The organism is Nonomuraea sp. NPDC048882 (assembly GCF_040649755.1).
GTDB lineage: Bacteria > Actinomycetota > Actinomycetes > Streptosporangiales > Streptosporangiaceae > Nonomuraea > Nonomuraea maheshkhaliensis.
This window is the reverse complement of sequence record NZ_JBEZGB010000004.1, coordinates 396,864-453,717: the sequence shown is the minus strand read 5'-3', so window position 1 is coordinate 453,717 and position 56,854 is coordinate 396,864. Positions and strand designations below refer to the sequence as shown.

General features: G+C 71.1%; 50 protein-coding genes, 1 other RNA gene and 1 pseudogene (2 of these 52 only partly in view). 22 read left to right on the top strand and 30 right to left on the bottom strand.

Annotated elements, in window-relative coordinates; all coding sequences use genetic code 11:
- Window positions 1–55, top strand: partial view of a hypothetical protein gene (locus AB0C27_RS16395; protein ID WP_357844107.1) — the final stretch only. The gene continues 230 nt to the left of window position 1, outside the view; the window shows 55 of its 285 coding nt (coding positions 231–285); the start codon falls outside the window, past its left edge; its stop codon occupies window positions 53–55.
- 462 nt (window positions 56–517) lie between these two features.
- Here the strand turns inward: AB0C27_RS16395 and aroA are convergent, their stop codons facing one another.
- Window positions 518–1,759, bottom strand: coding sequence for a 3-phosphoshikimate 1-carboxyvinyltransferase (aroA, locus tag AB0C27_RS16390; protein ID WP_357844104.1), 1,242 nt, complete (start codon window positions 1,757–1,759; stop codon window positions 518–520).
- A 108-nt stretch (window positions 1,760–1,867) separates the two neighbouring features.
- Here aroA and AB0C27_RS16385 point away from each other — a divergent pair, with 108 nt between their 5' ends.
- The gene (locus AB0C27_RS16385; RefSeq protein ID WP_357844101.1) at window positions 1,868–3,613 is read left to right on the top strand and encodes an HAD hydrolase family protein; all 1,746 of its coding nucleotides are present in this window, start codon (window positions 1,868–1,870) and stop codon (window positions 3,611–3,613) included.
- A 60-nt stretch (window positions 3,614–3,673) separates the two neighbouring features.
- Here the strand turns inward: AB0C27_RS16385 and AB0C27_RS16380 are convergent, their stop codons facing one another.
- The 6 genes from AB0C27_RS16380 to AB0C27_RS16355 form a co-directional block, all read right to left on the bottom strand.
- Window positions 3,674–4,345, bottom strand: coding sequence for a DUF3159 domain-containing protein (locus tag AB0C27_RS16380; protein ID WP_357844098.1), 672 nt, complete (start codon window positions 4,343–4,345; stop codon window positions 3,674–3,676).
- 4 nt (window positions 4,346–4,349) lie between these two features.
- Window positions 4,350–4,736 (bottom strand): OB-fold nucleic acid binding domain-containing protein, encoded by a 387-nt coding sequence (locus AB0C27_RS16375; RefSeq protein WP_043614113.1) that lies wholly within the window; start codon window positions 4,734–4,736, stop codon window positions 4,350–4,352.
- A 28-nt stretch (window positions 4,737–4,764) separates the two neighbouring features.
- Window positions 4,765–5,403, bottom strand: coding sequence for a DUF3710 domain-containing protein (locus AB0C27_RS16370; RefSeq protein WP_357844095.1), 639 nt, complete (start codon window positions 5,401–5,403; stop codon window positions 4,765–4,767).
- A gap of 259 nt (window positions 5,404–5,662) precedes the next feature.
- Window positions 5,663–6,103 carry a dUTP diphosphatase gene (gene dut / locus AB0C27_RS16365; protein WP_357844092.1) on the bottom strand — a complete coding sequence of 147 codons (441 nt, stop codon included), beginning with the start codon at window positions 6,101–6,103 and terminating at the stop codon, window positions 5,663–5,665.
- Window positions 6,100–6,654, bottom strand: coding sequence for a PaaI family thioesterase (locus AB0C27_RS16360; protein WP_357844089.1), 555 nt, complete (start codon window positions 6,652–6,654; stop codon window positions 6,100–6,102). Before AB0C27_RS16360 ends, dut begins: the two co-directional genes overlap by 4 nt.
- 40 nt (window positions 6,655–6,694) lie before the next feature.
- On the bottom strand, window positions 6,695–8,017 hold the full coding sequence (locus tag AB0C27_RS16355; protein ID WP_357844086.1) for an AI-2E family transporter: 1,323 nt from the start codon (window positions 8,015–8,017) through the stop codon (window positions 6,695–6,697).
- A 292-nt stretch (window positions 8,018–8,309) separates the two neighbouring features.
- On the opposite strand from AB0C27_RS16355, the pseudogene AB0C27_RS16350 reads away from it, so the two are divergent.
- From AB0C27_RS16350 to AB0C27_RS16340, 3 genes and pseudogenes are all read left to right on the top strand, one after another.
- Window positions 8,310–8,567: pseudogene (locus tag AB0C27_RS16350) on the top strand (DUF6351 family protein); the annotation flags it as partial.
- 17 nt (window positions 8,568–8,584) lie between these two features.
- The gene (locus tag AB0C27_RS16345) at window positions 8,585–10,456 is read left to right on the top strand and encodes a DUF6351 family protein (protein ID WP_357844082.1); all 1,872 of its coding nucleotides are present in this window, start codon (window positions 8,585–8,587) and stop codon (window positions 10,454–10,456) included.
- Between the two features lie 75 nt (window positions 10,457–10,531).
- Window positions 10,532–11,047 (top strand): winged helix-turn-helix domain-containing protein, encoded by a 516-nt coding sequence (locus AB0C27_RS16340; RefSeq protein WP_357844079.1) that lies wholly within the window; start codon window positions 10,532–10,534, stop codon window positions 11,045–11,047.
- A 45-nt stretch (window positions 11,048–11,092) separates the two neighbouring features.
- Here the strand turns inward: AB0C27_RS16340 and valS are convergent, their stop codons facing one another.
- Window positions 11,093–13,618 carry a valine--tRNA ligase gene (gene valS, locus AB0C27_RS16335; RefSeq protein WP_357844076.1) on the bottom strand — a complete coding sequence of 842 codons (2,526 nt, stop codon included), beginning with the start codon at window positions 13,616–13,618 and terminating at the stop codon, window positions 11,093–11,095.
- Window positions 13,619–13,696: 78 nt separating this feature from the next.
- Here valS and AB0C27_RS16330 point away from each other — a divergent pair, with 78 nt between their 5' ends.
- Window positions 13,697–13,981 carry a DUF4235 domain-containing protein gene (locus tag AB0C27_RS16330; protein WP_346101217.1) on the top strand — a complete coding sequence of 95 codons (285 nt, stop codon included), beginning with the start codon at window positions 13,697–13,699 and terminating at the stop codon, window positions 13,979–13,981.
- On the opposite strand, the gene AB0C27_RS16325 is transcribed toward AB0C27_RS16330, so the two are convergent.
- The 4 genes from AB0C27_RS16325 to AB0C27_RS16310 all read right to left on the bottom strand — a co-directional run bounded on the left by AB0C27_RS16325 (window position 13,914) and on the right by AB0C27_RS16310 (window position 18,731).
- Window positions 13,914–15,347 (bottom strand): trehalose-6-phosphate synthase, encoded by a 1,434-nt coding sequence (locus tag AB0C27_RS16325; RefSeq protein WP_357844073.1) that lies wholly within the window; start codon window positions 15,345–15,347, stop codon window positions 13,914–13,916. The genes AB0C27_RS16330 and AB0C27_RS16325 overlap by 68 nt on opposite strands.
- Window positions 15,348–15,366: 19 nt before the next feature.
- The gene (locus AB0C27_RS16320; RefSeq protein WP_357844070.1) at window positions 15,367–16,905 is read right to left on the bottom strand and encodes an FAD-dependent monooxygenase; all 1,539 of its coding nucleotides are present in this window, start codon (window positions 16,903–16,905) and stop codon (window positions 15,367–15,369) included.
- On the bottom strand, window positions 16,902–17,849 hold the full coding sequence (locus AB0C27_RS16315; protein ID WP_357844067.1) for an MBL fold metallo-hydrolase: 948 nt from the start codon (window positions 17,847–17,849) through the stop codon (window positions 16,902–16,904). Before AB0C27_RS16315 ends, AB0C27_RS16320 begins: the two co-directional genes overlap by 4 nt.
- Before the next feature lie 72 nt (window positions 17,850–17,921).
- Window positions 17,922–18,731, bottom strand: a complete 810-nt coding sequence (locus AB0C27_RS16310) for a 3-hydroxyacyl-CoA dehydrogenase family protein (RefSeq protein ID WP_357844064.1) — start codon at window positions 18,729–18,731, stop codon at window positions 17,922–17,924.
- 97 nt (window positions 18,732–18,828) lie between these two features.
- Here AB0C27_RS16310 and paaI point away from each other — a divergent pair, with 97 nt between their 5' ends.
- From paaI to AB0C27_RS16295, 3 genes are read left to right on the top strand one after another with little or no spacing between them, the layout of a single operon-like run.
- Complete coding sequence (gene paaI / locus AB0C27_RS16305) at window positions 18,829–19,197, top strand: hydroxyphenylacetyl-CoA thioesterase PaaI (protein WP_346101301.1); 369 nt, start codon at window positions 18,829–18,831, stop codon at window positions 19,195–19,197.
- On the top strand, window positions 19,194–20,492 hold the full coding sequence (gene paaK, locus AB0C27_RS16300; RefSeq protein WP_357844061.1) for a phenylacetate--CoA ligase PaaK: 1,299 nt from the start codon (window positions 19,194–19,196) through the stop codon (window positions 20,490–20,492). Before paaI ends, paaK begins: the two co-directional genes overlap by 4 nt.
- Window positions 20,493–20,496: 4 nt before the next feature.
- Window positions 20,497–21,105: a TetR/AcrR family transcriptional regulator gene (locus AB0C27_RS16295; RefSeq protein ID WP_357844058.1), complete on the top strand. Its 609-nt coding sequence runs from the start codon at window positions 20,497–20,499 to the stop codon at window positions 21,103–21,105.
- Between the two features lie 71 nt (window positions 21,106–21,176).
- Here the strand turns inward: AB0C27_RS16295 and AB0C27_RS16290 are convergent, their stop codons facing one another.
- The 4 genes from AB0C27_RS16290 to AB0C27_RS16275 all read right to left on the bottom strand — a co-directional run bounded on the left by AB0C27_RS16290 (window position 21,177) and on the right by AB0C27_RS16275 (window position 24,671).
- Window positions 21,177–22,001, bottom strand: a complete 825-nt coding sequence (locus AB0C27_RS16290) for a hypothetical protein (protein WP_357844055.1) — start codon at window positions 21,999–22,001, stop codon at window positions 21,177–21,179.
- 88 nt (window positions 22,002–22,089) lie between these two features.
- Entirely contained in the window at window positions 22,090–22,389 is a 300-nt protein-coding gene (locus AB0C27_RS16285; RefSeq protein ID WP_090929286.1) for a DUF4193 domain-containing protein, read from the bottom strand.
- Window positions 22,390–22,710: 321 nt separating this feature from the next.
- A complete protein-coding gene (locus AB0C27_RS16280; protein ID WP_357844051.1) occupies window positions 22,711–23,859 on the bottom strand; it encodes a HAMP domain-containing sensor histidine kinase in 1,149 nt (382 codons plus the stop codon).
- A gap of 158 nt (window positions 23,860–24,017) precedes the next feature.
- Window positions 24,018–24,671 carry a response regulator transcription factor gene (locus AB0C27_RS16275; protein ID WP_346101226.1) on the bottom strand — a complete coding sequence of 218 codons (654 nt, stop codon included), beginning with the start codon at window positions 24,669–24,671 and terminating at the stop codon, window positions 24,018–24,020.
- Window positions 24,672–24,908: 237 nt separating this feature from the next.
- Here AB0C27_RS16275 and AB0C27_RS16270 point away from each other — a divergent pair, with 237 nt between their 5' ends.
- Window positions 24,909–25,073 (top strand): hypothetical protein, encoded by a 165-nt coding sequence (locus tag AB0C27_RS16270; protein ID WP_165974805.1) that lies wholly within the window; start codon window positions 24,909–24,911, stop codon window positions 25,071–25,073.
- 65 nt (window positions 25,074–25,138) lie between these two features.
- Here the strand turns inward: AB0C27_RS16270 and AB0C27_RS16265 are convergent, their stop codons facing one another.
- Complete coding sequence (locus AB0C27_RS16265; protein WP_357844047.1) at window positions 25,139–25,927, bottom strand: inositol monophosphatase family protein; 789 nt, start codon at window positions 25,925–25,927, stop codon at window positions 25,139–25,141.
- Window positions 25,927–27,948, bottom strand: a complete 2,022-nt coding sequence (locus AB0C27_RS16260) for an alpha/beta fold hydrolase (RefSeq protein ID WP_357844044.1) — start codon at window positions 27,946–27,948, stop codon at window positions 25,927–25,929. Before AB0C27_RS16260 ends, AB0C27_RS16265 begins: the two co-directional genes overlap by 1 nt.
- 11 nt (window positions 27,949–27,959) lie before the next feature.
- Here AB0C27_RS16260 and AB0C27_RS16255 point away from each other — a divergent pair, with 11 nt between their 5' ends.
- Window positions 27,960–28,910 (top strand): ferrochelatase, encoded by a 951-nt coding sequence (locus AB0C27_RS16255; RefSeq protein ID WP_357844040.1) that lies wholly within the window; start codon window positions 27,960–27,962, stop codon window positions 28,908–28,910.
- Window positions 28,911–28,998: 88 nt separating this feature from the next.
- On the opposite strand, the gene AB0C27_RS16250 is transcribed toward AB0C27_RS16255, so the two are convergent.
- Complete coding sequence (locus AB0C27_RS16250) at window positions 28,999–30,234, bottom strand: lytic transglycosylase domain-containing protein (protein WP_357844037.1); 1,236 nt, start codon at window positions 30,232–30,234, stop codon at window positions 28,999–29,001.
- A gap of 94 nt (window positions 30,235–30,328) precedes the next feature.
- Between AB0C27_RS16250 and AB0C27_RS16245 the strand changes: the two genes are divergently transcribed.
- The 3 genes from AB0C27_RS16245 to AB0C27_RS16235 are packed head-to-tail and all read left to right on the top strand — an operon-like array spanning window position 30,329 to window position 33,633.
- Window positions 30,329–31,531: an MFS transporter gene (locus tag AB0C27_RS16245; RefSeq protein WP_357844034.1), complete on the top strand. Its 1,203-nt coding sequence runs from the start codon at window positions 30,329–30,331 to the stop codon at window positions 31,529–31,531.
- 54 nt (window positions 31,532–31,585) lie between these two features.
- Entirely contained in the window at window positions 31,586–32,308 is a 723-nt protein-coding gene (locus tag AB0C27_RS16240; RefSeq protein ID WP_357844031.1) for a polysaccharide deacetylase family protein, read from the top strand.
- A 47-nt stretch (window positions 32,309–32,355) separates the two neighbouring features.
- On the top strand, window positions 32,356–33,633 hold the full coding sequence (locus tag AB0C27_RS16235; protein WP_357844028.1) for a D-arabinono-1,4-lactone oxidase: 1,278 nt from the start codon (window positions 32,356–32,358) through the stop codon (window positions 33,631–33,633).
- 69 nt (window positions 33,634–33,702) lie between these two features.
- Here the strand turns inward: AB0C27_RS16235 and AB0C27_RS16230 are convergent, their stop codons facing one another.
- Window positions 33,703–34,614, bottom strand: coding sequence for a hypothetical protein (locus AB0C27_RS16230; RefSeq protein ID WP_357844025.1), 912 nt, complete (start codon window positions 34,612–34,614; stop codon window positions 33,703–33,705).
- 119 nt (window positions 34,615–34,733) lie between these two features.
- Here AB0C27_RS16230 and AB0C27_RS16225 point away from each other — a divergent pair, with 119 nt between their 5' ends.
- Both AB0C27_RS16225 and sepH read left to right on the top strand, forming a co-directional pair.
- On the top strand, window positions 34,734–35,762 hold the full coding sequence (locus tag AB0C27_RS16225; RefSeq protein ID WP_357844022.1) for a S8 family serine peptidase: 1,029 nt from the start codon (window positions 34,734–34,736) through the stop codon (window positions 35,760–35,762).
- 160 nt (window positions 35,763–35,922) lie between these two features.
- The gene (gene sepH, locus AB0C27_RS16220; protein ID WP_357844019.1) at window positions 35,923–39,204 is read left to right on the top strand and encodes a septation protein SepH; all 3,282 of its coding nucleotides are present in this window, start codon (window positions 35,923–35,925) and stop codon (window positions 39,202–39,204) included.
- Window positions 39,205–39,358: 154 nt separating this feature from the next.
- On the opposite strand, the gene AB0C27_RS16215 is transcribed toward sepH, so the two are convergent.
- Both AB0C27_RS16215 and AB0C27_RS16210 read right to left on the bottom strand, forming a co-directional pair.
- On the bottom strand, window positions 39,359–40,834 hold the full coding sequence (locus AB0C27_RS16215; RefSeq protein WP_357844016.1) for a PH domain-containing protein: 1,476 nt from the start codon (window positions 40,832–40,834) through the stop codon (window positions 39,359–39,361).
- A 389-nt stretch (window positions 40,835–41,223) separates the two neighbouring features.
- On the bottom strand, window positions 41,224–41,739 hold the full coding sequence (locus AB0C27_RS16210; RefSeq protein WP_357844013.1) for a PH domain-containing protein: 516 nt from the start codon (window positions 41,737–41,739) through the stop codon (window positions 41,224–41,226).
- 650 nt (window positions 41,740–42,389) lie between these two features.
- On the opposite strand from AB0C27_RS16210, the gene AB0C27_RS16205 reads away from it, so the two are divergent.
- The 4 genes from AB0C27_RS16205 (at window position 42,390) to AB0C27_RS16190 (ending at window position 47,939) form a co-directional block, all read left to right on the top strand.
- Complete coding sequence (locus AB0C27_RS16205; protein WP_357844010.1) at window positions 42,390–42,902, top strand: YbhB/YbcL family Raf kinase inhibitor-like protein; 513 nt, start codon at window positions 42,390–42,392, stop codon at window positions 42,900–42,902.
- Window positions 42,903–43,086: 184 nt separating this feature from the next.
- Window positions 43,087–44,658, top strand: coding sequence for a hypothetical protein (locus tag AB0C27_RS16200; RefSeq protein WP_357844007.1), 1,572 nt, complete (start codon window positions 43,087–43,089; stop codon window positions 44,656–44,658).
- A 105-nt stretch (window positions 44,659–44,763) separates the two neighbouring features.
- Window positions 44,764–46,971, top strand: coding sequence for a bifunctional SulP family inorganic anion transporter/carbonic anhydrase (locus AB0C27_RS16195; protein WP_357844004.1), 2,208 nt, complete (start codon window positions 44,764–44,766; stop codon window positions 46,969–46,971).
- Between the two features lie 329 nt (window positions 46,972–47,300).
- The gene (locus tag AB0C27_RS16190; RefSeq protein ID WP_357844001.1) at window positions 47,301–47,939 is read left to right on the top strand and encodes a class I SAM-dependent methyltransferase; all 639 of its coding nucleotides are present in this window, start codon (window positions 47,301–47,303) and stop codon (window positions 47,937–47,939) included.
- A gap of 13 nt (window positions 47,940–47,952) precedes the next feature.
- Here the strand turns inward: AB0C27_RS16190 and AB0C27_RS16185 are convergent, their stop codons facing one another.
- Window positions 47,953–48,267 carry a hypothetical protein gene (locus AB0C27_RS16185; protein ID WP_357843998.1) on the bottom strand — a complete coding sequence of 105 codons (315 nt, stop codon included), beginning with the start codon at window positions 48,265–48,267 and terminating at the stop codon, window positions 47,953–47,955.
- A 78-nt stretch (window positions 48,268–48,345) separates the two neighbouring features.
- Here AB0C27_RS16185 and AB0C27_RS16180 point away from each other — a divergent pair, with 78 nt between their 5' ends.
- Entirely contained in the window at window positions 48,346–48,993 is a 648-nt protein-coding gene (locus tag AB0C27_RS16180; RefSeq protein WP_357843995.1) for a class I SAM-dependent methyltransferase, read from the top strand.
- A 167-nt stretch (window positions 48,994–49,160) separates the two neighbouring features.
- Here the strand turns inward: AB0C27_RS16180 and AB0C27_RS16175 are convergent, their stop codons facing one another.
- The 6 genes from AB0C27_RS16175 to AB0C27_RS16150 all read right to left on the bottom strand — a co-directional run bounded on the left by AB0C27_RS16175 (window position 49,161) and on the right by AB0C27_RS16150 (window position 53,767).
- Entirely contained in the window at window positions 49,161–49,601 is a 441-nt protein-coding gene (locus tag AB0C27_RS16175; protein WP_357843992.1) for a hypothetical protein, read from the bottom strand.
- Window positions 49,602–49,749: 148 nt separating this feature from the next.
- Window positions 49,750–50,241 (bottom strand): SRPBCC family protein, encoded by a 492-nt coding sequence (locus tag AB0C27_RS16170; protein WP_357843989.1) that lies wholly within the window; start codon window positions 50,239–50,241, stop codon window positions 49,750–49,752.
- 172 nt (window positions 50,242–50,413) lie between these two features.
- Window positions 50,414–50,805, bottom strand: an RNA gene (gene rnpB / locus AB0C27_RS16165) — RNase P RNA component class A.
- A gap of 129 nt (window positions 50,806–50,934) precedes the next feature.
- Window positions 50,935–52,227: a bifunctional RNase H/acid phosphatase gene (locus tag AB0C27_RS16160; protein ID WP_357843986.1), complete on the bottom strand. Its 1,293-nt coding sequence runs from the start codon at window positions 52,225–52,227 to the stop codon at window positions 50,935–50,937.
- On the bottom strand, window positions 52,224–52,964 hold the full coding sequence (locus AB0C27_RS16155) for a C4-type zinc ribbon domain-containing protein (protein ID WP_357843983.1): 741 nt from the start codon (window positions 52,962–52,964) through the stop codon (window positions 52,224–52,226). Before AB0C27_RS16155 ends, AB0C27_RS16160 begins: the two co-directional genes overlap by 4 nt.
- A 2-nt stretch (window positions 52,965–52,966) precedes the next feature.
- Complete coding sequence (locus AB0C27_RS16150; RefSeq protein WP_357843980.1) at window positions 52,967–53,767, bottom strand: Nif3-like dinuclear metal center hexameric protein; 801 nt, start codon at window positions 53,765–53,767, stop codon at window positions 52,967–52,969.
- Window positions 53,768–53,872: 105 nt separating this feature from the next.
- Here AB0C27_RS16150 and AB0C27_RS16145 point away from each other — a divergent pair, with 105 nt between their 5' ends.
- A complete protein-coding gene (locus tag AB0C27_RS16145) occupies window positions 53,873–55,327 on the top strand; it encodes an NAD(P)/FAD-dependent oxidoreductase (RefSeq protein WP_357843977.1) in 1,455 nt (484 codons plus the stop codon).
- 64 nt (window positions 55,328–55,391) lie between these two features.
- Here AB0C27_RS16145 and AB0C27_RS16140 read toward each other — a convergent pair whose 3' ends face one another.
- Window positions 55,392–56,854, bottom strand: the 3' portion of a protein-coding gene (locus tag AB0C27_RS16140; protein ID WP_357843974.1) for a tetratricopeptide repeat protein. It continues 3,013 nt past the right edge of the window; 1,463 of the gene's 4,476 nt are visible here — the last part of the coding sequence; its start codon lies beyond the right edge, outside the window — the gene reads right to left on this strand; its stop codon occupies window positions 55,392–55,394.

The following is a 56,854-nucleotide window of genomic DNA, read 5'->3' as shown; positions in this document are numbered from 1 at the left end:
GACGGCCGAAGCACTGAAGATGTGGAGCACCCTCGTCCAGGACGACGAACAATGACCAGGCAAGGGGATCAGGGGAAGGAACTGGAAAGCACCGGCCCGCCGACCGACGCGAGGACGAGGCGCCGTGGCCCAGCACGCCGACCCGGCGTCCGGTCAGGTCAGACCCGCAGGCCCCTGCGGCTGTCGCCGACGATCGCGGGGACCGCGGCCAGCAGGAGGGCGGCGGCGGTCATGGCGAAGGCGGCGAAGGCGCTTCTCAACATGGTGGTGCCTCGATCTGAGCTGAAGTGACCGTTCACCAGCCGTCCTACCCGTGCGACCGGCTCAGGACGGCAACGCCCAGCCCCAGAGCTCTTTACCGCCGCCCGCCGCACTCCGCCCGCCGCCCGAGGGGCCTTACCGCGACCCCCGCTCAGCTCGGGACCTTTCACCACAACCCCCACTCCAGCCGGGGGCTTCACCACAGCTCCACTCAGTTCGAGACTCCTCACCGCAGTCCCACTCCGACCGGAGCTCGCTACCGCAGGCCCCACTCAGCCCGCAGCCCCGCCAGGGCCTCGTGGAAGCCGGGGAAGGTCTTCTTCACGCACCCCGGGTCGTCCAGGGTGATCCCCGGGGTGCGCAGTCCCGCCACGGCGAACGACATCGCGATGCGGTGGTCGCCGTGGCAGGCGATCTCGGCCGGCCGAGGCGTGCCGGACTGGATCTCGATCCAGTCGCGGCCCGTGCTCACCTCGATGCCGAGGCGGCGCAGGTTCTCGGCGCACGCCTCCAGCCGGTCGCACTCCTTGACCCTGATGTTGTGCACGTCCTCGATTCGTACGGGGCCGTCGGCGAACGGGGCGATGGCGGCCAGCGTCGGGACGGTGTCGGAGATGTCGCGCATGTTGACCGTCACTCCCCGCAACGTGCCCGTACCGGTGACCGTCACCGCGTCGTGCGACAGGTCGACGTCCGCGCCCATCTGCCGCAGGACCTCGGCGAAGCGTACGTCGCCCTGCATCGCGCCGGAGCCCAGCCCCTGGATGGTGACGCTGTTGCCGGTGAGCGCGGCGGCGGCGAGCGGGTAGCTCGCGGTGGAGGCGTCCGGCTCGATCGCGTAGCCGGACACGGCGGTGTACGGCCGCGCGGGCACGCGGAACGTCTCGCCCTCCCGCCGCACCTCGACCCCGAAGCTGCGCATCATGGCCAGGGTGATCTCCACGTACGGTGCCGACACCAGATCGGTCACCGTGATCTCCAGCCCCTCGGCGGTGAGCGGCCCGACGAGCAGCAGCGCGGTCAGGAACTGCGACGACAGCCCGGCGTCCAGCGTGATCCGGCCGCCCTTGATCCCGTCGGCCCGCACGGTCAGCGGATGGTGCCCCTCCTCGCCCTCGTGCGTCAGGTCCACCCCGAGCTCGCGCAGCGCCCGCGTGAGCGGCCCGAGGGGGCGCCGGCGCATCTGGGCGGAGGCGTCGAAACGGAAGACGCCGCGGCCGGCCGCGACGAGCGCGGGCAGGAAGCGCGCGGTGGTGGCGCCGTCGCGGCAGAACACGTCCCCCTCCGCCACCGGCGGCCCCTCCGGGCGTCCCTCGATCGTCCACGCCTCCGGCCCGCGCTCCACGCGGTAGCCGAGCGCGATCAAGCCCTCCGCGAAACCTTCCGTGTCGTCGGAGACCAGCGGCCGGCGCAGCACGGTCGTGCCGCTCGCGGCGGCGGCGAGGAACAGGGCACGGGCGGTGACGGACTTCGAGCCGGGAACGTGCATGAGGGTCATGGCAAGAAGCCTAGGACCCGCTCGTTCCTGGGCTGCCGCCGGTTAAAGTTCGCCTCGCATTCACCCCCACGACCGAATGCCCGGATTCCTCCGGGTAGGGGCAGGATCATGCGCTACAACGTGCTGGCCTGCGACTACGACGAGACCCTGGCGAAGGGCGGCCAGGTCGCGGAGGAGACGATCAAGGCGCTCGAACGGCTGTCCCGCGCCGGGTTCAAGCTGCTGCTCGTCACCGGCCGTCAGCTCGACGACCTGCTGAACGTCTTCCCGCACCCCGCCCTGTTCGACCTGATCGTGGCCGAGAACGGCGGCCTGCTGTACGACCCGCGCCAGCGCACCCGCGACGTCCTGGCCGCTCCCCCGCCGGCCGAGCTGGCCGACCGGCTGCGCGAGCAGGGCGTGCACCCGCTCGGGGTCGGTGAGGTGCTGGTCGCCACCCGCGAGCCGTACGACGTCCAGGTCCTGGGGGCGATCCGCGAGCTGGGCCTGGAGCTGCAGGTCGTCTACAACAAGGGCGCCGTCATGGTGCTGCCTCCGGGCGTGAACAAGGCCAGCGGCCTGATCGCCGCCCTCGACCGGCTGTCGGTGTCGCGGCACAGCGTGGTCGCGGTCGGCGACGGCGAGAACGACCACGCGTTCCTGACCGCCGCCGAGTGCGGGGCCGCGGTCGCCAACGCCCTGCCCGCCCTCAAGGACGCCTGCGACCTCGCCCTCGACGAACCCGACGGGCACGGGGTCGCCCACCTGGCCGGCCGGCTGCTGGCCGGCGACCTGGACGCCATGGAGCTCCCGCGCCACCACGTCCTGCTCGGGCACGCGGACGGCGAGGAGGTGCGGCTGCCCACGTACGGGATGGGGCTGCTGGTGGCGGGGCCGTCCGGGAGCGGCAAGTCCACGGTCACCACGGCGCTGCTCGAACGGCTCGTCGGCGACGGCTACCAGTGCGTCATCGTGGACCCGGAGGGCGACTATGCCGAGCATCCGGGCGTCACGGTGCTCGGCGACCCGGACCGGGTGCCCGGTGTGGACGAGGTGCTGCACGTGCTGGAGCAGCCCGGTCACAGCGTCGTCGTCAACCTGATCGGGCAGCAGCTGCGCGACCGGCCGGTGTACTTCGCCGAGCTGCTCCCGCGCCTGACCGGGCTGCGGGCCAAGCTGGGGCATCCGCACTGGCTGGTGCTCGACGAGGCGCACCACCTGATGCCCGCCGAGGTACGCGACGTACCGCTGCGGCATCCCGGCGACCTCGGCGCGCTGCTGATGATCACCGTGCATCCCGACGCGCTGAGCCCCGACGCGCTCCGGCTGGTGACCAGTACGGTCGCGGTGGGCAAGGAGCCGCGGAACACCCTGGCCGCGTTCGCCACGGCCCGCGGCCGCGACGTCCCCTCGCTGCCCCCGTCACCGGAGGACGAGCAGGCGGGCGACATCGCGTTCTGGCACGACGCCGACGGGCACGCGCGGCGGCTCACGCTCGCGCCCGCCCGCGCCGAGCGGACCCGGCACCGGCGCAAGTACGCGGCGGGCACCATGGCCAAGGACAAGAGCTTCTACTTCACCGGGCCCGAGAACCGGCTGCGGCTGCGGGCCAGGAACCTGCACACGTTCGTCGAACTCGCCGAAGGGGTGGACGACGACACCTGGCTGCATCATCTGCGGCGCCGCGACTGCTCGGCGTGGATCCGCGAGAGCCTGGGGGACGCCGAGCTGGCGGAGGAGGTGGCGGCGGTGGAACGTGAGGCGGACGGCCTGGAGCCGCGCGAAAGCCGCCGCCGCGTCGCCGACCTCATCGGCGCGCGCTACACCCTCCCGGCCGAACCCACAGCTTTCGACCCCGACCACCAGGACCGCTGATCCACAGCCGCCGGCGGTCGGACAACGGCCGGCGACCGCAGAGGCAGCATGAGCATGGTGTCAGGCGGGTGCGACCGGAGGCTTGATCGGGGTGCGGCCCCGGCCGAGCACCCAGAGCATGGCGCCCAGCGCGGCCACCTGGAGCGGCCAGCCCATGACGATCTTGGCGAACCCGAGCGCCGCCACCGCCTCGTCACCGCCGCCGAAGAGGTAGACCGGCCCCTGCACCGCCACCCGCACCGCGCAGGGCAGCATGAGCAGCCAGGTCAGCCGCGTGCACAGCCGCACGATGCCCTGGTCCTTGTGCCAGGCGGTCGGGTCACCGGTGACCGAGCCGATCAGGAACCCCACGACCGGCCACCGGGCGACGATCGAGATGAGCATGCCGACCATGTACGTGGCATTCCACAGGATGCCGGGCAGGAAGTAGTCTTTCGCGTCACCCGTACGGCTCGCGAAAAATGCCCCGATCGCGATGCCGATCAGGCTGTTGATCACGAACTGCGGCGTGGACCGCTGGATGATCCGTACGAGCAGCAGCAGCACCGACAGCGTGATGCTGATGATGAGCGACAGCTTCAGATCTTCGGACAGGATCCACGACAACGTGAAGGCGATCGTCGGGACCGCCGCCTCGATGATGCCGCGCACCCCGCCGAAGGCCTTGGCGAGCTGGGCTCGCACCGCCGCCTCGACGGTGTCGTGGGCGACCTCTTCAGCCTCAGCACTCACCTGATCAACTCCCTGGGCGCAGCTCGTAACGCGGATTGAACATCACCTTGCGCCCGTCCTGCATGCTGACCAGGCCCTCGGCCTTGACCGTGCGGCCGGGCTCGATGCCGGCGATCTTGCGGCGGCCGAGCCAGACCAGGTCGATCACGTCGGACCCGTCGTAGAGCTCGGCCTCCAGAGCCGGGGCGCCGCCCCTCGGGCGCAATGTCACCGTACGTAGCGTACCCGCCACGCAGAAGCGGCGGCGCCCGCCACACGAGACGATCGGGGTCGCGCCGACCTCGTCGGCGTCCTCCCGCAGCTCCTGGGCCTCGATCTCGGACTGGCTGGTGGCCAGCCGACTGAAGAACCCACGCAATCCCCCGCGTTTCGGGGGCTCTGCCGTACTCATGATGGTTCAGCCTATGTGATATCAGCCCTCAGCGAATCTCGCTGATTTCAGGTCCTCGTTTGAACGGGTTGAGCGCCGGCCGCTCGTCCCCCTCGCCGCCCGGCTGCTCGTTGGGCCGGCGCAGCGGGATCGCCTCCTCACGCGCCATCGGCTCGTCCCCGCGCACGACCACGACGTCCTTGATGAAGTCGATGTACGCCTCGGCGACGCTCTCGTCGGCCGCCGCCTTGCCGGAGATCACCGCCAGCAGGAACCAGCGCGGGCCGTCGATGCCGAGATAGCGGGCCGGCCGGGTCTCGCCGTCGGTCCGCATCTCGCCGGCCAGTTCGCTGCCGAACGGCCCTTCCCGCTCCTCCAGGTGCTTGGCCTGGGCCAGGATCTTCGTCTTGATCTCGTCCCACAGGCCCGAGCTGCGCGGCGCGGCCAGGGCCTGCAGCTGCAGCGAGCTGTCCTCGTACAGGACGACCACGCCGACGTGCTGGTCTCCCACGGAGGCCAGTCGCACGTCGAAGTCCGCGTTGTGCGGCAGCCGGAGGCCGCCCAGGTCGATCCTGTCGGTCTCCGGGTGGGGCTCGTCGGCGTCCCACGGGCCGGACTCGCGCGTGGGGGCGGCCGACTCCTGCTCGCCCACCTGCTCCGGCTGCTCACGACGACGACGTCGGAACACGTTCCTCACTCTCCCTGCTCATCGGACCGGCTGCTCCCCGGCCCTCTGTCCGTACGGCCGGCGTCCCCGGCCTGATGTTCCGTACAACCGGCTTCCCGGTCTGATGTCCCTATGACCAGTCACTCGGCCTGATGTCCGTACGGCCGCCGTTCTCTCTCTGATGTCCGTACAGCCGATTCCTCGGCCTCAAGCGCGTACGACCACTTCCCCTGCCTGTGTCCGCCGAACCCGGAACCCGGAGCGGACGTGGCACCTCGGCTCAGCGTCCCGTCGAGCCGAAGCCGCCCGTGCCGCGCGCGGACGGCGGCAGGCGCTCGGTCTCGGTGAAGGCCGCGTGTGCCACCCGCTGGATCACGAGCTGGGCCACCCGGTCCCCACGCCGCAGGCTGAACGGCTCCTTGGCGTCGGTGTTGATCACGGTCACCTTGATCTCGCCCCGGTATCCGGCGTCGACCGTGCCGGGGGCGTTGACCAGCGTGACGCCGTGTCGTGCCGCCAGCCCGGAACGCGGGTGGACGAACGCGGCATACCCCTCGGGCAGGGCGATCGCCACCCCGGTGCCGACGACGGCCCGCTCACCCGGCATCAGCTCCACGTCCTCGGCCGAGCAGAGGTCGGCGCCGGCGTCTCCCGGATGGGCGTACGACGGCGGCGGCAGCCCGGGATCGAGCCGCTGGATGAGGACCTCTACGTCGCTCAAGGGTTCACCTCGTAGTCCTGATGGTCGGCGGCGGTGGCGGCCAGGTCGGCGTGCTTGGCGAAGTGTTCCATGTTCACCTCGATGAACAGCGCTGCCGCGCGGACGGCGACCGGTCCGTCTGGAGCGCCGATGCGCCCCTCAGCCTCAAGGTACGCCTTTCTGCCCGCGATGCCGTTGCACCAGGCGCGCAGGTGGAGTGTCGTGCCCACGGGAACAGGGAGGAGGTAGTCGGTCTCCAGCCGTCCCGTCACATAGGGCTTGTGCAGCAGGTAGACGGACATTCCGATGACTTCGTCCATGGCGGTGGCCAGCACCCCGCCGTGCGCCAGCCGGGGCGCGCCCTGGTGCGCCTCGCCCACGGTGAACTCCGCCTCGACGGTGGCGCCGTCGGGGGTCCGCGCCGTCAGGTGCAGCCCCGTGGGGTGCGCGGGGCCGCAGGCGAAGCACTGGTCGTAGTGGGAGACCAGAGTGCTGCCCGGCGACGGCGCGCCGGACTGCGCCTCGGGCAGATTCGCGCCCGGCGGCGGGGTGGTGAGGGAGGAACGCGTCACGGGTGACGAGGTTACTCCGTGTCGCCTCACCGTCCGTCCACTACGAGGCCCTGTCGGCGTCGCGGGCCGGTGGATCTTCCTCCCGTGATGGGCCGTCGTCGCCCTGCGGCGGGCGGTGGTCGTCGCGCCATGGGCGTTCCCCGCCGTGCGGCCCCGGGCCGGCGTCGTGTGCCCCCGGGCCGTCGCCATGTTGTCCCGGGCCGGCGTCGTGTGCCCCTGGGCCGTCGTCGTAGGGTCTCGGGCCGTCGTCGGGAGGAACGGGAGGCGGGGGGCCGCCTGGTGGGTGGTCGTCGGGGCCTGGTAGCAGGGCGCGGGGTTTGTGTCTCAGCTCGGGCAGCGCCCGGTAGATCACCGCCGCCACCGGGACGGCCACGGCGGCGCCCGCGATGCCGGCCAGGATGCCGCCCACGGCCAGCACCAGGATGATCGCCAGCGGATGGAAGTTGAGCGCCCGCCCGACGATCAGCGGCTGCAGCACGTGGTTTTCCAGCTGCTGCTCGACGACGAGGATGCCGAGGAAGATCAGCGCGTAGACGAGCCCCTTGGCGCCCAGCGTGACCAAGGTCGCGACCGTGCCGGCGAAGAAGATGCCGACGATGGGGATGAAGCTGGCGAAGAAGATCAGCACGGCCAGCGGCGCCCACAGCGGCACCCCCATGCCGGCCAGCACGATGCCCATGATCACACCGTGCACGGCGGCGACCGCCACGGTGCCCTGGACGTAGTGGGAGAGCGTGGCCCACGCGGCCCGGCCCGCCCTGTCGACGCGCGGCGCGACCCCGCCGAAGGCCCGCAGGAACCACGACCAGATCCGGTCGCCGTCCTTGAGCAGGAAGAACGTCACGAACAGGAGCAACACGATCGACGCCAGCACCTCGACGGCCACGGCGCCGGCGGACAGCACGGTGCCGGTGATGGCCGTGCGCTGCGCGTTGACCAGGGCCGCGATCTCGTCGACGTAGTCGGTGATCTGCGCTTCCCGGAGGTGCAGCGGGCCGGTGATCAGCCACTCCTGCACGGTCCTCGCGGTCTGCTGGACCTGTCTGACCAGGTTGGGGAACTCTTCGCTGGCCCGCGCCCCGACCAGCCACCCCGTGCCGGTGAGCACGGCCAGGGCCACCAGCATGGTGATCCAGGTGGCGTAGATGGGGCGCATGCCCGTGTCGCGCAGGCTTCTGGTCAGCGGGAACAGCAGGGCCGTGAGCAGGAGCGCGATGGCCACGGGCAGGGCCACGAAGGACAGGGCGGCGATGGCCTGGACGAAGTAGTTGACGACCACGCCGATGAGGATCAGGCATGCGCACCACGCGGCCGTCCTGGCCAGGACGGGTGGCACGAGCTTGGTCGGTGGGTCGGGCAGCACGTGTTCAAGACTGGCATGTCCGGGGGCCGGATGCGCGCGGATAACGGGCCGGGCAGCTCACAGCGTAACAGGGCGGCCCGGTTCCGCCAGGTCCGCCCAGGGACTCCCGGTCCGCCCAGGGACTCCCGGTCCGCGCGGGACTTCCGGTCCGGGCGGTTCGGTCCCGACTGGTCCACGCGGGACTGCGGTTCGGTCCCGGCCGGTCCGCCCGCGGCTCCCGTTCACATAAATCGGTTTGTCCGGGTGAGATCGGGTCTGGGCAAGGGGTGGGGTGCGTGACACCGTCGTGCCCATGAAGGCTGTGGTGGTCCTCACCGTGCTGGCGTCCCTCCTCGCCGCCCCCGCCCCCGCGTACGCCTCCGGCGCCGAGCCGGCGCTGGACGTGCTCTCCAGTGCCGCCGACCAGGTCACCGGCGGCGACGCCCTGATCAGGGTCCGCCAGACTCGCGGCGCGAAACTCAAGGTGCTGCGGAACGGCGAGGACGTCACCTCGGTCTTCAAGCAGACGGGCGACGGGCTGACGGGCCTGGTGACGGGCCTGCGCGACGGCGACAACACGATCCCGCGGTGGCCTGGCCGCACCTGCGCAGCCTGCGGGTGCACAACCATCCGATCCAGGGGCCGGTCTTCTCGGGCCCGCACCAGTACCCGTTCTTATGCAAGACGGAACGAAGCGGGCTGGGGCCGCCGGTCGTGGACAACCAGGACGGCCAGGGCATGCGCGTCAGCGGCGGCTGGAGCAGGGACTGCTTCGCGCCCGTGGTGGAGGACCGCCTCTACCGCTCGACGGACGGCACGTACAAGCCGATGCCGGACGGACGCCCCGCCGACCTGGCGACGACCACGCTGCTGGACGGCCGGACGGTGGACTTCGTGGTCAGGCGGGAGCGGGGCGTCGTCAACCGCTTCATCTACTCGATCGCGATGCTGGAGGACGGCTGGAACGGCCGGGCGATGTACCGCTTCGACGGCGGCGTCGCGATCGGCCACGACCAGGGCACACTGGGCGGCTCCGCCCTCGACCCGTACGGGCTGGGCAAGGGGTACGCGGTGCTGCACTCGTCCGGCACCCGTACCTCCACCCACTACAACCTGATCCTGGGCGGCGAGACGGCCCTGATGGTCAAGGAGCGCTTCATCGAGCGGCACGGCCCGCCGCTCTACACGGTGGGCGTCGGCGCCTCGGGCGGCGCGATCCAGCAGTACGTGTACGCCCAGAACCACGGCACGCGGGTGATCGACGCCGCCGTCCCACAGTACTCCTATCCGGACATGGTCACCCAGACCATCCACGTGGGTGACTGCGAGCTGCTCGAACGCTACATGGACCGCGATCCACGCTGGGCGAGGTGGGACGACAGGACGGCCCTGATCGGCATGAACGCCAGCGACACCGTGGCCAACCCGTACACCGGCCGGCCCGGCTCCGACGAGTGCGTCAACGGCTGGCGCGGCCTGACCCCGCTGTCCATGAACCCGCTGTGGACCTCGAACGACGACCCCGAGTGGCAGCGGATGGACCCGCCGGGCGTCAAGGACACCGTGCACTGGACCCACTGGGACGACCTCAAGCACGTCTACGGCGTGGACGCCACCGGCTACGCCCGCTCGACCTGGGACAACGTGGGCGTCCAGTACGGGCTGAAGGCGCTCGTGGACGGCGTCGTCACGCCGGAGGAGTTCCTGGACGTCAACGCCGCGGCGGGCTCGTGGAAGGAGTCAGCCGACATGGTGCAGGAGGGTTGCCCGTTCGTCCGCTCCGCCTGCCCGGCCGACCTCGACCCGTGGAGCGCCCGCAACATGAACCTCGGCGACCCGGCCCCGAGGCGCACCGGCGACCCCGTGGCGATCAGGAACGTGGAGCGCAGCGGCCTGGTGTTCCGCGGCGACATCGACCTTCCGGTGATCGACTGGCGCCACTATCTGGAGGACCGGCTCGACATGCACAACGCGCACCAGTCGTTCGCCTCCAGGAAGCGCATGCTGGACCACGACGGCCGGGCGGGCAACCAGATCATCTGGTTCACCGACGCCCGCCCTGACGGGCCGGCGTTCGACCAGACGCCCGAGGCGCTGCGGGTGATCGACGAGTGGATGGCCAACATCAGGAAACATCCGCGCCGCGGGGTACTAGGCAACAAGCCGGCCCAGGCCGTGGACCGCTGCTTCGCCACCGACGGCACCCAGATCGCGGCCGGCTCGCACGTCTGGGACGGCGTGCTCGACCGCCGCTCCCCCGGCGCCTGCACCCGGCGCTTCCCCCTCTACTCGACCACGCGGATCGTGGCGGGCGGCCCGATCGAGGGCGGCGTCTACAAGTGCCGCCTGCAGCCGGTCGACCGTGCCGTCGCCCGCGGCCTGTACGGCTCCTGGCGGCCCACGGCGGACCAGCGGGCCCGCCTGAAGCAGATGTTCCCGACGGGGGTGTGCGACTACTAGACACAGCGCGGCAGGCCGGCGGAGTCTCGTTCGCCACTGATCGGCAGGAGCCGACCGGTTATAGGGTGACCTGCCATGGGCACCCACCGCCGCCCCGCCACCGAGGCAGAGGCCCGCGCGCTGGCCTCCTCCATACGGTTGCGCATCCTGCGGCTCTGCCTCGACCGAGCACTCACGAACAAGGAGATCGCCGGCCTGCTGGACGCCAACCCGGCCACGACCCTGCACCACGTACGCAAGCTGGTCGAGACCGGCTTCCTGGTGGCCGGGCCGAGCCGCCCGGGCCCGCGCGGCTCCACCGAGATCCCCTACCGGGCCACCGGCAAGTCGTGGGAGATGGACGTCCGCGAGGGCGGCGTCACGGGCGCGAACACCGAGCTCCTGGACGCCTTCGTGGCGGAGGCGAGGCTGTCGGAGCACGTCGAGGAGGGCGACGTCGACCGGCTGGCGCTCAGGCTCACCCCCGAGGGGCACACCGAGTTACGCCGGCGGCTGCGCGAGGTGCTGGACGACTTCCGCGCCCGCGTCCCGGCGCCGGACGGGCAGGCGTACACGCTGTTCCTGGCCTTACATCGCGCAGAAGAGCTCTGACGCGCGAGCCGGGCCGATCGGAGGCGATCGGCCCGGCCGCACCGGTCAGTCCAGGTGGACCTCGACCTTGAACGCCTCACCCTGCTCCAGGACGAACTCCTCGACGTTCCCCGCCGCGCACAGATCGTCCTGCGCCTGCCGCACCAGCTCCGCCTCCGGCGCCCACACGGTCAGCCGCGAGACCTCGGCCCGCATCGACTGCTTGGCCTCCGACTTGGCCTTGCGCACCTGCCCGAGCACCTCGGAGGCCACGCTCAGCACCGCCGGGTCGCCCGTGCCGCGTTCGGCGACCGGCCAGGAGGCGTGGTGGACGGAGCCGTCGCGCCACCACGACCACACCTCTTCCGTCACGAACGGCAGGAACGGCGCGAACAGCCGCAGCAGCACGTCGAGGGCCTGCCGCAGCGCCGCGTGAGCCGAGGCGGAGGCAGGGCCTGACTCGTACGCCCGCGCCTTGACCAGTTCCAGGTAGTCGTCGCAGAACGCCCAGAAGAAACGTTCGACCGCCTCGATCGCCCGGGTGTGGTCGTAGCCCTCGAACGCCTCCGTCGCCTCCTTGACGACGTCGGCCAGCGCCGCCAGCATCGACCGGTCGAGCGCCTCGGTGACCTCGCCGGCGCCGGAGCCATCCGTGTCCTCGGTGGCCAGCCCGAGCACGAACTTCGACGCGTTGAGGATCTTGATGGCCAGCCGCCGCCCGACCTTGAGCTGCCCGGTGTCGAAGGTGGTGTCGACGCCGTAGCGACCGTTGGCCGCCCAGTAGCGCACGGCGTCGGAGCCGTGCTGCTCCAGCAGGTCGATCGGGGTGACCACGTTGCCCTTGGACTTGGACATCTTCTTGCGGTCGGGGTCGAGGATCCACCCCGAGATGGCCACGTCGCTCCACGGCAGCGTCCCGAACTCGTAGTGGGCCCTGACCACGGTCGAGAACAGCCAGGTGCGGATGATCTCGTGGGCCTGCGGCCGCAGGTCGGCCGGGAAGACCCGCCCGAACAGGTCGTCGTCGCTGCCCCAGCGGCCGGCGATCTGGGGGGTCAGCGACGAGGTGGCCCAGGTGTCCATGACGTCGGGGTCGGCCATGAAGCCGCCGGGCACGCCGCGCTGCTCCTCGGTGTAGCCGGGGGGCACGTCGGAGGACGGCTCGACGGGCAGCATGTCCTCGGTGGGCAGGATCGGCGCGTCGTGGACGGGCTGCCCCGACTCGTCGATCGGATACCACACCGGGAACGGCACGCCGAAGAAGCGCTGGCGGGAGATGAGCCAGTCGCCGGTGAGCCCTTCGACCCAGTTGTCGTAGCGGACCCGCATGTGCGGCGGGTGCCAGGTCAGCTCGCGCCCGCGCTCCAGCAGCCGCCTGCGCAGCTCCTCGTCCCGCCCGCCGTTGCGGATGTACCACTGGCGGGTGGTGACGATCTCAAGCGGCTTGTCGCCCTTTTCGTAAAATTTCACCGTGCGCTGCACCGGCCGGGGCTCACCTTCGAGGTCACCGGACTCGCGCAGCAGCTCCACGATGCGTTCGCGGGCGCTGTGGACGGTCTTGCCGGCCAGCTCCTTGTACGGCTCCGCCTCCACGCCGTCGGGCGGCTCGGGCAGCAGCCGCCCGTCCCAGCCGATGACCGGCCGGGTCGGCAGGTGCAGCTCACGCCACCAGGTGACGTCGGTGATGTCGCCGAACGTGCAGATCATCGCGATGCCGGTGCCCTTGTCGGGCTCGGCCAGGCGGTGGGCCAGCACCGGCACCTCGACCCCGAACAGCGGCGTCAGCACCGAGGTGCCGAACAGCTCCTGGTAGCGCTCGTCGTCGGGATGGGCGACCAGCGCCACGCAGGCGGGGACGAGCTCGGGCCTGGTGGTCTCGATGAAGACCGGGCTCTTCTCACCGTAGAAGGAGATCTTGTGGAAGGCGCCGGGCCACTCGCGGTCCTCCAGCTCGGCCTGGGCCACGGCGGTGCGGAAGCTGACGTCCCAGAGGGTCGGCGCCTCGGCGAGGTAGGCCTCGCCGCGCAGCAGGTTGCGCAGGAACGCGCGCTGGGAGACCGCCCGCGACTCGTCGCTGATCGTGGTGTAGAGCAGCGACCAGTCGACCGACAGCCCGACCCGCCGCCAGACCTCCTCGAAGGCCTGCTCGTCGATGGCGGTCAGCTGCTGGCACAGCTCGACGAAGTTGCGCCGCGAGATGGAGATGTCTCGCTTGCCGGGTTTCTCCGGCGGGGTGAAGCCGGGGTCGTAGGGCAGCGAGGGATCGCAGCGCACGCCGTAGACGTTTTGCACACGGCGCTCGGTGGGCAGGCCGTTGTCGTCCCAGCCGATGGGGTAGAAGACGGCTTTGCCGATCATCCGCTGGTAGCGGGCCATGATGTCGGTGTGGGTGAAGGAGAAGACGTGACCGACGTGCAGCGAACCGGAGACCGTCGGCGGCGGCGTGTCGATGGAGTAGACCTGCTCGCGCGGCCTGGACCGGTCGAAGCGGTAGGTGCCCTCTTCTTCCCAGCGAGCTACCCATACCTGCTCCAGGCCGTCGAGAGTCGGCTTCTGGGGCATGGCGGGACTGCGTAGTCGCTGTTGAGTCATGCCTCCTTATGGTACGGCTTCGCGAGCGCGGCAAGCGGTACAGACTAGTGTTCGTTACAAAGGGGAAGGGAGATCGACATGGCGGAGGACAAGCCCGATATCGCCTGGCGTGTCGTGGGCGGCCTGGTGGGGCTGGTGACCGCTTGGGGGGCGCGGAAGATCCTCGCGTTCGCCTGGAAGAAGGCGACCGGCAAGGAGCCGCCCATCGACACGGAATCGCCCGAGGTCAGCATGGGCGAGGCGATCGGTTACGCCGTCGTCATGGGCGTGGGCATGTCGGTGGCGCAGATCGTGGTCAACCGGACCGCCAAGAAGCGCTACGACGCGTGGAAGGCTCTGCGGCAGGTGACTCCAGAGCAGTGAGAAACTCGCTCGCCCAGCGGTCCACGTCGTAGGTGGCGACCCGGCGGCGCATCGTGCGCATGCGCCGGGCCAGCTCGTGCGGCGTGGCCCCCATCGCCGTCAGCATCTGCCGCTTGACGTCCTCCACGTCGTACGGATTGACCAGGTAGGCCTGCCGCAGCTCGTCGGCGGCCCCGGTGAACTCGCTCAGCACCAGCCCGCCGTGCAGGTCGTGGTGGCAGGAGACGTACTCCTTGGCCACCAGGTTCATCCCGTCGCGCAGCGGCGTGACGACCATGACGTCGGCGGCGAGGTAGAGCGCGGCCAGTTCCTCGTGGTCGTAGGACTGGTGGAAGTACCACACCGGCTGGTAGCCGAGCTGGGCGTGCTCGCCGTTGATCCGGCCCACCTGCAGCTCGATGTCGTCGCGCAGCCGCCGGTATTCATCCACCCGCTCCCTGCTGGGCGTGGCGATCTGCACGAAGACGGCCTCGCCCGGACGCAGCCGCCCGTCGTTGAGCAGCTCGCCGAACGCCTCCAGCCGCTGCCCGATGCCCTTGGTGTAGTCGAGCCGGTCCACGCCGAGCAGCACGTGCTCGGGGTCGCCGAGCTCCATCCTGATCTCCTTGGCCCGCGCCACGATGTGCGGCTCGCGCACGAGGGAGTCGAGCTGCGCGAAGTCCACGGAGATCGGGAACGCCTGCGTGGTGACGATCCGGTCGTCGAGGAAGATCTCGTTCCCCTTGTACGGCAGCCCGAGCAGCCGTCGGCACAGCCGGCGGAAGTTGGAGGCGCCGCCGGGCAGCTGGAAGCCGACGAGGTCGGCGCCGAGCAGCCCTTCGACCAGCTCCTTGCGCCACGGCAGCCGCCAGAACAGCTCCGTCGGCGGGAACGGGATGTGCAGGAAGAACCCGATCCGCAGGTCGGGCCTGAGCCTGCGGAGCATGGCGGGCACGAGCTGGAGCTGGTAGTCCTGCACCCACACGACCGCGCCCTCGTCGGCCGCCTCCGCGGCGGCCTCGGCGAAGCGCTGGTTGACCATCCGGTAGGTGTCCCACATCTTCCTGTCGAACACCGGCGTGGCCACCACGTCGTGGTAGAGCGGCCACAGGGTGGCGTTGGAGAACCCCTCGTAGTAGAGCTCGACCTCACTGGCCGACAGCGGCACCGGGATGAGGCTCATGCCGTTCTGCTCGAACGGTTCGAGCTTCTCGTCGGGCGCTCCGTGCCAGCCGGCCCAGGCTCCGTGACGGCGCTGCATCACCGGGGCTATCGCGGTGACGAGTCCTCCGGGGCTCCTGCGCCACGAGGCCGTTCCGTCAGGCGCGAGCGTCCGGTCGACTGGCAACCGGTTCGCCACGATCAGAAACGAGCTACGGCCACTCACGCAGTCCTCCTCTTGGGGGTCACATGTCAGGAGAGCCGCCGATCGCGCGGCTCATGGCGGCCGCCACCGACTCAGGCCCCGCATGGGGGATGATCGCGGCGATATGGGAGTCGGGCCTGATGAGCCATGCCTCATCGGGCCCCGCGCCGAGCCTCTCAGCGAGCGAGCCTGTCCCATCCATCTCCGCGAGCCCGCGTACGGCGAGCGGCGCCCTCATGACCTTGCCCAGGACCTGCACAAACAAACTCGAATCGCACATATCACCCAATAGCACGAGAAATCCATCCCGTGTGAACTGCCGCAACCTCCCCCCGGGCACCAGGACGTCGGGCAGGATCACGCCCGGCGCGGGCGGGCACAGCGCGCCCTTCGGCGGGCGGCCCAGGAAGGGCCGCGACGGCTCCGGCGTGGTGAGCGGCGAGTCCGTGTACCAGAAGGGCTCGGCGAAGCGGCCGGAGTCGATCTCGGCCACCCGCCCGCCCTCCAGCGCGGCCCGCCGCCGCATGCGCTCCTCCACACTGGCCGGCGCGAGGAAGCGCATCGTGGCGGTCGTCACCTCCAGGTTCTCCAGCGCCGCCGCGTGCCGCTCCACGTGGTACGACTCCAGCAGTTCCTCCCCCGCCCACCCGTTGAGCACGAACGCCAGCTTCCAGGCCGCGTTCTCGGCGTCGGGCACGCCGGAGTTGAGCCCCCGCGCGCCGAACGGCGCCACCAGGTGGGCGCAGTCGCCCGCCAGGAGCACCCGGCCGACGCGCATCCGGGAGGCGACGCGCGAGTGGAAGCGGTAGGTGCTGTGCCACAGCAGCTCGTACGGGCGGTCCCCGACGATCTGCCGGATCTTGCGCGCGATGTCGGCGTCGGCCGGGATGAAGTCCGGCGCGATCTGCCAGTCGATCCGGTACGTACCGCCGGGGCACGGATGGATAAGCACCTGCCTGCCGGGGTTCCAGATCGGGTCGAAGTAGAAGCGCCGCTCGTTCTCCCAGCCCGGCAGCTCGGCCTTGATGTCGCAGATGAGGAACTGGTCCTCGTAGGTCTCCCCGGTGAAGGCGACCCCGAGCGCGCTCCTCAGTGCCTGCGCCCTGGCTCCGGCGCAGGCCAGCACGTAGGGGGCGCGCAGCACCCGCTGCCCGCAGCGCACGGTGACGCCTGAGGAGTCCTGGGTCAGGCCGGTGACCTCGTGGTCCCAGCGCACCTCGATGAGCGGCTGGGCGGCGATGGCCTCGTCGAGGATCTGCTCGGTGCGGGTCTGGGAGATGTTGACGCAGGCCGGCAGCGGCCCCTCGCGCTCGAACGTCCAGGAGAACAGCTCGCGGTCGCGGTAGTAGGTGCGGGCCGTGGTCCAGGCCAGCCCTTCCTCGGCCACCTTGCCCGCCCCGGCGGCGGCCCAGATGTCGAGCACGTCGCGCTGCTGGCAGATGGACTTCGAGCCGCCGCGCGCCCGCCCCGGCCGCTGGTCGAGCACCAGCACCTGGACACCCCAGCGGGCCAGCAGCAGCGCGGCACTCTGCCCGACCGGGCCCGCGCCGACGACGATGACCTGTGCCGCGTCGTTCATGTCTGCAGCTCGTCCCACACCTGCCGGTCGCGCTCCGCGGTCCAGATCCGCGGCCGCTCGACGCCGTGCAGTTCGTCCCACAGCCGGGAGACGTTGAACGGCAGGCAGTGCTCGAAGATCGGCCACTCGCCGTATCGGGGCTCCAGCGCCCGGTGGGTGCGCTCGAACGCCTCCTTCAGCGACCCGGAGGCGCGGCTCTCGTGCAGCATCACGGTGAGGAAGTCGCGCGTCTGCCCGATGGCCGCCGCCACGCCCTCCTCGCCCCTCGCCACCGCGCCCCTGCCGCCGACCAGCGTCTCGGCGCCGAACGAGGCCACCCGGTCGAGCGTCGAGGAGGCCCAGTCGCGGTGGAAGGCGTCGCCGGTGTAGAGGGCGGCCTGCGACTCGACCAGATCGCCGGCGAACATGATCCGCTGCTGCGGCAGCCAGGCCACCAGGTCGCCCTCGGTGTGGCCGCGCCCGCAGTACTGCAGCACCAGGTCGCCGCGCCCGCCGCCGAGGTCGATGGTGAAGCGGTCGCTGAACGTGACCGTGGGCCAGGTCAGGCCGGGGATCGACTCCGGTTCCTTGAACAGGCGGGGCATCCTGGCGTACTCGCTGGCCCAGTCCTGCTCGCCGCGCTCGGCGATCAGCTCGCGGGTCTTCTCGTGCGTCACGATCACGTCGGCGTCGAACGCCGAGGCGCCGAGCACCCTGACCGCGTGATAATGCGACAGCACCAGGTATCTGACCGGTTTGCCGGTGTGCTCGCGCAGCCTGGCCAGCCAGGCGCGGGCGGCCACCGGTGTGGCCAGCGCCTCGAAGCAGACGAGGAAGTCCTCGCCCTCGATCGCGCCCACGTTGGGGTCGCCCTCGGCCGTGAGCGCGTACACGCCTGGGGCGAGCACCTCCAGGGACTGCCTCTTCTCGCCGAGGTCCGCCGACGAGGCGAACGGCTTGGCCATCGCTTCTCCTCCCGCTCGGGCGTGACGCGGCCACGCGCGACCCGGACCAGGGTCAGCTCATGGGGAACGCGGTCACCACTCGTAGAACCCCTTCCCGCTCTTACGGCCCAGCTCACCGGCGGCGACCTTGTCCCGCAGCAGCGCCGGCGGCTCGAACCGGGGCCCCAGCCGGGCGTGCAGGTATTCGGCGATGGCCAGCCGCACGTCGAGACCGACCAGGTCGGTGAGCTTGAGCGGCCCCATCGGATGCCCGTAGCCGAGCGTCATGGCCGTGTCGATGTCTTCGGCCGATGCCACGCCCTCCGCCATCATGCGAATGGCCTCCAGCCCGAGCAGCACGCCCAGCCGGCTGGTGGCGAACCCCGGCGAGTCGTTCACCACGACGCTCGTCTTGCCGATGCCCGCCACGATGTCTCTGGCCCGCTCCAGGACCTCGCCGGACGTGGCCTTGGTGACGACGATCTCGACCAGGCGCTGCACCGGGACGGGGTTGAAGAAGTGCAGGCCGATCAGGCGTTCCGGGCGGTCGAGCACGGCGGCCAGCTCGGCGATGGACAGCGAGCTGGTGTTGGTGGCCAGCAGCGCGCCCTCCTGGACGGCCGCCTCGGCCTCGGCCAGCACCTCGGCCTTCAGCGCCGCGTCCTCGGGCACCGCCTCGACGACCAGGTCGGCGTCCGAGGGAACCGGGCCCATGGTGAGCCTGGCCAGCGCCTCGGCCTTGTCGACCGCGCCCTTGGACTCGGCGATGGCCAGCCCTTCGGCAATGCGCCACCTGGCGGCCTCGGCCTGCGGCTCCCGCACGGTGACGCGCTCGCCCGCGACCAGGAAGACCTGCGCGATCCCGGCGCCCATGCGCCCTCCGCCGATCACCGCCACCCTCATGGATTCACCCTCTTGACATGGAAGTCCCGCCGATGATTTGTTTACCGAACATTCGGTCAGTTGACAAGGGAGACCTTCCTTGGAGAGCGCGCGTCGCATGATGGACGCCGACACCGCCTCCGCCGCCCTGGGCATCGAGCTGACGGAGCTGGGCGAGGGCCGGGCGGTGTGCCGCATGCCGGTGACCGAGCGGATGATCAACGGCCATGGCCTCTGCCACGGCGGTTACGTGTTCCTGCTCGCCGACACGGCGTTCGCGTGCGCGTGCAACACCCGCGGCCCCGTCACGGTCGCGGCCGGGGCGGAGATCACGTTCGTCTCCCCCGCGCACGCGGGCGACGTGCTGGTGGCCGAGGCGGCCGAGCGCACCCGTTTCGGCCGCAGCGGCATCTACGACATCACCGTGCGCCGACCAGACGGTCACGTGGTCGCGGAGTTCCGCGGCCGGAGCCGGGAGCTGAAGTGAGACTTGGCGATCCCCCCGCACCCCACGAGCTCGACCCGATCGAGCGGGTGTCCCGCGACGAGTTGCAGGCGCTCCAGCTCGAACGGCTGCGGCACACCCTCGACCACGCCTACCGCAATGTCCCGCTTTATCGGGACAAGTTCGATCAGGCAGGGGTGCACCCGAACGACTGCAAAGAGCTCGGCGACCTGGCGAAGTTCCCGTTCACCACGAAACAGGACCTGCGCGACAGCTACCCGTTCGGCATGTTCGCCGTCCCCCGCGAGCGGGTCGCCAGGGTGCACGCCTCCAGCGGCACCACCGGCCGGCCGACCGTGGTCGGCTACACCCGGCACGACCTCGACGTCTGGGCGGAGGTCATGGCCCGCTCGATCCGCGCCTCCGGTGGGCGGCCCGGCGACATCGTGCACATCGCCTACGGCTACGGCCTGTTCACCGGCGGGCTGGGCGCCCACTACGGGGCCGAACGGCTGGGCTGCACGGTGGTGCCCGTCTCCGGCGGCATGACGCAGCGGCAGGTGCTGCTGATCGAGGATTTCCGGCCCGACATCGTGATGATGACGCCGTCGTACATGCTGGCGCTGCTGGACGAGTTCGCCGCCAGGGGCCTGGACCCGCGGGCCTCCTCGCCGCGCATCGGCATCTTCGGCGCCGAACCGTGGACCGAGCGGATGCGCCTGGAGATCGAGGACCGCTTCGATCTGCACGCCGTCGACATCTACGGCCTGTCGGAGGTGATGGGTCCCGGCGTGGCGAACGAGTGCGTCGAGAGCAAGGACGGCCTGCACGTCTGGGAGGACCACTTCTACCCCGAGACCGTCGACCCGCTCACCGGCGAGCCGGCCGAGGAGGGCGAGCTGGTCTTCACCAGCCTGACCAAGGAGGCCATGCCGGTCATCCGCTACCGTACGCGCGACCTGACCCGGCTGCTGCCCGGCACCGCCAGGCCGGCCTTCCGGCGGATGGAGAAGGTCACCGGGCGTACCGACGACATGATCATCCTGCGCGGCGTGAACGTGTTCCCGACCCAGATCGAGGAGGTCGTGCTGGGCGTCGCGGGCCTGTCGCCGCACTTCCAGCTGCACCTCACCCGCCCCGGGCGGCTCGACGTGATGACGGTCAGGGTCGAGGCGCGCCCCGGGCTCGGCGACGGGCGGGACGAGGCGGGCGAACGGCTGCGCCAGGCGGTCAAGGACACCGTCGGGGTGAGCGTCGAGGTCGAGGTGGTAGACCCCGAGACGCTGGAACGGTCGGTCGGCAAGCTCAGACGAGTCATCGACAAGCGGGATACTTAGGCACATGGCCACTCCGACCCCCACCCGGCCGCGCAGGCGGGGCCATGACCCCGAGTCCGTGCTGGCCACCGCCGTGGGCGTGTTCAACGAGCGCGGCTACGACGGCACCAGCATGGAAGACCTGGCCAGGGCGCTGGGGGTGACCAAGTCGGCCATCTACTACCACGTGCCGGGCAAGGAGCAGCTGCTGTCACGTGCGCTCGACCGGGCGCTCGACGGGCTGTTCGAGATGGTGGCCGACGAGCGCGCCTGCTCGGGGGCGGCGATCGAGCGCCTGGAGTGGGTGGTGCGCCAGAGCGTGCGCCTGCTCATCGACCGGCTGCCGTACGTGACGCTGCTGCTGCGGGTGCGCGGCAACAGCGGGACGGAGCAGGCGGCGCTGGCGCGGCGGCGGGAGTTCGACCGGTTCATCAGCGGCCTGGTCACGGAGGCGGCGGTGGAGGGCAGCATCAGGGCGGACGTCGATCCCGGGCTGGTGACGCGGCTGCTGTTCGGCAGCGTCAACTCGATCACCGAGTGGTATCAGCCGGCGCGTGGCGCCTCGGCGGACGATCTGGCCGACGCGCTGCTCAAGATGACCTTCGGCGGCCTGCGCGTCGATCCGGCCGCTTAGCCGGCCGTTCAGGCGGCTGCTCAGGCGTGGGGGCGCTCAGGCGTCGGGCCGGGCGTTCAGGCGTGGGCCGTTCAGGCGTCGAGCTGGTCGCGGGCCGGTGCGGAGCCGACCGCGCCGGGCACGCCGCCCGGGGGCAGCTTCACGCGCAGGTCGGCACGGATGGCCTCGCCCAGTTTCTTCGTGGCCATGCGGTTGAGCGCGCCGCCGGCGACCGCGCCGGTCAGGAAGGGCCCGAAGGTGGTCAGGTGACGGCCCAGCGTGCGCATGAGCCGGTTGCGCAGGGCGGTCTTGGTGGCGGCGCCGAGCGCCAGGGTGACGGACGCGGGGGCCAGCGGGTCGATGCCGCGCTGTTTCGCCCAGGCGGCCGTGAACGCGATCGCGCGCTGGGTGCCGGTGCCCTGGACGCGTACGCCGTAGACCTCGTGCAGCTCGGCCAGCAGCTTGACCTCGATGGCGGCGACGACGATGGTCTCGGCGACGAGCTGGGCGGGGGCGGAGAGCAGGAGGGGTGGCGCGGCGAACTCTGCCGCTGCCAGTGCTCCGCCGATGGCGCCGACCGTCATCGTGGCCTTCTGGGCGGTGCGCACCAGGTCGTCGGCGAGTTCCTCGCCGGTCAGGCCGTGATGATGCTCGGCGAGGGTGTGCAGGTCCCGGATGGGGATGCGCGGCGCGATGTTGAGGAAGACGTCCGCCAGCCAGCGGCCACGGCCCGCGCCGGTCTCCCGGGCCTTCCTGGCCCCGGTGGACAGCGCCCGGGCTAGTCGGCCGAGCAGCCTGCGCCGCTCGGCCGGTTCGAGCTCACCTGGCGCGGTGAGCCTGCCTACGAGCTCGCCGACCTCGTTATCGGGGTCGGCGACCTCACTGCCTGGTTGACGGTCTTTCTCTGGTACGGCCACGCGATGCCTCCATGTCTTGGTCGCGATCGCTCAGGGACGAACCGATACCGGTCCTCGCCATCTCCCCGAGACCGCTCGCTCCAGATGATCAGGCGGCGCACTCCCGGCAGACCTGCTGACCGTTCCTCTCGGAGGCCAGTTGGCTACGGTGATGCACCAGGAAGCAGCGTGAGCAGGTGAACTCGTCGGCCTGACGGGGGATCACCCGCAGGGACAGCTCCTCGTTGGACAGATCGGCGCCGGGCAGTTCGAGCGACTCGGCGAGATCGGTCTCGTCGATGTCGATACTGCCGGACGACTTGTCCGTGCGCCGCGCCTGAAGTTCCTGGAGGCTGTCCTCCCCCAGGTCGTCATCTGTCTTGCGCGGGCTGTCGTAGTCGGTAGCCATTGTGCTTACTCCATCCCCCTCAGCTATATGTCTTCGCGCTCATCGCGCGTCTTCTAACGTCCGGGAAGCCCATCTTGTGCCCGTTCCGTCGGGGAGATTTCCCATCGGTACCCCGCGGAAACGAACAACGAACCTCCCAACACGTCAGGGCCTGCTGCCGACGGCAATGGTTAGCCAAATATGGCGAAACCCACAGCCTTGGCGTCATGCACCACCGTGTTCGACGGCACATCCAACCACATGTGCGGCGCGAATGAGACGCCCCCCGTGCCTCAACACGCGCATCAACATGCGGACGAACGCGCCGGAACGCCACGGGTGTCAGCGCCTCGGCAGTCTGATGGTCACGACAAGTCCTCCACCATCGCGTGGCACGGCGGTCACATTTCCGCCGTGCGCCTGTACCACCGCACGGACGATGGACAGCCCGAGCCCCGATCCCTTGGCCGATTCCACGCGGTCGGCGTGGAGCCTCCTGAAGGGCTCGAACAGGCTGTTCACCTCGTACGCCGGGACGTGCTGCCCCGTGTTGGCCACCTGAACAACCAAGGCACCGTCCGCCATTCCCGTCCGGATCCATACTTTTCCGTTTTCGGGAACGTTGTACTTGACCGCGTTCTCCAGCAGGTTGCTCACGGAGCGCTCCAGGAGCACGGGATCGCCCACGGTAGGCGCGCTGACCAGTTCGGTGGTGATGGTTACGCCGTGCTCCTCGGCGAAGGGAGTGACCTGTTCCACGGCCGTCTGCGCGACTTCCTGAACGTCGAGCGGTTTACGCACCGCGAGTTCGCGTTCGCTCCTGGCGAGCAGCAGCAGCCCTTCGATGAGCTTCTCGTTTCGCGCGTTGACTTCGAGCAGGGTACGCCCGAGCGCTTTCAGGTCCGCGGACGCCTCGGGATCGGACAGTGCGATCTCCAGGACCGTCCTGTTGATGGTCAGCGGCGTACGCAACTCATGAGAGGCGTTGGCCACGAACCTGCGCTGGGTGTCGAAGGCGACGTTGAGCCGGGCGAGCATGGCGTCGAAGGTGTCGGCCAGCTCCTTCAGCTCGTCGCTCGGGCCCTCCAGGGCGATGCGCTGGTGGGCGAGCGTGCTCTCCGACAGCTTCTTGGCGGTGGCGGTCATCTGCGCGACGGGCTTGAGCGCCCGGTCGGCCACGAAGTAGCCGATGATGAGCGCCAGGATCCCCACGCCCACCAGCGCGAAGGGTGCGCTGCTGAGCAGTCCGTCACGGGCGTTGGCGATGGCCAGTTCCTGGAACTTGCGCCAGCTTCGCTGCAACTGCTCGTTCTCGTACGTAGGGCCCAGCCCGAGATCGATGTCCGGCCAGGCCGTGCTGATGGCCGTGCCGACGATGGCGTAGACCGAGATGAGCAGCATCGCCCCGGCCCCGAACACGAGCGCGCCGTAGGTGATCGTCAGCCGCCACCGGATGCTGACCTTGGCGGGGAGCTCCTTCACACGTTCCATGGTGGAGCGCTGAACGGGCTGGCGCGCCGGCGGAGGGGGGCCGTCCCACGCGGGCGGCCCCGTCGGCGGCGGCGCCTCCTGCACCCGCGTCGCCTTCCGCGCCGAATGCGGGCTGATCATGGGGTGCGTCGGCCCCGCCTCGCGTTCTGGCCTTTCAGTCACAACTTGTACCCAACCCCGGGCACGGTCTCGATCACCTGAGGCTCGCCCAGCTTCTTCCGCAGCGTCATCATGGTCACGCGGACCACGTTGGTGAAGGGATCGATGTTCTCGTCCCATGCCTTGTCCAGCAGGTCCTCCTGGCTGACGACGGCGCCCTCGGCCCGCATCAGCTCTTCGAGCACCGCGAACTCCTTCTTCGTCAGCACGACCTCCTTGCCGTCGCGCTCCACCAGCCGCTTGCCCGGGTCGAGCCGGATGCCGGCGCGTTCGAGCACGGGCGGCAGGGCGGGGGCGGAGCGGCGGCCGAGCGCGCGGACCCGGGCGACCAGCTCGACGAAGACGAACGGCTTGGCAAGGTAGTCGTCGGCCCCGAGGCCGAGCCCCTCCACCTTGTCGTCCACGTCGCCGGACGCGGTCAGCATGAGGATCCGCGAGGCCGTTCGCTGCTCGACCAGCCGCCGGCACACCTCGTCGCCGTGGACGACGGGCAGGTCGCGGTCGAGCACGATGACGTCGTAGTCGATGTAGGAGGTCCGTTCGAGCGCGCCGCCGCCGTCGTAGGCGACGTCGACCGCCATCGCTTCGCGCCGCAGCCCCGTCGCGATCGCGTCGGCGAGCACCCGCTCATCCTCAACCACCAGCACTCGCACGCCTGGCACACCTCTTTCCCGAATTCTGGGCCCTCATTGTGCCCACCACCTCGATAAGCGCACGGTAAGGCATGTTCAGGGCGGGGTGACCCCCCGGAGATGCGGAGCGAGGCGAATTTCATGTTTCGGAGGGCGACGAGCCGGGGTATGCCTGCGGGACACCCATTGCCCAGTCTTCATCCGGCAATGGGGTAACTTCGCCCCCCACACGGATCGAACCCCCAGAGAGTAGGTGAGATGGGCGAGTTCACGACCACGATCGAACACCGCCTCGACCAGGCTTACAAGGGCCTTCGGGAGGCCCGCAGCGTCGGCGACGACTACCTCGCCGACACCCTCACCGCCGAGATCGAGGACCTGCGACGGCTGGCCGACGATCACGGCATCCCGTTGCCCCGCTAGCTGAACGCGAAACGGCCGGAGCCAGGCTCCGGCCGTTTCGCCCATGACACCTTCGCCTGAGGACGTCAGGCGTCGCGTTCGGGGTTGAGCCCGGCCAGCAGGTCGTGCAGCTCCTCGAACAGTCCTGGAGCCGCGCACAGCGCGTAGTCGGGGCTGACCGGCCTGCCGTGCAGCCCGCCCAGCCTGGCGCCCGACTCGGTGGCCACCAGCCCGGCCGCCGAGAAGTCCCACTGGTTGACCCCGCGCTCGTAGTAGGCGTCCACCCGGCCCGCCGCCAGCGAGCACATGTCGATGGCGCACGAGCCGCCGCGCCGGATGTCGCGTACGCGCGGCACGACCTGCGCCACCACCTCGCCCTGGACGGCCCGCCGCTCCTTGAAGTAGCCGAACCCGGTGGCGACCAGGGCCTGCGAAAGCGGCACGCCCGTGTTGCAGCGCAGCCGCTCCGGCCCGAGCCAGGCGCCCTCGCCGAGCGCGGCGGTGAAGACCTCGCCGCGCGCCGGCACGTTGACGACGCCCGCCACGATCCGGCCGTCGACCTCCACGGCGATCGACACGGCCCAGTCGGGCAGGCCGTAGAGGAAGTTGACCGTGCCGTCGATCGGGTCGACGATCCAGCGCACGTCGGACTCGCCGGGCGCCTCGCCACCTTCCTCGCCGAGGATCCGGTCGCCGGGCCTGGCCGACAGGATGCGGTCGCGGATCAGCTCCTCCGACGCCTTGTCCAGCGTGGTGACGACGTCGGTGGGGCTGGACTTGGTCTCGATCTCGGCCGACATGGTCGGCCGCTTGGCCAGGATCATCTCCCCCGCCTCGCGGGCGATCTCCTCGGCCAGTCTCAGGAAGTCCGTCATCACGCCACCGAGTCCGGACGCTTCCACTCCTGGCCGAGCACGTGCTGGGCGAGGAAGGCGAGCACGGTCTCATACCAGGCGACGGCGTTGCCCGGCTTGAGGATCCAGTGGTTCTCGTCGGGGAAGTAGAGGAACTTCGAGTCCACCTCCGTACGGCGCAGGTCCCACCACAACCGCAGGGCCTCGCCGATCGGCACCCGGTAGTCCTTGTCGCCGTGGATGACGAGCAGCGGGGTGGTGATCTTGTCGAGCGAGAGGTGCGGCGACAGCAGCTGGTAGCGCTCGCCGCCGGGGACGCCGAACTCGCGCTGCCAGTACATGGCCGCGTCGGTGGTGCCGGCGAACTGGTCGAGGTGCCACAGCGAGGCGTGGGTGACGATGGCCTGGTAGCGGTCGGTGTGGCCGGCGAGCCAGTTGGCCATGTAGCCGCCGAACGAGCCGCCGAGCGCGGCGACGCGCTCGCTGTCGATGTCGTCCCTGGCCAGGGCCACGTCCACGATCGCGTCGAGGTCGGCCTGGGTGCGCGGGCCCCAGTTGCCCCAGCCGCGGTCGATCATCTCCTGGCCGTAGCCGGTGGACAGGCAGGGGTCGGGCAGCAGGACGGCGTACCCGTGCTGGGCCATGATCCACGCCTGCCAGCGCCACTGCCAGTCGTTCCAGGAGGCCACCGGGCCGCCGTGGATGAACAGCAGGAACGGCGCCGGGTCGGCGGCGGAGGCCCCCTCGGGCAGGACGAGCCAGCCCCGAATGGTGGCGCCGTCGTCGGCGGTGGCGGAGATCTCGGTCAGCGTGCCGGGCACCTCGGGGCGCGGCGCGGGCGTCGGCAGGTCGGCGATGTCGCCGGTGGCGGCGTCGATCCTGGCCGGCCCGGGCGCGAGGTTGACGGCGCTGCGCAGGGCGTAGACGAAGCGGCCGTCGGGGGACGGGCTGAGCCCGAGGTAGGCGGCGTCGTCCTGGGTCAGCCTGACCGTTTCCCCATCGAGGAGAACACGGAAGATCGGGCGACGGCCCTGGTGGTCGGCCACGAGGTAGACGGCGGAGCTGTCGGGAGCCCACTCGACGTCCATCGGGAACAGGTCGGGCGCGTACGCGCGGCCCTCGCCACTGGCGAGATCGGCGATCCACAGCTCGCTGCGCGCCGAGACGTCGTATCCGGTGTGCCGCTCGCGGGAGCAGGCGATCCTGGTCCCGTCGGGAGAGACCGCCATCGGGCCGTTGAAGTCGTGGGCCTCGTCGGTCAGCAGCACGCGCCGCTCGCCACTGGCCACGTCGATGGCCACCAGGTCGGTGCGCCACTGGCCGTCCGGCAGGAACTCGCGCCAGGTGGTGATCACGGTGGCGCCGTCGGGGGTCAGCTCGAACCCGCCCTCGCGCAGCGCCTCGCCCGCGTCGGGGGTCAGGTCGCGTACGTCCTCCAGGCGGTCCGCGCCGAGCCTGGCCGCGAAAAGCCGGGGCCGGCCTGGCCCGAGGTCGTGGTCCCAGTAACGGACGGGGTAGCCCTCGTGCAGGATGGCGCTGATCCCGGCGTCCTTGCGGGCCTTGCGCTTGTCCTGCTCGGCCGCCTCCTCGCCGTCGAGCACGTCGGAGGAGAACACGACCACGTCGCCGGCCGTGCGCACGGCGCCGATGCCGCCGGGCCTGGCGGCCACCTGGCGGGCCTCACCGCCCACACGGGGCAGCAGCCACAACGACGGCACCTCGTCAGTGGAGTCCTTGACGGTCACGTCGGGCCGCGCGGAGGTGAACAGCACGTCCCCGGCCGCGGTGAAGACGGCGGCGGACTCACCCTTGGCCGAGCGCGTCAGCCGGTACGGCTCGCCGTCCACGGGAATGGCCCAGAGCGCGGTGCCGAACGACTTGCCGTCAGGGTTGAGGGACTGGACGGTGGAGACGAGTCTGGAGCCGTCGGGCGATAGCCGCAGCGACAGAACCCGGGGGATGGCCACATAGTCACGTATGTCGTTGAATGCGCTCACTCGATCGAACCTACCTCGCGGCGGAGACCGGAGACACTCCCACATAGGGTTGTCACGTGGGAATTTACGACGCCTTGCTGGTCCTGTCGTTCGGCGGTCCCGAGGGGCCCGACGACGTGATGCCGTTCCTGGAGAACGTCGTGCGCGGGCGGGGCGTGCCCCGCGAACGGCTGCTCGAAGTGGCCGAGCACTACCAGAGCTTCGGCGGGGTCAGCCCGATCAACGAGCAGAACCGCGCGCTGGTCGAGGCGTTGCGCCCGGTCGCCGGGATGCCGGTCTACTGGGGCAACCGCAACTGGCACCCGTTCGGCGAGGACACCGTACGTCAGATGCGGGCGGACGGCGTGCGGAAGGCCGCCGTGTTCGCCACCTCCGCGTTCGCCGGCTACTCCAGCTGCAGGCAGTACTACGAGGACATCGACCGCATCTCCGTCGAAGGCGGCCCTGAGCTGGTCAAACTGCGCCACTACGGCGAGCACCCCGGGTTCGTGGCCGCGATGGCCGACCGCACCCGCGCGGCGCTCGACCGGCTCGGCCGCGACGACGCGCGGCTCGTCTTCACCGCCCACAGCATCCCCGTCTCGATGGCCGAGACGGCCGGGCCGTCCGGCGGGCTCTACGAGGCGCAGCTGCGCAGGAGCGCCGAGCTGGTCAGCCGGGCACTCGGCCGCGACCAGCCATGGGACCTGGTGTGGCAGTCGCGCAGCGGCCCGCCGCAGGTGCCGTGGCTGGAGCCGGACGTGTGCGACCATCTGCGCAAGATCGACGCCGGGTCCGTGGTGCTGGTGCCGATCGGGTTCGTCTCCGACCACATGGAGGTCGTCTACGACCTCGACACCGAGGCGAAGGCGGTGGCGGCGGAGCTGGGCCTGCCGATGGAGCGCGCCGCGACGGCGGGCACCCATCCGCGCTTCGTCCAGATGGTGCGCGAGCTGCTGGAGGAGCCGGAGCCGGCGCCGTGCCCGCTCACCTGCTGCCCGCCTCCCCGCCGCCGTCCCCAGGCATAGCGGCGCGTCCGCTCAGGCGTAGGTGCGGGCGCTCAGGCGTGGTGCGGCGCTCAGGCGTAGGTGCGGGCGCTCAGGCGTGGTGCGGCGCTCAGGCGTAGGTGCGGGCGTACGCCTCGGCGATGCCCATGACCTTGTTCACGTAGTCCCACGAGTGGTTGTAGAACCAGATCGCCTTGCGCAGCCGCTCGCCGCCCTGGCCGGCCTTGTTCGCGCACAGGTAGTTGGCGGCGCCGGGCACGGCGTCGTACGGGCTCCAGATGTCCTTCTTGCCGTCCCCGTCGCCGTCGACGCCGTAGTGCTTCCAGGTGGCGGGCATGAACTGCATCGGCCCGAGAGCGCCCGCGCTCGAAGGGCCGTTGTTGCGCCCGTGGCTGCTCTCCACCTGCCCGATCGCGGCCAGCACCGTCCAGGACAGGCCGGGGCAGCGGGTGGCCGAGGCCTTGTAGAGCTCCAGGTAGCTGCCGGGGCGGCCGACGGTGACCTGCTGCGGCTGGCCCTGGGCGGGCTGGTCCTGGGCGGTCTGCTGCTGGGTAGGCTGGCGCTGCTTGGCGGTGCGGGCGGAGGCGTCCAGCATGACGATCTGGGCGCTCTTGCCGAGCAGCCGGCGTACGCCCGACTCGCGGATCTTGCCCGCCTTGCCGTGCAGCAGCACCGCCACCCCCTGTGCGAACCCCAGCCGCCTGCCCAGATCGGCGCTCACGAGCCCGTCCACGCCGTGCAGCCCGAGCGGGGCCGAGGCCGCGACGCGCAGCCGGGGCCCGCCGTCCACCTGGTACACGGCGCCGAGGATCATGCCGAACTTGCGCATCGCGGCCGCGTCGGTCACGAGCTCGCCCCTGGCCAGCGCCTGCCACACCGCGGGCTGGTCGGCGACGGGCTGCGGCGTCCATGAGCGGAAGTCCGCCGGGTCCACCGCCAGCAGGTTGATCGAGGTGCCCGACACCTTGACCGCGCCCGCGTCCACCACGGTCGCCTTGCGCACGCTCGCGAGCTCGCCGAGGCGGAACCTGGTCTGCTTGGGCACGGTGCCGGGGGCGATGGCCAGCACGCGCGGCGGCGTCGCGGTGACCTTGGTGCCCGCCCGCGCGAGGTCTCTGACCGGGTCCTTTACTGGTGCCGCGGTGGGGACGAGCTGGTCGAGGCGGGGCGCGGGTGACTGACTCGGGCTCGGCTTCCCGCGTACGGGCGGCTCCTGCGTGCTGCCGACCGTGCTGCCGACCACGTCGTCGCTCACGAGCACGACGACCCCGCCGGCCGCCACCGTGGCGGCGAGCACCGCGATGACCATGAGCATGACCGCACGGAACGAGGGAAGACCCGACACCCGGGACACGTTAACTCACCCCACCAGAAACCGACTTGCCATCCGGACATACGGTGCGCAATGGTTAGCTGCTTTTTAGTAAGGGGGAAACAGCGTGGTCGGGCCTTACCGGGGGTTGTTCGACAGGCCCGGCGTCAAAGCGTTCGTGCTGGCCGGGTTCATCGGCCGGATGCCGATGTCGATGCTCGGCATCGGCATCATCCTGCTGATCTCCACCCTGACCGGCTCCTACGCCACCGCCGGGGCGGTCGCCGCCACCACCAACGTGGCCTTCGCCATCGCCGCGCCGCTGTCGGGCCGGCTCGTGGACAGATTCGGGCAGGGGCGGGTGATCCCGCCGTTCGCGGTCGTCAACGCGGTCGCGCTGGCGGCCATGATGGGCTTCGCCGGGTGGGGGCTGCCCGACTGGACGTTCTACGCCAGCGGGCTCGTCGTGGGCGCGACCTCGCTGTCGATCGGCTCGATGGTGCGGGCCCGCTGGTCGGTCATCTACGGCGGCTCCGGCCGGCTGCACACCGCGTTCGCGTTCGAGTCGGTGGCCGACGAGGTCGTCTTCGTCACCGGGCCCGCGCTGGTCACGGTGCTGGCGACCAGCGTGAACCCGTACGCGGGGCTGATCGTGGCGCTGCTGTGCATGCTGGCCGGCAGCCTGGCGCTGGCGACGCAGCGAGACACCCAGCCGCCCGTGCAGGAGATCAGGTCGTCGGCGGGCTCGCCCATCCTGATCCCCGGCATCGCCCTGCTGGCCTGCGTCTCCCTGGCGCTGGGCGCGATCTTCGGGTCGGTCGACCTGATCACGGTGGCCTTCGCCGACGAGCACGGCGTGAAGGGGGTCTCCGGGTTCCTGCTGGCCGCCTTCGCGGGCGGGTCGATGGTGTCGGGGCTCTGGTTCGGCTCGCGGAACTGGCGGATCCCGCTGCGCAAGCGGTTCGTCAGGGCGCTCGGACTGTTCGTGGTGGGGCTGGTGCCGATCATGTTCATCGGCAGCCCGTGGATCATGGCGGGGGCGCTGTTCCTGGCCGGGTTCGCCATCTCCCCGACGCTCATCACGGTCTTCTCGATCACCGAGCGGATGGTGCCGCAGTCGCTGCTCACCGAGGGCATGGCCTGGATCTCGACCGCGATCGGGTTCGGGGTGGCGCTGGGCTCGTGGGCGGGCGGGGCTCTCACCGAGTCGTACGGCGCCTCAAGCGCGTACGTCTTCTCCGTCTGCGCCGCCGCCCTGGCCGTGGCGGTCGGGATCGGAGGTTCGGGTTTGCTGAGACTTCCCGAGGCTCCTTCACCGTCGCAGACGTGATCCGCTACCGTCGGGACATCCCTCGCAACACCCATCACACCGGAAGCATTTGTTATGTCCCGACGAATCACATCACTTCTAGCAATCGCGGCTGTCTGCGTCGCCGTCGCCCCGGCGCCCGCGTCGGCTCAGGCGCCGAAGAAGGAGCCCATCGACTGTTCGCAGGTCAAGTGCATCGCGCTGACCTTCGACGACGGACCGGGCAAGTACGCCGGCACGCTGCTCGACACGCTCAAGAAGTACGACGCCAAGGCGACGTTCTTCCTTGAGGGCCAATACGTGAAGAGCCGCCCCTCCTACGTCAAGCGCATGGCCGCCGAGGGCCACGAGCTCGGCAACCACAGCTACAGCCACCCCGACTTCACCAAGAGCGAGGCCGGGACCATCAAGAGCGAGATCCAGAAGACCCAGGACGCGGTGAAGAAGGCGGCGGGTGTCGAGCCCAAGCTGCTGCGCCCGCCGTACGGGCTGGCCGACCTCCAGGTCTCCGACATCGCCGCCGAGTTCGGCATGCCGATGATCCTGTGGACCGCCGGTTCGCAGGACTGGAGCTCCAAGAACGTCAAGGCCATCCAGAAGCAGACGCTGGCCGTGGCCAAGCCCAACGGCATCATCCTGATGCACGACTGGGTCAAGCAGACCGTGGACGGCATGCCCTCGCTCATCAAGACGCTCAAGCACAAGGGCTACCACCTGGTGACGGTCTCCGACGTGATCAAGAGCCAGAACCTCGAGCCCGGCGACATCTTCCCCGTTCCAGAAGGCTGGGAGAAGTGAGTATCGTTCGCGTCTAACGGAACGATGCTCTTTCCCAAGGGGTGCTCGTGACCTTCGTGAACTGGGCGCGCAACCAGTCGGGCACCCCTGCCGAGGTGCGTACGCCAGCCTCCGTCGAGGACGTCGTACGCGCCGTCCGGGACGCCGCCGCCTCAGGGCGGCGCATCCGCATGATCGGGACGGGCCACTCCTTCACCGGAGTGGCCCTGACCGACGGCATCATGCTCCGCCCCGGCGCGCTTACCGGGATCAGGTCGTACGCCGACGGCCTCGTCACCGTCGCGGCCGGCACCCCGCTGCGCGCGCTCAACGAACTGCTCGCAGAACGCGGCCTGGCCCTGGCGAACATGGGCGACATCACCGAGCAGACCGTCGCCGGCGCCATCCAGACCGGCACCCACGGCACCGGCCGCGACAGCGGCGGCCTCGCCGACCAAGTCGCCGAGCTGGAGCTCGTCCTCGCCGACGGCTCCGTGACCACCGCCGCGCCCGGCGACGACCTCTTCGACGCGGCCCGCGTGGGGCTCGGCGCCCTCGGGGTGCTGACGGCCGTGACGTTCCGGGTCGAGCCCGCGTTCCTGCTGCACCAGCGGCGCCGCAAGCTCGCGCTCAGCGACATCCTGCGCTCGCTCGACGACCTCACCGCGGCGAACGAGCACCTCGACTTCTTCTGGCTGCCGCACACCGACGCCTGCCTGGTCAAGACCAACAACCGCAGCCCCGGCCCGGCCCGGCCGCCCGGCGTGCTGCGGCACTGGCTGGACAACGTGTTCCTGGAGAACACCGTCTTCGGCGCCGCCTGCGCGCTCGGCGCCCGCCTGCCCGGGCTGATCCCGAAGATCAACGCCGTCAGCGCGGCGGCGCTGGGCGACTCCGAGTCGGTGGACGCCTCGTACAAGGTGTTCACGGCGCGGCGGGACGTGCGTTTCCTGGAGATGGAGTACGCCGTCCCGCGCGAGCGCCTGGCCCAGGCCCTGCGTGAGACCGGGGACCTGATCGGGCGGATGGACTGGAGGATCACCTTTCCGGTGGAGGTGCGGGTGACGCCGCCCAGCGACGCGTGGCTGTCCACCGCGTACGGGCGGCCGACGGCGTACGTCGCCTGCCACGTCTACCGGCCGACGCCGAACCCCGCCTACTTCGAGGGCGTCGAGGAGATCATGACCCGCTTCGACGGCCGGCCCCACTGGGGCAAGCTGCACACGCGCGACGCCGCGTACCTGGCCAAGGTGTACCCGCGCCACGCCGACCTCGTCTCCCTGCGCGACCGCCTCGACCCGGGGCGCCTGTTCACCAACGACTACCTGGACACGGTGCTCGGCTAGCCCCAGCGGCGAGCCACCACGAACCGCCCAGGACCGCCTCCGGGCGGCCACCACCGGCCGGACGGCGGTTCACCGCAGGTCGTCCCGGCCGGCGGGATGATCGTCGGCCTCGTCCTGGCCCGTCTGCGGGGACGGCTCCGCGGTGGCCGTCGGCGTCTCGTCGGTGCCGTCCGGCTGCTCGGGCTGCTCCTGCGGCGGCGCCTCCGTCGTTCCCTGCGACGGCGTCACCGGCTCCGGCCGCGTGGGCGTCGGCTCGGACGTGGGACGCCCGGCCGGCGTCCTGCTCCGCGTCGCACTCGGCGTCGGGGTCGGTGTCGGGGTGGGCGTCGGCGTCTCCGGCTCCGTCGTGAGGGTGTGCGGCGGGTACGCGGGCGCCCGGCTCTCCGGCTCGCGGGTGGCCGGCGTCCTGTCCTCGCGTGCCTTCACCGGCGCCTTGCCGGTGACCTGCTCGTGCACCGTCCGCTCGGCCAGCGCCTGGTAGGCCAGGATGCTCCCCATGCTGACCGCGAACACCGTCGCCGCCGCCACACCGACCTTCGCCCACGGCAGCCCGCGCGCCGGCCCGCGTACGACCGGCATCACCAGCGTGGACCTGCCGTCACCCGAGGTCGCGTCCGGCGTGTCGCCGTCGGCCGGGGTCTCGTGCCGTGCGGCGCCCTCGTCATTCGAGGCCGCGTGCGGAGTCGTCTCCCTGTCGGCGTCGGCCCTGGTCGCGTGTGCGGCGGCGGCCAGCAGGCCCTGTTCCGGGTCGCGTCCCCCCTTTGGCACCAGTGTGTGCTGTTTGACCCGCTCTCCGGTGCGCTTGAGATAGTGCGTGTAGATCGCGGTCGCGACCGTACTGGCGACGCTGACGACCGCCGCCCCGATCACCGTGCCCGCCACGCCGAGGTACGACGCGGCCACCGCGGCCGTCACCGCGGCCAGGGCACTGCCCAGGATCTGTGGGACGCTCAGCTCGAACCCCCGCTGCCCGTCACTCATCCCCCGGTTCAGTCCTCTCTCGCCATGCGTTCGGTGTTGGTAAAGAGCTGTCTCGTGAATAGACGCGAGTGCGTGTCCTGTTGTTCCTGTGACCTGCGCGACAGGCACCCTTATAGCTCGTGCCCCGACGACTCGGCCTGCCCTCCGTTTACCTCGCCGCGGCCGTGGCCACGGCCGCCGCGACCGCCGTACCCTCCGCCATGACGCCCGCCTCGGGTCTCGCCCTGCATCCCTCGCTGTCCGAGCCCGCCCGCCCGTACATCGTCATCGCCCGCAGCCGGGTGGCCGCCCGCGATCTCGTCGGCGAGGTGCGCTGGCGGGTGCGCCGCTACTACACCTCGGCGCTGCCTGGCTTCGCCACCTTCCTCACCGCCGCCGAACTGGCCGACCTGCGCGCCGACCGGCGGGTCCGCTCGATCGAGCCCGACCGCCAGATCCGTCCCATGACCGGCGTCAGACCCTCCCGCCCGTACGCGGTGGAGGCGGACGGCTCGGGCGTCACCGTGTACGTCGTGGACAGCGGCGTGGATACGGGCACGGAGACGAGCGCGGAGACGGGCGCGGAAACGGGCGCGGAAACGGGCGCGGAAACGGGCGCGGAGGCTGGGGACGAGGATGGGCGGGGCTTCGGGGAACGGGTGTGGCGGGCGTTCGACGCCACCGGCGGCACCGGACGCGACTGCGGCGGCCACGGCACGCAGTCCGCCTCCCGCACACACAGTGTCGCGCCGAAGGCCGGCCTCGCCTCGGTGCGGGTGCTCGGCTGCGGCGGCTCCGGCACACTGTCCGACGTCCTGGCCGGGCTGGACTGGATCCGCAGGCACGCCAGAGGACCCTCCGTGGCGAGCATGGCGATCGACGGCGCCGGCTCCCCCGCTCTCGACCGCGCCGCACGGTCGCTGGTACGTAAGGGCGTGTTCGTGGTCGGAGCCTCCTCCACCGGCACATGTCACGTCACTCCGGACGGCCGGGCATACTCTCCGCACACGCCGTACCTAGCCGGGGCCGCCGCCCGTCACCTGGAACTTCACCCCGAAGCCGGCCCCGCCGCGCTCGCCTCATGGCTGAAGTGCACGCCCTCCCGCGGCGCGATTCGCCAGAACCCGCCGACGGGATCTAACCTCCTCATGCGCGATGGCGGGCTCTAGAGTGATGGATTCCACAAATGTGACCGGCGTCACAACGCCTGCGGGCTATCCCAGGAAGGCGATGTTCGGACATGCCGGGTACGGTGCTGGCAGGCAACCGGCACACGCGAGAGACTCAAGGGTCCGGGGGAAGAATGGCGACGCTGACGAAGGGACTCGCATGCAGGAGCTCCGACTCGTCGCGGTAAGTGAGGACGGCACCTACCTCGTGCTGGCTACTGCCGGACGGGGTACGCGCTTCACGCTTCCCGTGGACGACCGGCTCCGTGCTGCCGTCCGCGGCAACTTCTCCCGTCTCGGCCAGTACGAGATCGAAGTGGAGAGCCCGTTGCGCCCCAAGGAGATCCAGGCCCGCATCCGAGCTGGAGAGACGGCGGAGGAGATCGCGGCGACCGCCGGGATCCCCGTCGAGCGCGTCCGCTGGTTCGAGGGGCCGGTGCTGCAGGAGCGGGAGTACGTCGCCCAGCAGGCGCAACGTGTGGCCGTACGGATGCCGGGCGAGTCTGCCCCGGGGCCGACGCTCGGCGACCTCGTCGCGGAGCGGCTGACCAGGCGCGGCGTGCCCACCGACGAGATCGACTGGGACTCCGCCAAGCGCGACGACGGCCTGTGGCGGGTCAAGCTCGGCTACGTGTGGAACGGTCACACGCGCCACGCCGAGTGGCTCTTCGACCCGCGCAAGCGCCACGTGACACCCCATGACGACGAGGCCCTGCGCCTGTCGTCCGCTGACTTCGACCCCGATCCCGCCGTGGTGGAGGACACCACGGTGATGCCGTTCGCGCCGCGGGTGGCCAAGCTGCAGCCGGTGCCGCCGCTCGCCTCCGACGCGCTGCCGTTCCCGTCGGTGGTGCGCCGCGAGCCGGAGGAGCCCGCCGTCGGCTACACCCCGCCGGTCCGGTCGCCGGAGACCGCCTACACGCGGCCGCCCGAGACGCCGCCGCGCGAGGCGCCCTTCGCCCCGCGCCACGACTTCGACCACGGCGAGGAGCCGGCCGCACGCCACGACTCCCCGGCCAGAGACTCCGGCCACCGCCCGGGCTCCACTCACCGTCCCGACTCCGGCCACCGTCCCGACCCGGGCCACCGTCCCGACCCGGGCCACCGCGCCGACTCCGGCCGCCCGCAGGATCCCGGCCACCGGCAGGACTCCGTACGCGAGCCCTACCGGCCCGAACCTCCGGCCCGCGAAACCGGCCATGCCCGCCCCGGCGACACCTCGTCCCGCCGCGGCGGGTCTTCGCCGTGGCTGCCCGACTTCGGCGCGGGCCGCTCCGGCGACCGCGAGACCGACTCCATCTACGCCCCCGCCGGGCCGCCGTCCTCCCGCCCTGCCCCCCGGCCGCCCATCGACGACACCCCCACACCCGACCAGCGCTTCACCACCGCCGACGACCAGCGCCCCGCGCAGAGGCCCGCGTCCACCGACGACCGGCGCACAGCTCAGGGGGCTACGTCCACCGAGGACCAGCGCACCACGCACAGGCCCGCGTTTGCGGACGACCAGCGCCCCGCGGACGGGCCCGCGTTCGTCGAGGACCGGCCTGGCACGCAGAGGCCCGCCTCTGACGGCCGACCGGCCGGCCAGGAGTTCCCGCCCGTCCAGAACCAGCAGGCGGTGCGGCCGGATGCGCCCGCCGACGCGCTCTCGCCGGCCCGGGACCAGCCGGCCGCCGACCTGCACGACACGGCGATCACCCAGTCCGAGTCGCCGTCCGCCCAGCCCACGTCCCCGGCCCACCACCCGGAACCGACCGCCCAGGCCGAGACGAGCATCGCCCAGCCCGAGGTCCAGGCTGCCCAGCCCACGCCGCCGACCGTCCAGGCTGAGCCGAGCGCCCAGGCTGAGACGAGTGCCCAGGCTGAGACGGCCGCGCACGCTGAGACGGCCGTTGTCCGGGCCGACGCGCCGCCCGCCACGGGCCCGTCCGTCGTCACGCCCGCCGAGCTCGCGGAGAAGGCCGTCGCCGCGACCGCCGCCGACGCGCAGACGCCCGCCAGAGCCGAGTCCGGGTCCGGGTCCGGGTCCGCCGAGAGCCAGGCCGAGGCAGGCGCAGCCGTTCCCACGACGGAGGACGCCTCCCAGACCGCCACGGAAGCGGCCACCGCATCCGTGGCACCGGCCGCCTCCACCGACGTCACGGTGAAAGTGGTCGGACACCCCACCACCGCAGAGCCCACCACCACGGCCACCCCGGAGACGACGCCCGCTCCCGCCGCGACGCCCACTCCCGCTGCGAAGGCCATGGCCACCGGGACCGAGGCCCAGGCCGAGCTCGGGTCCGGACCCGCACCGGCCCAGCCCGTCGCAAGCGACGAAACCGCCGTCGAGGCCACCGACACAAAGGCCGTCGAAGTCGACAAGCCGGCCGCTACCGTCGAGACCACCAAGAGCGACGAAACCGCCACGGCCGGATCCCCGGAAACTGCAACCGCCGCCGTCGAGCAGTCGGTCGTCACCGAGCAGCCGGTCAACAGTGAGAAGCCGGTCGCCGGCGAAGTGACCACCGCATCTGGGACGACGCCCACGTCCGAGACAACAGCCGCAGCCACGGCCGAGGGCACGGTCCCGGCGCAGACCACGTCCGCTCCCGCCTCCACAGCCGCAAGCGAAACTGCTAGCAAGCCCGAAGCCGCATCCGAGACCCCGGCAACTGCCGGATCCACGACTGCCGCCGAATCCACGGACGCTCCCGAGGAGGTTGCTCCCGAGGCAGCGACGGCGGCCACTGAGACGAAGGCAGCCGCTGCGTCGGCCGCCGCCGAGACGACTCCGGCAACCGCTGCGGCTCCCGAGGGCACGAGCGCCGCCGAGGCCCCGGCCGCAGCCGCGGAGGTCACCGACGAGGTGCCCACTCCGGAAGTAGCCGCCACCGAAGCGTCCGCAATCGCCGAAACGTCCGGAGCCGCCGAGTCGTCCACCGGTGACGAGACGACGTCGGCTGCTGAGGCCGCTGCCGCCACCGAGACGACGTCGGCTCCTGAAGCGACGCCCGCCCCCGAGGCCGCTGTTGCTCCTGAGACAGTCTCCGTTCCCGAGCCGACGCCCGCTCCTGAGCCCGCACGCGCTCCCGACCCGGCGCCCGCTGCCGAGGCGGCGACCGTTCAGGACGCGACGCCCGCCTCCGAAGACGCGCCTGAGCCGGCGACCGAACCGGAGAGGCCGACCCCGGCGAAGCTGGCGGCGCAGAAGAAGGCAGGTCGGGCCGAGCCCGAGCAGCCGGTTCGGGAGAGCAAGCCCCCGGCGCCCAAGCCGAAGCCCGCTCCGGCGGTACCGGCGGCGCGGGCGGCCAAGGACGAGCCGAAGGAGGACCCGGCCGTGCCGGTGCCCTCTCCGCCGCCCGCTCCGGCCGCCCGTCAGGCGCGCAAGGGTTCGAGGGGCCGCCGGGCCTCGGTGCCGACCTGGGACGAGATCATGTTCGGCGCCCGCCGCCAGGACTGATCAGGACGAGCCAGACCGCTCAGGTCAGAACGGCCGTCACCGGATCACCGGGCCAGGTAACTCGGTCGCCGGGCCAACCGGGCCACGTACCTGGTCACCTGCCAGGGAGCTGGTTCCGAGTCACCGGCCACTGGGGTCCAGGATGAGCCCCCGGTCAGGGTTCGGCGCGTTCCAGGAAGGGGGCGAGCCACTCCGGTGTCACCTCGGCGGGGAAACCCACCGCCTGCGGCAGCGACACGTCGATCGCCGAGTAGCCCCCCTTGCCGGCCCCGACCCCGGCGATCAGCGTGAGGACCCCGGCCTGCCGCTGGAACCACGTCTGCCGCAGCCGCCAGCCCACCACGGCCCGGCGTTCGACCACGGCCTGGGCGCGACGCATCGAGCCCGACCGTACCGACAGGCGTACCCCGTCGTAGCCGTGACCCAGTGAGGCGTAGCGGTCGAGCCCGAGCGGCACCCCAACGCCGGCCATGACCAGCAGGAGCACCAGCAGGACCCACCACAGCACCGCCCCCGTGAGCCAGACGGCGACGGCGGCGAGCAGAGCGGCCAGGAGCCACGGGAAGACGGCGCGGAACAGCCGCCGGCGGCGCGCCACGGGCGGATGGGGCCGCAGGTCCCCCTGGTAGGGGCCGATCGCGTCGGCGGTCACCTGGAAGGCCACGTCGCGGGGCACGTCGGGCAGCAGTTGCCCCCGCGTCTCCGAGTCGCCCAGCCCGGTGACGATGGCCCAGACGCGGGTGACGCCCGCCCACCGTTCGGCCAGGCCGTCCACGATCTCGTAGCCGCGTACCCGCTGCGACTCCAGCGACACGCTGCGCCGGTTGATCAGCCCGCGCTCGGCCACGAGGTAGCCGTCGCGCCGCTTGAGCCTGAAGTCCCAGTTGAAGATCGCGTACATGAGGCCGCCCGCGAACGGCATCGCCACCACCAGCAGCAACGCCAGCGCCAGCAGCAGGTAGGGGTGCTCCCAGAGCCACTCGCCCGCACTCCAGGCGGTGTCCCGGCTGACCCCGAGCTCGTCGCCCCACTGGAACGCCAGCCCCACCAGGCCGCCGGCGAAGGCGAAGGGGGTCAGCAGGTACGCGCCCGAGAGCGGCCCGTACAGCAGCCACCTGCGCGGCACGTCGATGATCGGGCGCTCCCTGGGCCCGGTGGCGGCGGGCGCCGCCTCGCCGGGGGCGTGCGGCTCGGGCTCGGCGGTGCGGCGCAGGAGCACCGCTTTGAGGCGTTCCGCCTCCTCCGGCGTGATGCCGGCGAGCTTCGCCTCCTCCTCGCCGCCGCTCGCCCCAGTGTCGATCTTGAGGATGGTCAGGCCGAGCAGCCGGTGCATGGGCGGGGTGGAGACGTCGACGCCGCGGATGCGTTCCAGCGGGATGGTACGGACGGAGCGGCTGATCAGCGAGCGCTTGGTCTCCAGCCGGTCGCCGACGATCTCGTACGTGAACGTGGCCCAGCGGATGATCGCGAACACCACGGCGCCGATGACGCCCGCGGCGGCGTAGCCGTACGACCTGGCCGAGAAGCCGCCCACGAACAGGACGCCGACCAGGGGGAGGAGGAGGGAGGGCAGCATGCGCACCGGGTCGATGAGCAGCACCTTGGGGCTGAGCCGCTGCGGCACCCGCACGACGGGGGGCTCGGGAAACGGTCCCGCGCCTGGATGGCCCGGCGGCGGGAACCGTTCACCTTCCTGGGCGGCCGGAGGCGGCCCAGACGGCGACGACCACCCGCCGGCCTGAGGAGGCACCGGCGCGTAAGGCTGCCCGTCACCCAGTGGCGGCGGGAACGCGGATGGCTGTCCTTCGTGAGGCGACACCGCGGACGGCTGCCCGTCCTGAGGCGGCATCGCGGACGGCTGCCCGTCGTGAGGCGGGGCCGGGGAGACGGCGGGCGGAGGCGGCGGAGCGGTGGGCGGCCGGCCTTCGTCATGCGGGCGTGGCCGGTCGGTGGACGGCCGCGGGCCGGTGGGCTGGGACGGGTCGGTGGAGGGGGACGGGTCGTCGGGACGAGGGCCGGTCATGTCGCGTCGTCCCTCAGCTGTTCGGCCCGCCGGGCCAGCTCCTCGGCCAGCCCGGCCGCCACCCGGTAGTCGAGCCCCTTGATCGTGGACGAGCCCGCGTGGGACGCCGTGCGGATCTCCAGGGTGGCCAGACCGAGCATCCGCTCGAACCACCCTTGCCCCTTGTCGACCGTCTGGATGCGGCTCACAGGCACGAACGCCCACTCCCTGGTCAGGAACCCCGACCTGGCGTAGACGACGTCTCCTGACAGCTCCCAGCGATGCACGGCGTACCGTACGAACGGCTCGGCCGCCAGGAACGGCAGCGTCAGCACCACGACCGCGGCGGGCAGCAGCCACGGGTCGCGGGCGAACCAGTCGGGCACCCAGGGCCAGCCGCCCGCCCACCGCGACAGCAGCAGCGAGATGCCGGCGAAGAACACGAAAGCGATCAGCGACTCCAGCAACCACAGCCGTACGGCCTTGGGCGAGACGCGGTTCGCCGGATCGCGCAGCGGGCCAGTAGACGTCACAAAGCCAGCTTAGGGTGCGAACCGCCGGGGCGATCTGCCAGCGGGCCGGTAAAGATCCACCGGACGCTCCGGCGTGTCTGCCGCGAGGCGGCCGTACGCGGGTGCATGCTCGTTGGCGGCCCGGCCGCAGGCTGTCGCGCTTGGCCACGTCGGCGGCGCCACGTTCGTGCCAGCCAGGCTCGGGCAGCGCGGGGACCGCACCACAGCGCGAGCGCCTAACGCAACGTGGCAGCCGCCGTCCGCGCCGCGTTCCCCGAACATCGCCCCGTTCCCCGATCGTCGCCCCTTTAGTCGAACGACCCGACCTGGCGCACCCGATTTTTCGCCGCGTCCCGTTAATGGAACGATGGCCCCGTCAGCGCCGTCCGAGACCCCGCGCCCCGCCCTCACCCACGGCGGCCGCGAACGCGCAGCCCGGAAATGGTCCGCCGGCCTGCCCGGATCGTCCCCCGGCCTGGCGCTCCCACCGCCTCCGATGTGGCCAAGTTCACTACCCGGATGCCGTCATTCCGGCTGTTTTCGGATCCTTTACCTACCACCGACCATCGAGAAACGGTCTGCGCACCGCCGAGACCCGCGTAGCATCATCCGGCATGGGGCTGTGTAACACGGCATCACGCATGCGACGCATCACTGTCAGTGTGACAGTGGTGGCACTCGCGTTCGCGCTGGCGGGTTGCGGCAGCTTTTTCGGCAGGTCAGAGGCGAAGGACATCGCGGAGATCAACGTCGCGAGCCCCGAGCTGCGCGACGGCGAGCCGCTGCCGCGCGAATACTCCTGCCGGGGTGATCAGGGCAGCCCGCCGCTGCGCTGGTCGAGCCAGCCCCTGTCCGAGGCGGAGTCGATCGCCATCGTGGTCGACAGCCATACGTCGTCCGAGTCGGCCGTGCACTGGGTGCTGTTCAACATCCCGGCCACCACGACCGAGCTCGGCCCCGATGCCGCCGCCGATCCCCCCGAGGGGTCCGGGCAGGCGAAGGTGACCAGCGGGAAGGTGGGCTACGAGCCCCCCTGCCAGGACCGGGCCAGCTACCGGTTCACCGTCTACACGTTGGACGGCAAGGTCGATCTGCCGGGAGGCGCCGAGCTTCCCGAGGTTCTGAAGAAGATCGCGGATCAGACCATCGCCCGCGGCAGGCTCACCGCGGTGAACATTGAGTGAGCAGTCAAATACGACATGTAGTACCGGTGTACCAATTCTTCACGTAGGGTGTGACAACTCTCATAGTGGTCCGACACAATCAGATCCAATCGTTAGGCACTGGTGATCAAAGGGGGCAGGTCGCGTCGATGGCCGCGCGATCTCATCGGTGCCAGAGGGAGGCCATGACTTTGAGGGTGGTGCAATGATCGCGGTCGTCATCAGCTTGGTCGCTGTCGTGCTCGCCGTGCTCGCTGTCGTGGCACTGGGCATGCGCTCCATGAACCGCAGGGAGAGCTCGCTACCTCCGGAACGGCTGAAGGAGATGGCCGAGAAAGAGGAGAACACGCTCACGCGCTCGACGGACCAGTTCGCGGCGCACGAACCCCGCATGGCCAACTTCAGCCCCGACTTCAGCCCGATCGACGAGCCGAAGCCGAAGCCGGTCCGCACCGGCCAGCGCGGCAGGCGCGGCGTCGACGAGTGGGGCAACCCGAGCACGGACGACGACGACGAGGAGTTCTGGGCCAACATCCGCAGCGACGCGGAAGAGGGCGGTTTCGGTGCCGGCGGCACCGTCGCGGCGCGCAAGGGCGCCTCCCGTCCCGTCGAGCGTGAGCGGCCCCCCTCCTCCGAGCGGCCCTCCTCCGAGCGGCCCGCCGCCGAGCGTCCGGCCGAGCGCGAGCGCACCGCCCCGCGTGAGCGGCCCGCCGAGCGCCGTTCCGAGCGGCCAGCCAAGCGGCCGAGCCGTTCCGCCAAGCCGCAGCCCGCGACCGCCGGCGCCGACCCCAACGCCGCCACCGTGCAAGCCCCGCTCCCCCAGCGTCAGCCCGCCGCCGCCAACCTGGCCGACCTGGTCGAGCCGCAGAAGCGCGCCACTCCCGCTCAGTCCGAGCTGGCCGACCAGCGCACCGTGACCTTCGCGGCCCCGACGGCCGACGTGATGAGCATCCTCGGCGCGGGCGCCCAGCCGGTGCCCGCCCCCACCCGTCCCGAGCCGTCGCCCGTGAGCCGACCCGCGCGGGCCGAGCGCCCCGCGACCAGGCCCACCCCGGTGGCCTCCAACGGGGTCTCCTCCAACGCCTATCCGGCGAACGGCGGCAGCGGCTCGTTCCCCGCCCAGCCCTCCGTGAGCGGCAGCGGCTCGTTCCCCGTGGTGAGCAACCCGGCGAGCCCGGTGAGCCCCGCCTCCAGCGGCAGCTTCCCCGCCGTTCCCGCCGCGCCCATCCACGGCGCGCCGACGAGCGACCCGTTCCCCGCGTACGGCGGCGCCGACGCCCGTGAGTCGACCTACCCGCCCGCGGCGGCGAGCACGTCCGGCTCCTGGCCCGCCTCGCCCGACATCTTCGACGACCCCGCCCCCGCGGCCTCCGCCTATCCCGGCGCGAGCTCGTGGCCGGCGTTCGAGCAGCCCGCCGAGCGTTCCTCCTACCCCGCCTCCTACGAGGTCCGGGCCGGCTGGGCCGTGGCCGACGACTCCGACCCGCTCACCGCCCCCTCCCCCGCGACCGGCACCCCGACCGCGCCCGCCCGTGCGGTCTCCAACTACGACGACGTGCTCTCGGCCCCGACGCCGCCGCAGTCGCCGTTCGGGCCGGGCGCCTACGAGACGGGCGACATCACCACCGCCGCCGCCTGGCCCGAGCCTCCGGCCGCGGGCAACGGCGCCCAGGGCACCTGGCCCGCGTACGGCGGGCAGCCTCCGGCGCAGGACAACAACCGCGGCAACCACCGCCGGGGCCCGGAGCAGGACTATCCGAACGACTACTACCGATGATCTTTAGCGCCCATTAATCCGTAAAACCCGCGTAACGCCCCCCTAAAGCGGGGTCGACGGAGCAATAGGGTTTGCTCCATGTTCCGCGACACGCAGAGTAGCTGGATGAGCACCCTCCGGCACGACGTGCCAGCCTCGCTCGTGGTTTCCCTCGTCGCGGTGCCCCTTTCCCTGGGCATCGCGATGGCCTCCGGCGCGCCGCTGACAGCCGGGCTCATCGCCGCCGTGGTGGGCGGCATCGTGGCGGGCGCGCTGGGCGGTTCCGCCGTCCAGGTGAGCGGCCCGGCCGCCGGCCTGTCGCTGGTGATCGTGGATCTGGTGCACACGTACGGATGGCGCGCCACCTGCATGATCACCCTGCTGGCCGGGGCCGTACAGCTCGTCCTGGGCGTGTTCAAGGCGGCCAGGGCGGCACTGGCGGTGTCGCCGGCCGTCCTGCACGGCATGCTGGCCGCGGTCGGCGTCATCATCGCCCTCTCCCAGCTCCACATCGTGCTGGGCGGCAGCTCGCAGCGCTCCGCCATCGCGAACCTCATCGAGCTGCCCGGGCAGATCCTGCACCTGCACGGCCACAAGGTCGCCGTGGGCGTGCTCACGATCACCGTGCTGGCGCTGTGGACGCGCCTGCCCAGGCGGATCAAGGCGGTGCCCGCGCCGCTGGCGGCGCTGCTCACGGCGGCGGTGACGGCGTGGGCGTTCGGCTGGGACGTCACGCGGGTGGACCTGTCGGGCGGCGTCAGCGACTGGGCCTTCCCGGTGCTGCCGCAGGGAGACTGGCATCTCGTGGTGGCCTCCGTGCTGCTGGTGGCGCTGCTGGCCGGCTGCGAGTCGCTGCTGTGCTCGGTCGCGGTCGACGGGATGCACGCAGGCCGCCGTGCCGACCTCGACCAGGAGCTGACCGGCCAGGGCGTGGCCAACATGGTCAGCGGCGCGCTCGGCGGGCTGCCGGTGGCCGGGGTGATCGTGCGCAGCACCGCGAACGTGGCGGCGGGCGGGCGTACTCGCTGGTCGGCGATCCTGCACGGGGTGTGGGTGCTGGTGTTCGCGACCGGGTTCGGCTGGTCGATCACGCTGATCCCGCTGGAGGCGCTGGCGGCGCTGCTGGTGTTCATCGGCATGCAGATGGTGAACCTGGGCCACATCAGGAAGGTGCACGGGCACGGCGAGGTGCCGGTGTACGTCGTCACGCTGGTCACCGTCATCCTGCTCGGCCTGGCCGAGGGCGTGCTGGCGGGTCTGGCCCTGGCCGCGCTGCTCGCCCTGCGCCGCCTGACCTGGGTGACCGTGCTCAAGCGGGAGGAGCGCGACGGGCGCCTGCACGTGACGATCTCGGGGTCGCTGACGTTCCTCGGGGTGCCCCGGCTGACGCACGAGCTGCGCACGATCCCGGCCGGCACCGCCGTCGACCTCGATCTGAACATCGACTTCATGGACAACGGCGCCTTCGAGGCCATCCACTCCTGGCGGCTCGACCACGAGCGCATGGGCGGCACGGTCGACATCGACGAGCTGCACGACGAGTGGTACGCGCTGGCCGCCAGCGGCGCCCACATGCTGCCCGTGAAGTCGCCGCCGAAGGCGCCGGACCGCTGGTGGCTGCCGTGGGCGCAGCGGCGGCGCCGTCCCGAGCCGTTCCCGCTGGACGGGGCCGTCACGGGCTCGCCCGAGTGCATGCTCACGGCCGGTGCGCGCGAGTATCACCGCAGTACGGCGCCGCTCGTCCGGCCCATCTTCACCGAGCTGGCCCGCAAGCAGCAGCCGACCCACCTGTTCATCACCTGCGCCGACTCCAGGATCATGCCCAGCCTGATCACCGCGAGCGGTCCCGGCGACCTGTTCACCGTGCGCAACATCGGCAACCTGGTGCCGCGCAGGGGCTCGGAGCCGCACGACGACTCGATGGTGGCGGCCATCGAGTACGCCACGCAGGTGCTGGGCGTGCACACGATCACGGTGTGCGGCCACTCGGGCTGCGGCGCGATGGCCGGGGTGCTGAGCGCCGGGGTGCAGGCGGGCAGCCTGCCCGGGCTGCGCAGGTGGCTGCGGCACGGTGACCACAGCCTGGCCACGTTCATCGACACCGAGGGCGACCGGCTGCACAGCGGGGCGCTGGACGTGCTGTGCCGGGTGAACGTGCAGCAGCAGCTGGAGAACCTGCGCACCTACCGCAAGGTGGACGAGCAGGTCAGGGCGGGCAAGCTGGAGCTGGTGGGGCTGTTCTTCGACATCGGGTCGGCGCGGGTGCACATGGTGCCGCCACTGCGCCCCCCGAACACGGCCAGGCCGCTCGGAGTGGCCGCGGGCGAGGCCTGATGCCGAGGACTGATGCCGGGGATTGATGCCGGGGATTGAGGTCCGTTCTGCGTAATCCTCCGCAGAACGAGCGGCAGGGGCGGAGTTAGGGTCGCGGTGCCAGCGAGGTGCTCCCGTTGCCCACGGCGCCCCTCGCGACGCCGGTCCTCACTCCCAGGGGCCGGAGGGGCGGAGGCGCCCGCCGTTCGAGCTATGCCCCCTCTCGGGGCCGCCGATGGTAGCCGGACGGAGCGCGACCCACCTCCGCCCCTCACCCGGCCGGAACGCGCCGAGCCCGGCAAGCTGCTAGAAACAGAACCCGGGGCACAAAACGCAACCCGGGGGACACCATGCCACAAGACTTCCAGAACCCACGCTTCGCGCAGGCGTACGCGCGGATGAGCGTGCTCACCGACCAGCGGGGCGCGTACGAGCACCGGCGGCGGCTGCTGACCGGCGCCGAGGGCCGGGTGATCGAGATCGGCGCCGGGAACGGCCGCAACTTCCCCCACTACCCGGAGACGGTCACGGAGGTCGTGGCCGTGGAGCCGGACGACACGCTGCGCGCGCTCGCCACCACCGCGGCCAGCTCGGCCCCGGTGCCCGTCTCCGTCGTGCCCGGCCACGCCGACGCCCTGCCCGGCCCGGAAGGCGACTTCGACACGGCGGTGGTGTCGCTGGTGCTGTGCTCGGTGCCGTCGCAGCAGCGGGCACTGGCGGAGATCACGCGGGTGCTCGTCCCCGGCGGGCGGCTGTGCTTCTACGAGCACGTACGCTCGGCGAACCCGCTGTTCGCCCTGCTGGAGGACGCCATCACCCCGGCCTGGCGCCGAGCGGCGGGCGGCTGCCACCCGAACCGGGACACCCTGCGCGCGATCAAACGCGCCGGCTTCGAGGTGACGGAGTCCGACAGATTCACCTTCTCCCCGCAGCCCCTCGTCCCCCGCACCGCCCACATCCTGGGCCACGCCCACACGACGAAACACTGACCAGCCGAAGCCTCTACCGGCCGATGACAGCCTTCCACCGGCCACGCTGAAGCGTGATCACCCCGTCCCGCCCGATGGTCGCCCTGGCCCCGCGGAACGGCAGCTCGCCATGGCGAATCCAGTAGTCACGCACGTCGTCGAGGCGATCCCACAGCCGACGCGGCCCGCCCTGATGCACGGTGACCTCACCATCGCGCTCCTCGGCCCGGGCCCACGTGCCGTCTCCGTGCGTCATGACCGCGACACGGACGTCACCCTCTTCCCGGTAGTGGTGCTCTATGCCCGGCGCGATAGTGACGAGCCCACCACTATCCATCACCGACCGCAACGATCTGCACCCATCCGGTACTCCATGCTTGCGCCGCCATCATGAGAGCGGTGACGGCCGGCCGTATTCTGTACTCGCATGAAGGATCTTGGCAGTCAGATCGCATACTGGGACGGCGTCGGGGCGACGAAGACGTTCACCCATCCGGTCGATTTCAGCTGGCTGGCGAGGGTGAGACCGGACGCTCGGGTCCTGGACTACGGATGTGGGTACGGCCGGGTCATGGCCGAGCTGAGCGAGCACGGCTTCTCCGACGTATCCGGCGTTGACCTGTCTTCCGCGCTGATCGAGCGGGGTCGCCAGCTACGGCCTGACCTGCGCTTCGCCGTCCTGGAGTCCCCACCGGACCTGACCTGCGCGTCGGCGAGCTTCGATGTCGTCCTGCTGTTCGCGGTGCTGACGTGCGTCCCCGACGATGCCGCTCAGCGGGCGATGGTCGCCGAGCTGAGCCGGGTCCTGGCGCCCGGCGGGCTGCTCTACGTCAGCGACATGATCCTCCAGGACGACGAACGAAACCACCGCCGTTACGCCGCCCACGCGCAGCGATTCGGCACACCGTACGGAGTCTTCGCCACTGACGACGGTGCGGTGTGCCGGCACCACGACCTCGCGGAGTTGCACACCCTGCTGTCGGGCTTCGACCTGGTGGACGAGCATCGGATCGAGGTCACCACGATGAACGGCCACCGGTCGCAGGCGGTGCAGTTGCTGGTCCGTAAGCGGTGACGACCACTACCGCTCGTCGCCGGCCACCGCGTACGCGACGGGCGCCACGGACTCCGCGCGGGCGAAGGTGACCAGCGGCTCGCAGGTCATCTCCTTCCCTGGTTCAGGCGGCGGTGGTTCAGGCAACGGCGTGCATCACGGGCTCGCGAGCCGACAATGCCGGACGGTCAGGAGATCGCGTCTCTGCCTTTTTCGGAGAGGTATTCGTTCACCCGGCGCGGGTTGTAGCCGCGCCATACCGTCACGAACTGCGGCCGGTCGGGCAGAGGTTGCGTGTTCGCGGGAGAAGCGTCATCAGCCGGCCGTTCCAACGACGCTATGTAGCTGTCCACGTCGCTCCGGCGGTATCCGCGCATGGTGATCTCAAAGAGAGGACGCCCCTGCGTTTTCCGGGTTCTCATGCGCAAGAGATCACGCACCGTGCCGGCGCACAGCACGACGCCCAGGAGCACGAGGGCCAGGAGCGTCACGAGTTCGAAGCCTGAAGGCCGGACAATGATCAGCCTCGTCACGCTGAAAATCGCGATGCACGGCGGGGCCACGAACACGATGATTTTCTGGGTGACGGGGAGTTCGTCCCACCAGGGCCTGCGGTCGGCCGGGCTCATGGGCTCAATATGCCTGAGTGGGGCCTGCCGGTAAATATCTCCAGGGCGTCAAGGACTCGTGCACGGCGTGACATTTTCGCGAGTGACGCAGCCCATTCAATTCCTCCACGCGGGCGAGGCGTTTCGGCTCTCGCGTTCAGGCCGTAGATCAGCCCGAGACTTGGCGGACGTCCGTTCCGTGCTCGGCGAATGCCTTGAAGTCCTGCATGTGCTTGAGCGACTGCTTGCGGAAGGCCCCGGGCATCACGAGCCCCATCAGCCGCATCAGCAAGCCGCTGAACCGGTACTCGCTCTCGCTCTCCCAGAGCGTCGTCTCCGGGCCTGCTTCGGTCAGGCGGTCGCGGACCATGCTCCACATGCCGTTGCCGATGATCTCGCGGTCGAAGTGGACGACGGTCTCCCGCGGGATCTCGTGCAGGTCCACCGGTTCCCGGCGCGTGATGGTCTCGGTGGCCTCCATCTGCTGCCGGCCCATCTGCATCACCACTCGCGACTTGGTGCCGACCTGCCCGTGCACCCCGTTCAGCGGCTCGTGCAGCACCAGGCCCCGCAGCCATTTCGACACGTGTTCCGGGTCGGCGAGCAGCTGGGCCACCTTCTCCCGTGGCAAAGCGATCTCGATCGAAACGGTGTACTTCATGGCGGAGTGCTCCAGTTCTCGAGTGAACGGGACGCACGCTAGCAGCATCGCCTTATATTAGTCCATGCTAATGAAGCGGCGCCTTGGTCGAGGCGCCGTCAGGTGCTCGCTCCCCGTGTGGAGGCATGCCTTGCCGAGGGGGCGCGGATTCAGCCCTGGTCAGAGAGGGTGGGTGACGAGTCGGCCTGTAGGCCGGGTTCTGTCCTTCTGGTGAAGGGGCGACCATCCATCTAGGGCCGCCGTTGCCGGCGGTCTCAAGCGGTCTACCCGCGCGGCTCGGGCGGGCAGCCCTCGAACGTCGCGCGCGGAACGCTCCGGAGAGCGTCCCTTCTTGACCTTGCTCCGGGTGGGGTTTACCTAGCCGCCCACGTCACCGTGGGCGCTGGTGGTCTCTTACACCACCCTTTCACCCTTACCTCCCGGCCAGGCCGGAAGGCGGTCTGCTTTCTGTGGCACTTTCCCGCGGGTCACCCCGGGTCGGCGTTACCGACCACCCTGCCCTGTGGAGCCCGGACCTTCCTCGGCGGGCCTGATGAGGCCCGACGCGGTCGCCCGGCCGACTCGTCTGCGGAAGGGTATCAAATTTCGGCCGCTCCCCGGTCGGCCGCCCCCAGTCTGCCGTCCCCGGTCGGCCGTTCCCAGGTCTGCCGTCCCCGGTCGGCCGCGCCGGGTGGAGTTCCGGCACGGCGTCCGTCAGCGGAGGTGGGAGGTGTCGTTGAAGGACTTCACCACGGACGGGCCGTCGGCGTAGTACTCGATCAGCGACAGGCAGGCCAGGTCGAGGTGCATGCGGTACAGCGACTCCAGCGGCGCCAGCAGGGCCTGCCGCAGGAGCAGTTTGATGGGCGTCACGTGCGAGACCGCCAGCACCGTCTTGCCCTCGTGCCGTTCCGCCAGCCGTTCCCTGGCCGCCTCTACGCGGCGGGCGGTCGTGGCGAAGCTCTCGCCGCCCGGCGGGGCGACCTCCGGGTCGGCGAGCCAGGCCGCGAGTTCGGTGGGCCAGCGGCGCTGCACCTCCGTGAACGTGTGGCCCTCCCAGGCGCCGAAATCGGCCTCCCTGAGGTCTTCGCACACGTCCACGTCGAGGCCGGTGCGGGCGGCGACCGCCTGCGCGGTCTGGCGGGCGCGCTTGAGCGGGGAGGTGACGATCACGTCCAGCCGGTACGGCTCCCGCGACAGCCGCTCCGCTGCTGCGGATGCCTGAGCGAGGCCGGCGGCCGTGAGTTCGGCGTCGCCGAGGCCTGAGAACCTGCGTTCGACGCTCAGTTCGGTTTCGCCGTGACGGAGGAGGAGCAGGGAGGTGGCGACTCGGGTGGGTGGGGCCCAGCCAGTACCGCTTCCGGTTCCGGTGGCCGTCGTGTTCGTGGGTCTGGCTTTCTGCTGGGCGGAGGCCAGGGAGGCCGTGGGGCCGGATAGGCCGGTGTCGAGGAGGTCGGTCTGGCCCGCCGGCTTACTCGATCCCTTTGTGGAGGGCTGGGAGCCTCTGTCGGTCTGCGTCGCCTTCTTGGCTGTGCCAGTACTTCTGGAGGCGCCGTCGTCCCCCAACGTGCCCCCGGCCGTCCAGGTCAGCCCCTTGGCGGCGGCGTCCATGGCCTCGTTGGCCAGGCGGTCGGCGTGCTTGTTGCGTTCGCGCGGGATCCAGGTCCACTCCGTCACGCGCAGCCGCCTGACCAGCGACCCCGCCTGCGCCGCCAGCGGGCGCAGACCCTCGTTCTTGATCTTCCAGCGGCCGGCCATCTGCTCGATGACCAGCTTCGAGTCCATCCGCACCGCCACCGCCGACCCGTCGCCGCCCAGGTCGAGCACGGCCTGCAGGCCCGCGATCAGGCCGCGGTATTCGGCGACGTTGTTGGTGGTGACGCCGATCGCCTCGGCCGCCTCGGCCAGCACCTGGCCGTCGGCGGCGTCCTTGACGACCGCGCCGTAACCGGCGGGCCCGGGGTTGCCCCGCGAGCCGCCGTCCGCCTCGATGACGTAGGAGGTCACAGGCCTGACTCTGCCGTACGGACGAGGATGCGGCGGCACTCCTCACACCGCAGCACCTCGTCGTGGGGAGCGGCCTTGATGCGGTTCATCTCGGCGATGGACAGGGCAACCTTGCAGCCCTGGCACCGGCCGCCGTGCAGCATGGCGGCGCCCACGCCGTACTGCTCCCTGAGCTTCTCGTAGAGCTTGAGCAGGTCGGCGGGGATCTCGCCGGCGACGCCCGTGCGGCGGCCCTGGACCTCGCCCGTCTCCTTCTCGATCTCGGCGAGCGCGGCGTCGCGGCGGTCTTCGGCCGCCGAGAGCTCGGCGCGGACCTCGTCGCTCTTGGCCCCCAGGTCGGTCACCTTGGTGTCGGCGGCCTCCCTGCGCTCCATGATCTCCAGCACGACCTCTTCCAGGTCGCCCTGGCGCTTGTGCAGCGAGACGATCTCGGACTGGAGGCTCGCCAGGTCGCGGGGCGAGGTCACGGCGCCGGAGTCGAGGCGTTTCTGGTCGCGGTCGGCCCGGGTGCGCACGGCTTCGACGTCACTCTCGGCCTTGGTCTGCTCGCGCGCCAGGTCGCCCGCCTCGGTCTCGGCCTCGATCACCTGAGTGGCGAGCCTGGCGTGCGACTTCGACTTCTCGTCGATCACGGCCAGCTCGGGAAGGGTGCGGCGGCGGTGGGCCAGCCGATCAATCACGGAGTCGAGCTCTGCCAGGTCGAGCAGTCGCTTCTGGGCCTCGGGGGCTGCTTTCATGATCAATATCCTCTTGTCCAAGCATCGGTGACCGTGGCGGAGACATGCGTCTCAACGGTAACGCCACTGGCGTGCAGGATGGACGCCGCGCTGTCGAGCCAGGGCCACTCGGTGGCCCAGTGGGCGGCGTCGATCAGCGCGGGGCCGCCGGACTCCACGAACTCGCTGGCCGGATGGTGCCGCAGATCGGCGGTCAGGAAGACGTCGACACCTGCGGCGGCGGCCGTGGCGAGCAGCGAGTCGCCCGCTCCCCCGCTGACCGCCACGCGCGCGACCGGGCGGGACGGCTCGCCCGCCACCCGGAGGCCCGCGAACGTTCGCGGCAGGCCCTTGGCCGCCTGTGCGGCGAACTCGCCCAGCGTCATGCCCTCGGCCACCTCCCCGATGCGGCCCAGCCCGCGCCACGGGTCGTCCGGGAACGGCTTGAGCGGCACCAGATCACCCACGAGGCCGACGGCTCTGGCCAGGGCGTCGGAGACCCCCGGGTTGGCGACGTCGGCGTTGGTGTGGGCGGTGTAGAGGGCGACGTCGTTCTTGATCAGGGTGCGGATCAGGCGGCCCTTCGGCGTGGTGGCCGCGACGGTCGTCGTGCCGCGCAGGTAGAGGGGGTGATGGGTGACGATCAGGTCGGCCCCCCAGTCGAGCGCCTCCTCGGCCACGGCGGCGACCGGGTCGACCGCGAGCAGCACCCGGCGCACCTCCTGGGCCGGATCTCCGCTGACCAGCCCCACCGCGTCCCACGACTCCGCCCGGCCGGGCGGGTAGGCCGCCTCCAGCACCTCGATCACGTTCGTCAACGTCACAGCAGCCACCTGCGCAGACTACCGGTCCGCCGGGTTCGCGGGGGTGTCTTCAGAACGGGGTTCGGCGTAACGTAAGTGGATCCTGACTTGAGGCGGGAGGACGGCATGGCACCAAGCGTGGCGATCGTCGGTGCGGGGTTCGGTGGGCTGTGCATGGCGATCCGGCTCGAACGCGCCGGCATCCGGTCGTACACGGTCTTCGAGAAGGCCGGCGAGCTCGGCGGCACCTGGCGGGACAACAGTTATCCGGGGGCCGGGTGCGACATTCCCTCACATCTGTACTCGTACTCATTCGAGAAGTACTCAAGCTGGACGCGGCGCTATCCCGAGCAGCCCGAGATCCTCGGTTATCTCGAACACTGCGCGGACAAGTACCGCGTCAGGGAGAAGATCCGGTTCCGTACGGAGGTCAGGCGGGCGGAGTTCGGCGGCTCGGGCTGGCAGGTCACCACGGCCACAGAGGACGGCGGCGAGCGGACGGAGCGGTTCGACGTGGTGGTCATGGGGGTGGGGCAGCTCAACCGGCCCCGGATGCCCGACATTCCTGGCATGTCAGATTTTGAGGGCGTCTCGTTCCACTCCTCCCGCTGGAACCACGAGCACGACCTCACCGGCAGGCGTGTCGCGGTCATCGGGAACGGATCGTCGGCGGCCCAGTTCATCCCGCGCGTCGCCGAACGGGCGAGGCACCTCCACGTCTTCCAGCGCACGCCCAACTGGGTCATCCCCAAGCCGGACGCCACGTTCGGGCCGCTGGTCAGGTTCGCCTTCCACTACGTGCCGGGGCTGCAGCGCGCGTACCGCGAATGGATCTACCGCTACGCAGAAGGCACCCTCTACCCCGCGCTCGCCCAGGGCTGGAGCGAGGGGCTGCTCAAGCAGCGGGCGCTGCGCCACCTGCGCGACCAGGTGCCCGACCCCGAGCTGCGGGCCAGGCTCACGCCCGACTATCCGCCCGGGTGCAAGCGGGTCGTCATCGACAGCTCCTTCTATCCGGCCCTGACCAGGCCCAATGTGTCACTCGTCACCGACAAGATCGTCCGGATCACGCCCGGGGGCGTCGAGACCACCGAAGGCTCGTACGAGGTCGACACCATCGTCTACGGCACCGGCTTCAGGAGCACCGAGTTCCTCGCGCCGATGGAGGTGGTCGGACGCGACGGGCTCTCCCTGGAGGAGCGGTGGAAGGACGGCGCCGAGGCCTATCTGGGCATCTCGCTGCCGGCCTTCCCCAACCTGTTCATGCTGTACGGGCCCAACACCAACCTCGGGCACAACTCCATCGTCTTCATGATCGAATGCCAGGTGAACCACATCATGGCGTGCCTGCCGTACCTGGCCGGGCACGGGCCCATCGAGGTGCGGCCTGAGGCGATGGCGGCCTGGCGGCGGCAGCTCGACGCGGCCATGTCGCGGATGGTGTGGGGTGAGGGGTGTCAGAGCTGGTACAAGACGGCCGACGGGCGGGTCACGAACAACTGGCCGGGGCCGACGACGCTCTACCGCCGGCTCACGGCCCGGCCGCCGCAGCCGGCGTACCGGAGCGCCGGGGCCACGTAGATCGGGGCCACTGGGCTGAGATCGCCCGGCCAAGGTCCCCTGTCGGCTGAGGTCGCCCGGCTGGTCACCTCGTCGGTGGTCCGCCGCCGGCGCGCAGGTGGAAGCAGCGGAGGTCGGCGATCTCCGTGAGCAGGGCGGCGGCGCGGACGGACACCTCGCCGTGCGCGGTGACCGGGGACCGGGCGAGGTCGGCGGCGGTGTCGAGGTCGCCCTGCTCGTATCGGAGGGTGGCCAGGGCGAGTCGGGCGAGGTCGCGGGTGGCCGGGTCGGCGCCGTCGATGACCTCGCCGAACCACCAGGCCGCCTCCTCGACCTCCCCTTGCGCCGAGGCCACCTCCCCCAGCCACAACTTGACCTCCGCCGCCGGCCCTTCCGTCTGCTCGTCGACCGCCTCCGGCACGAGGTCACCAGTGCTGGGGCGCGGCGCGGTCTCGTCCGTGGCCGAAAGTGGTGCGGGGGCCGGGTCGGGGACGGTGGCGGGTGGGCGGGCGGTGGAGAGGACTGCGAGGCTGTCGCGGATCTCCGCCGCCGCGTCCTCGTCCCCCGACTCCACCGTCTCCGCCAACGCCCGTTCCAGCAGCCCCCGCCCCTCCTCGTACGCCCCCGTCACCACCCTGATCCGCCCCAGCAGCGCCATCGCGAACGGCCGGTACTCGGCGTCCCCCTCCCGCACCAGCGGCTCGACCATCTCGGCGGCGGCACTGAGCTTGTCCTGCTTCATGAACAGGCTGGCCAGGTAGGCCCGCGCCATCGGCATCACGTACGGGACGTCCCCGGCCAGCGCCTGCCACAGCAGCGCCCGCGCCTCGTCGAAGCGGCCCTCCATGTACCGGATCCGCCCGAGCCGCGCCTGCGCGGCGGGCAGGAGGCCGGGCTCCAGGGTGACGGGCGGCCGGGCGAGCAGTTCTTCTAGCAGTTCGCCCGCCGTGTCCATCTCGTTCATGTCGTGCAGGAAGTCGCACGCCCGCAGGTAGGCGAAGCCGGTCCCCTCCGGCAGGCCCAGCTCGCGGGTACGGGACGTCGGCGTGCCGAGGAAGGCCAGCCGTTCCCGCATGGTTTCGAGGCGGGCCACGGCGCGCTGGAGATCACCGTCCCGTACCGCCAGCTTGGCCTGTTCGACCAGCGCCAGCGCGGCGAACTCGGTGAGCGTGGAGCCGGCGGCGGCGCTCAGGTCGGCGCCGGCCTCCTCGGTCCGGCCGGCGTCGAGGAGCAGGGCGGCGCGGCGCAGCAGCGCGACGGCGGAGATCTGCGCGTCGTCCGCCGCGCCGGCCGCTTCGAGCAGGTCCAGGACGCCCTCGTCGCGCCCCTGGTCGGCGCGGACGGCGGCCAGGCCGATCTGAGCCAGTGGCGACCAGTACGGGTGGTCGCGTTCGATGGCCTCCTGGAAGCGCCGCTCGGCCTCGTCCGGGCGGCCGAGCTCGATCATCAGCTCGCCGAGCATCTCGGCGGCGCGCGGGCCGTGGTCGGGGTGCGGCGCCCCCGCCACCTCGTTGAGCAGCGTCTCGACGACGGCCAGCGGCGGCGAGG

What these genes read in the sequence shown, in the direction of transcription:
- aroA (WP_357844104.1), bottom strand. Translation starts at nt 1,759, where the DNA reads ATGACCCTCATGCACGTTCCCGGCTCGAAGTCCGTCACCGCCCGTGCC.
- AB0C27_RS16385 (WP_357844101.1), top strand. Translation starts at nt 1,868, where the DNA reads ATGCGCTACAACGTGCTGGCCTGCGACTACGACGAGACCCTGGCGAAG.
- AB0C27_RS16375 (WP_043614113.1), bottom strand. Translation starts at nt 4,736, where the DNA reads ATGAGTACGGCAGAGCCCCCGAAACGCGGGGGATTGCGTGGGTTCTTC.
- AB0C27_RS16340 (WP_357844079.1), top strand. Translation starts at nt 10,532, where the DNA reads ATGGGCACCCACCGCCGCCCCGCCACCGAGGCAGAGGCCCGCGCGCTG.
- valS (WP_357844076.1), bottom strand. Translation starts at nt 13,618, where the DNA reads ATGACTCAACAGCGACTACGCAGTCCCGCCATGCCCCAGAAGCCGACT.
- AB0C27_RS16330 (WP_346101217.1), top strand. Translation starts at nt 13,697, where the DNA reads ATGGCGGAGGACAAGCCCGATATCGCCTGGCGTGTCGTGGGCGGCCTG.
- AB0C27_RS16320 (WP_357844070.1), bottom strand. Translation starts at nt 16,905, where the DNA reads ATGAACGACGCGGCACAGGTCATCGTCGTCGGCGCGGGCCCGGTCGGG.
- AB0C27_RS16315 (WP_357844067.1), bottom strand. Translation starts at nt 17,849, where the DNA reads ATGGCCAAGCCGTTCGCCTCGTCGGCGGACCTCGGCGAGAAGAGGCAG.
- AB0C27_RS16310 (WP_357844064.1), bottom strand. Translation starts at nt 18,731, where the DNA reads ATGAGGGTGGCGGTGATCGGCGGAGGGCGCATGGGCGCCGGGATCGCG.
- paaI (WP_346101301.1), top strand. Translation starts at nt 18,829, where the DNA reads ATGATGGACGCCGACACCGCCTCCGCCGCCCTGGGCATCGAGCTGACG.
- AB0C27_RS16295 (WP_357844058.1), top strand. Translation starts at nt 20,497, where the DNA reads ATGGCCACTCCGACCCCCACCCGGCCGCGCAGGCGGGGCCATGACCCC.
- AB0C27_RS16285 (WP_090929286.1), bottom strand. Translation starts at nt 22,389, where the DNA reads ATGGCTACCGACTACGACAGCCCGCGCAAGACAGATGACGACCTGGGG.
- AB0C27_RS16280 (WP_357844051.1), bottom strand. Translation starts at nt 23,859, where the DNA reads ATGGAACGTGTGAAGGAGCTCCCCGCCAAGGTCAGCATCCGGTGGCGG.
- AB0C27_RS16270 (WP_165974805.1), top strand. Translation starts at nt 24,909, where the DNA reads ATGGGCGAGTTCACGACCACGATCGAACACCGCCTCGACCAGGCTTAC.
- AB0C27_RS16265 (WP_357844047.1), bottom strand. Translation starts at nt 25,927, where the DNA reads ATGACGGACTTCCTGAGACTGGCCGAGGAGATCGCCCGCGAGGCGGGG.
- AB0C27_RS16260 (WP_357844044.1), bottom strand. Translation starts at nt 27,948, where the DNA reads ATGTGGGAGTGTCTCCGGTCTCCGCCGCGAGGTAGGTTCGATCGAGTG.
- AB0C27_RS16240 (WP_357844031.1), top strand. Translation starts at nt 31,586, where the DNA reads ATGTCCCGACGAATCACATCACTTCTAGCAATCGCGGCTGTCTGCGTC.
- AB0C27_RS16230 (WP_357844025.1), bottom strand. Translation starts at nt 34,614, where the DNA reads ATGAGTGACGGGCAGCGGGGGTTCGAGCTGAGCGTCCCACAGATCCTG.
- sepH (WP_357844019.1), top strand. Translation starts at nt 35,923, where the DNA reads ATGCAGGAGCTCCGACTCGTCGCGGTAAGTGAGGACGGCACCTACCTC.
- AB0C27_RS16200 (WP_357844007.1), top strand. Translation starts at nt 43,087, where the DNA reads ATGATCGCGGTCGTCATCAGCTTGGTCGCTGTCGTGCTCGCCGTGCTC.
- AB0C27_RS16195 (WP_357844004.1), top strand. Translation starts at nt 44,764, where the DNA reads ATGAGCACCCTCCGGCACGACGTGCCAGCCTCGCTCGTGGTTTCCCTC.
- AB0C27_RS16190 (WP_357844001.1), top strand. Translation starts at nt 47,301, where the DNA reads ATGCCACAAGACTTCCAGAACCCACGCTTCGCGCAGGCGTACGCGCGG.
- AB0C27_RS16180 (WP_357843995.1), top strand. Translation starts at nt 48,346, where the DNA reads ATGAAGGATCTTGGCAGTCAGATCGCATACTGGGACGGCGTCGGGGCG.
- AB0C27_RS16175 (WP_357843992.1), bottom strand. Translation starts at nt 49,601, where the DNA reads ATGAGCCCGGCCGACCGCAGGCCCTGGTGGGACGAACTCCCCGTCACC.
- AB0C27_RS16170 (WP_357843989.1), bottom strand. Translation starts at nt 50,241, where the DNA reads ATGAAGTACACCGTTTCGATCGAGATCGCTTTGCCACGGGAGAAGGTG.
- AB0C27_RS16155 (WP_357843983.1), bottom strand. Translation starts at nt 52,964, where the DNA reads ATGAAAGCAGCCCCCGAGGCCCAGAAGCGACTGCTCGACCTGGCAGAG.
- AB0C27_RS16145 (WP_357843977.1), top strand. Translation starts at nt 53,873, where the DNA reads ATGGCACCAAGCGTGGCGATCGTCGGTGCGGGGTTCGGTGGGCTGTGC.